This window comes from Micromonospora tarensis (assembly GCF_016803395.1).
Lineage (GTDB): Bacteria > Actinomycetota > Actinomycetes > Mycobacteriales > Micromonosporaceae > Micromonospora > Micromonospora tarensis.
In genome coordinates this window covers 1-57671 of sequence record NZ_JAEVHL010000016.1, presented here as the reverse complement: position 1 = coordinate 57671, position 57671 = coordinate 1, and the positions used below count along the sequence as shown (strand labels likewise).

Annotated in this window: 43 protein-coding genes and 5 pseudogenes (1 of these 48 running past the window's edge); 21 read left to right on the top strand and 27 right to left on the bottom strand. The window is 69.6% G+C overall.

The window, feature by feature from the left end; all coding sequences use genetic code 11:
• On the top strand, window positions 1–1347 hold the 3' portion of the coding sequence (locus JM949_RS06050; RefSeq protein ID WP_203147451.1) for a P-loop NTPase fold protein. Its footprint begins 882 nt before the window's first position; only the last 1347 of its 2229 coding nucleotides appear in the window; the start codon falls outside the window, past its left edge; the stop codon is at window positions 1345–1347.
• Window positions 1348–1386: 39 nt separating this feature from the next.
• Here the strand turns inward: JM949_RS06050 and JM949_RS06045 are convergent, their stop codons facing one another.
• Window positions 1387–1986 carry a hypothetical protein gene (locus tag JM949_RS06045; RefSeq protein WP_203147450.1) on the bottom strand — a complete coding sequence of 200 codons (600 nt, stop codon included), beginning with the start codon at window positions 1984–1986 and terminating at the stop codon, window positions 1387–1389.
• Between the two features lie 118 nt (window positions 1987–2104).
• Between JM949_RS06045 and JM949_RS06040 the strand changes: the two genes are divergently transcribed.
• The gene (locus JM949_RS06040) at window positions 2105–3046 is read left to right on the top strand and encodes a helix-turn-helix domain-containing protein (RefSeq protein ID WP_203147449.1); all 942 of its coding nucleotides are present in this window, start codon (window positions 2105–2107) and stop codon (window positions 3044–3046) included.
• Entirely contained in the window at window positions 2980–4431 is a 1452-nt protein-coding gene (locus JM949_RS38990) for a tetratricopeptide repeat protein (protein WP_203147448.1), read from the top strand. The genes JM949_RS06040 and JM949_RS38990 overlap by 67 nt, the downstream gene beginning before the upstream one ends.
• Window positions 4432–4442: 11 nt before the next feature.
• On the opposite strand, the pseudogene JM949_RS06030 reads toward JM949_RS38990, so the two are convergent.
• Window positions 4443–5835: pseudogene (locus JM949_RS06030) on the bottom strand (acyl-CoA synthetase).
• A gap of 178 nt (window positions 5836–6013) precedes the next feature.
• On the opposite strand from JM949_RS06030, the gene JM949_RS06025 reads away from it, so the two are divergent.
• Window positions 6014–6868, top strand: a complete 855-nt coding sequence (locus JM949_RS06025) for a hypothetical protein (RefSeq protein ID WP_203147447.1) — start codon at window positions 6014–6016, stop codon at window positions 6866–6868.
• A 3-nt stretch (window positions 6869–6871) separates the two neighbouring features.
• Here JM949_RS06025 and JM949_RS06020 read toward each other — a convergent pair whose 3' ends face one another.
• Window positions 6872–7840: a DMT family transporter gene (locus JM949_RS06020; protein WP_203147446.1), complete on the bottom strand. Its 969-nt coding sequence runs from the start codon at window positions 7838–7840 to the stop codon at window positions 6872–6874.
• A 154-nt stretch (window positions 7841–7994) separates the two neighbouring features.
• Here JM949_RS06020 and JM949_RS06015 point away from each other — a divergent pair, with 154 nt between their 5' ends.
• Entirely contained in the window at window positions 7995–8519 is a 525-nt protein-coding gene (locus tag JM949_RS06015) for a hypothetical protein (RefSeq protein ID WP_203147445.1), read from the top strand.
• 22 nt (window positions 8520–8541) lie between these two features.
• Here JM949_RS06015 and JM949_RS06010 read toward each other — a convergent pair whose 3' ends face one another.
• Entirely contained in the window at window positions 8542–9867 is a 1326-nt protein-coding gene (locus JM949_RS06010) for a glycoside hydrolase family 6 protein (RefSeq protein WP_309232024.1), read from the bottom strand.
• 85 nt (window positions 9868–9952) lie between these two features.
• Here JM949_RS06010 and JM949_RS06005 point away from each other — a divergent pair, with 85 nt between their 5' ends.
• Window positions 9953–10474, top strand: coding sequence for a polyketide cyclase (locus JM949_RS06005; protein WP_203147461.1), 522 nt, complete (start codon window positions 9953–9955; stop codon window positions 10472–10474).
• Window positions 10475–10562: 88 nt separating this feature from the next.
• Here JM949_RS06005 and JM949_RS06000 read toward each other — a convergent pair whose 3' ends face one another.
• The gene (locus JM949_RS06000) at window positions 10563–11039 is read right to left on the bottom strand and encodes a VOC family protein (protein WP_238432668.1); all 477 of its coding nucleotides are present in this window, start codon (window positions 11037–11039) and stop codon (window positions 10563–10565) included.
• Window positions 11040–11194: 155 nt separating this feature from the next.
• On the opposite strand from JM949_RS06000, the gene JM949_RS39590 reads away from it, so the two are divergent.
• Window positions 11195–11449 carry a helix-turn-helix domain-containing protein gene (locus JM949_RS39590; protein WP_203147444.1) on the top strand — a complete coding sequence of 85 codons (255 nt, stop codon included), beginning with the start codon at window positions 11195–11197 and terminating at the stop codon, window positions 11447–11449.
• 128 nt (window positions 11450–11577) lie between these two features.
• On the opposite strand, the gene JM949_RS05990 is transcribed toward JM949_RS39590, so the two are convergent.
• Window positions 11578–12360 (bottom strand): aminoglycoside phosphotransferase family protein, encoded by a 783-nt coding sequence (locus JM949_RS05990; protein WP_203147443.1) that lies wholly within the window; start codon window positions 12358–12360, stop codon window positions 11578–11580.
• 140 nt (window positions 12361–12500) lie between these two features.
• Window positions 12501–13121, bottom strand: coding sequence for a CGNR zinc finger domain-containing protein (locus tag JM949_RS05985; RefSeq protein ID WP_203147442.1), 621 nt, complete (start codon window positions 13119–13121; stop codon window positions 12501–12503).
• 91 nt (window positions 13122–13212) lie between these two features.
• Here JM949_RS05985 and JM949_RS39585 point away from each other — a divergent pair.
• The 3 genes and pseudogenes from JM949_RS39585 to JM949_RS05970 form a co-directional block, all read left to right on the top strand.
• Window positions 13213–13746 (top strand): annotated as a pseudogene (locus JM949_RS39585) (MFS transporter); the annotation flags it as partial.
• A gap of 92 nt (window positions 13747–13838) precedes the next feature.
• Window positions 13839–14477 (top strand): MFS transporter, encoded by a 639-nt coding sequence (locus JM949_RS38980; RefSeq protein WP_203147441.1) that lies wholly within the window; start codon window positions 13839–13841, stop codon window positions 14475–14477.
• A gap of 131 nt (window positions 14478–14608) precedes the next feature.
• Window positions 14609–15436: an SAM-dependent methyltransferase gene (locus JM949_RS05970; RefSeq protein WP_203147440.1), complete on the top strand. Its 828-nt coding sequence runs from the start codon at window positions 14609–14611 to the stop codon at window positions 15434–15436.
• A 344-nt stretch (window positions 15437–15780) separates the two neighbouring features.
• Here JM949_RS05970 and JM949_RS05965 read toward each other — a convergent pair whose 3' ends face one another.
• Window positions 15781–16473, bottom strand: a complete 693-nt coding sequence (locus tag JM949_RS05965) for a TetR/AcrR family transcriptional regulator (protein WP_203147439.1) — start codon at window positions 16471–16473, stop codon at window positions 15781–15783.
• A gap of 54 nt (window positions 16474–16527) precedes the next feature.
• On the opposite strand from JM949_RS05965, the gene JM949_RS05960 reads away from it, so the two are divergent.
• Together JM949_RS05960 and JM949_RS05955 are read left to right on the top strand one after the other, a co-directional pair.
• Window positions 16528–17646 carry an FAD-dependent oxidoreductase gene (locus tag JM949_RS05960; RefSeq protein ID WP_203147438.1) on the top strand — a complete coding sequence of 373 codons (1119 nt, stop codon included), beginning with the start codon at window positions 16528–16530 and terminating at the stop codon, window positions 17644–17646.
• Between the two features lie 372 nt (window positions 17647–18018).
• Complete coding sequence (locus tag JM949_RS05955; protein WP_238432674.1) at window positions 18019–19278, top strand: carbohydrate-binding protein; 1260 nt, start codon at window positions 18019–18021, stop codon at window positions 19276–19278.
• A 143-nt stretch (window positions 19279–19421) separates the two neighbouring features.
• Here the strand turns inward: JM949_RS05955 and JM949_RS05950 are convergent, their stop codons facing one another.
• From JM949_RS05950 to JM949_RS05900, 12 genes and pseudogenes are all read right to left on the bottom strand, one after another.
• Window positions 19422–21539, bottom strand: a complete 2118-nt coding sequence (locus JM949_RS05950) for a restriction endonuclease (RefSeq protein WP_203147436.1) — start codon at window positions 21537–21539, stop codon at window positions 19422–19424.
• A 796-nt stretch (window positions 21540–22335) separates the two neighbouring features.
• Window positions 22336–23253, bottom strand: coding sequence for a serine hydrolase (locus JM949_RS05945; protein WP_203147435.1), 918 nt, complete (start codon window positions 23251–23253; stop codon window positions 22336–22338).
• Window positions 23246–24250, bottom strand: coding sequence for a hypothetical protein (locus JM949_RS05940; protein WP_203147434.1), 1005 nt, complete (start codon window positions 24248–24250; stop codon window positions 23246–23248). The genes JM949_RS05945 and JM949_RS05940 overlap by 8 nt, the downstream gene beginning before the upstream one ends.
• Before the next feature lie 618 nt (window positions 24251–24868).
• Window positions 24869–25429 (bottom strand): dihydrofolate reductase family protein, encoded by a 561-nt coding sequence (locus JM949_RS05935; protein ID WP_238432666.1) that lies wholly within the window; start codon window positions 25427–25429, stop codon window positions 24869–24871.
• 240 nt (window positions 25430–25669) lie between these two features.
• Entirely contained in the window at window positions 25670–26398 is a 729-nt protein-coding gene (locus JM949_RS05930; protein WP_203147432.1) for a hypothetical protein, read from the bottom strand.
• Window positions 26399–26874: 476 nt separating this feature from the next.
• Window positions 26875–27468: a cupin domain-containing protein gene (locus JM949_RS39580; RefSeq protein WP_407664702.1), complete on the bottom strand. Its 594-nt coding sequence runs from the start codon at window positions 27466–27468 to the stop codon at window positions 26875–26877.
• A 407-nt stretch (window positions 27469–27875) separates the two neighbouring features.
• A pseudogene (locus JM949_RS05920) lies at window positions 27876–28046 on the bottom strand (nucleotidyltransferase domain-containing protein); the annotation flags it as partial.
• 100 nt (window positions 28047–28146) lie between these two features.
• Complete coding sequence (locus JM949_RS05915; RefSeq protein WP_203147430.1) at window positions 28147–34335, bottom strand: S8 family serine peptidase; 6189 nt, start codon at window positions 34333–34335, stop codon at window positions 28147–28149.
• A gap of 13 nt (window positions 34336–34348) precedes the next feature.
• A complete protein-coding gene (locus JM949_RS05910; RefSeq protein ID WP_203147429.1) occupies window positions 34349–34501 on the bottom strand; it encodes a hypothetical protein in 153 nt (50 codons plus the stop codon).
• 80 nt (window positions 34502–34581) lie between these two features.
• Window positions 34582–35943, bottom strand: coding sequence for a helix-turn-helix domain-containing protein (locus JM949_RS36540; protein ID WP_238432663.1), 1362 nt, complete (start codon window positions 35941–35943; stop codon window positions 34582–34584).
• On the bottom strand, window positions 35940–37535 hold the full coding sequence (locus JM949_RS36535) for an ATP-binding protein (protein ID WP_238432662.1): 1596 nt from the start codon (window positions 37533–37535) through the stop codon (window positions 35940–35942). Before JM949_RS36535 ends, JM949_RS36540 begins: the two co-directional genes overlap by 4 nt.
• A 171-nt stretch (window positions 37536–37706) precedes the next feature.
• Complete coding sequence (locus JM949_RS05900) at window positions 37707–40892, bottom strand: penicillin acylase family protein (protein ID WP_203147428.1); 3186 nt, start codon at window positions 40890–40892, stop codon at window positions 37707–37709.
• 553 nt (window positions 40893–41445) lie between these two features.
• Here JM949_RS05900 and JM949_RS05895 point away from each other — a divergent pair.
• Window positions 41446–41880 (top strand): hypothetical protein, encoded by a 435-nt coding sequence (locus JM949_RS05895; RefSeq protein WP_203147427.1) that lies wholly within the window; start codon window positions 41446–41448, stop codon window positions 41878–41880.
• A 361-nt stretch (window positions 41881–42241) separates the two neighbouring features.
• Here the strand turns inward: JM949_RS05895 and JM949_RS05890 are convergent, their stop codons facing one another.
• Window positions 42242–42607, bottom strand: coding sequence for a DNA polymerase ligase N-terminal domain-containing protein (locus tag JM949_RS05890; RefSeq protein WP_203147426.1), 366 nt, complete (start codon window positions 42605–42607; stop codon window positions 42242–42244).
• Between the two features lie 326 nt (window positions 42608–42933).
• Here JM949_RS05890 and JM949_RS05885 point away from each other — a divergent pair, with 326 nt between their 5' ends.
• On the top strand, window positions 42934–43164 hold the full coding sequence (locus JM949_RS05885) for a holin (RefSeq protein WP_203147425.1): 231 nt from the start codon (window positions 42934–42936) through the stop codon (window positions 43162–43164).
• A 456-nt stretch (window positions 43165–43620) separates the two neighbouring features.
• Here JM949_RS05885 and JM949_RS05880 read toward each other — a convergent pair whose 3' ends face one another.
• From JM949_RS05880 to JM949_RS36530, 3 genes and pseudogenes are all read right to left on the bottom strand, one after another.
• The gene (locus JM949_RS05880) at window positions 43621–44928 is read right to left on the bottom strand and encodes a hypothetical protein (protein WP_203147424.1); all 1308 of its coding nucleotides are present in this window, start codon (window positions 44926–44928) and stop codon (window positions 43621–43623) included.
• A 160-nt stretch (window positions 44929–45088) separates the two neighbouring features.
• Window positions 45089–45262: a hypothetical protein gene (locus tag JM949_RS05875; RefSeq protein ID WP_203147423.1), complete on the bottom strand. Its 174-nt coding sequence runs from the start codon at window positions 45260–45262 to the stop codon at window positions 45089–45091.
• A pseudogene (locus tag JM949_RS36530) lies at window positions 45262–45479 on the bottom strand (hypothetical protein); the annotation flags it as partial. The pseudogene JM949_RS36530 and the gene JM949_RS05875, both read right to left, overlap by 1 nt.
• A gap of 388 nt (window positions 45480–45867) precedes the next feature.
• Between JM949_RS36530 and JM949_RS05870 the strand changes: the two are divergent.
• From JM949_RS05870 to JM949_RS05855, 4 genes and pseudogenes are all read left to right on the top strand, one after another.
• Entirely contained in the window at window positions 45868–46995 is a 1128-nt protein-coding gene (locus JM949_RS05870) for a helix-turn-helix domain-containing protein (RefSeq protein ID WP_203147422.1), read from the top strand.
• Complete coding sequence (locus tag JM949_RS05865) at window positions 46992–47570, top strand: HD domain-containing protein (protein ID WP_203147421.1); 579 nt, start codon at window positions 46992–46994, stop codon at window positions 47568–47570. Before JM949_RS05870 ends, JM949_RS05865 begins: the two co-directional genes overlap by 4 nt.
• 673 nt (window positions 47571–48243) lie before the next feature.
• The gene (locus JM949_RS05860) at window positions 48244–48624 is read left to right on the top strand and encodes a VOC family protein (RefSeq protein WP_203147420.1); all 381 of its coding nucleotides are present in this window, start codon (window positions 48244–48246) and stop codon (window positions 48622–48624) included.
• Between the two features lie 71 nt (window positions 48625–48695).
• Window positions 48696–49066: pseudogene (locus JM949_RS05855) on the top strand (transposase); the annotation flags it as partial.
• A 33-nt stretch (window positions 49067–49099) separates the two neighbouring features.
• On the opposite strand, the gene car reads toward JM949_RS05855, so the two are convergent.
• Window positions 49100–52528 carry a carboxylic acid reductase gene (car, locus tag JM949_RS05850; protein WP_238432661.1) on the bottom strand — a complete coding sequence of 1143 codons (3429 nt, stop codon included), beginning with the start codon at window positions 52526–52528 and terminating at the stop codon, window positions 49100–49102.
• Window positions 52529–52690: 162 nt separating this feature from the next.
• Window positions 52691–53335, bottom strand: coding sequence for a hypothetical protein (locus JM949_RS05845; RefSeq protein WP_203147419.1), 645 nt, complete (start codon window positions 53333–53335; stop codon window positions 52691–52693).
• Window positions 53336–54201: 866 nt separating this feature from the next.
• Here JM949_RS05845 and JM949_RS05840 point away from each other — a divergent pair.
• Entirely contained in the window at window positions 54202–54792 is a 591-nt protein-coding gene (locus JM949_RS05840) for an anthranilate synthase component II (RefSeq protein ID WP_203147418.1), read from the top strand.
• A 256-nt stretch (window positions 54793–55048) separates the two neighbouring features.
• On the top strand, window positions 55049–56380 hold the full coding sequence (locus JM949_RS05835; RefSeq protein WP_203147417.1) for a chorismate-binding protein: 1332 nt from the start codon (window positions 55049–55051) through the stop codon (window positions 56378–56380).
• 310 nt (window positions 56381–56690) lie between these two features.
• Here JM949_RS05835 and JM949_RS05830 read toward each other — a convergent pair whose 3' ends face one another.
• On the bottom strand, window positions 56691–57116 hold the full coding sequence (locus JM949_RS05830) for a hypothetical protein (RefSeq protein ID WP_203147416.1): 426 nt from the start codon (window positions 57114–57116) through the stop codon (window positions 56691–56693).
• Here JM949_RS05830 and JM949_RS39575 point away from each other — a divergent pair.
• A complete protein-coding gene (locus JM949_RS39575) occupies window positions 57066–57545 on the top strand; it encodes a DUF7003 family protein (RefSeq protein WP_407664699.1) in 480 nt (159 codons plus the stop codon). The genes JM949_RS05830 and JM949_RS39575 overlap by 51 nt on opposite strands.
• The last annotated feature ends 126 nt before the right edge of the window (window positions 57546–57671 follow it).

Below are 57671 nucleotides of genomic sequence, written 5' to 3'. Positions count from 1 at the left end.
CTGTTACGGGACAGCCCTGCCCGCATCATCCGCGCAGCGCTAGCCGGCACGCTCTGGCCGGTCGTGCTACTGGGTGCATGTCTCGTGCTCGCCTTGGACAACGCCACCATGTTCGTCCCGACGATGACCGTCAGCCTGATCACGTTGATGGCCGGCATGATCGGGGCGGTCGCTCTCACCAGCACGATCAGGCTGGTGTGGCGGTATCTCGCCCGACGCGGCCGGCGGCTGCGCGCCGCGAGCCCCGCAGCCCGGCTCGCCTACGACCGACTGATGGACCTGCGATGGCAGGCGGCCATCAAGAGGACCGCGAAGACGACCGGCCGATCGGCGTGGCTGACCGGAGAGGCATCGAGCGAGGTCGCGCACACTCAGCGCGAGCTGTCACACCCCGAGAACGTCGAGGGCGTACGCCGGTTCCTGGCGCAGGTCGCTGAACTCACCGGACAGCCAGTGATCGTGTGTGTGGACGAACTCGACAAGATCGCCGACGCGCAGCAGGCCGTTGACCTTGTCAACGCGTTGAAGGACCTCTTCCACATCGAGGGCGTCCATTTCATCGTCTCGGTCTCCACCGACGCCATGCACAGCTTTGCCGCACGCGGTGTTCCCGTTCGGGACGTCTTCGATTCCTCGCTCGACACCGTCATCTCGATCGCCCGGCTGTCGTGGGCTGAGTCCCGCGCCCTCCTGGACCGACGCGTACTCTACTTTCCCGATGCTGCGGCGGCTTACTGTCACGCCTGGTCCGGCGGTCACGCTCGTGACCTCATTCGCACTGCCAGGGCAATGATCGACGCGTCTCGCGATGCCACGACGGCCGTGCCAGTCATCAACGCCGTCGACTCGATCGTGCGTGCCGACGTGGCCGAGACCCTGGAGGCAGCCTATGGAACGCTGCCCGAAGGCACGGACATCGAGTTTCGAGTGCGTCTGGTCGAACTCACGCACCTGGTTCGCCGGCCGTCCACCGACCTTGCCGAAACCATCACCGAGCACCTGCCGTCCGTGACGGCCGCCGCCGACGCGCCGGCAGCCCCCGCGTTGTTACGCGCGCTCGCCCCGTATCTACTGCTCGCGGCCAACGTCTGGCGTGTCTTCACTGTGCCGAGGAGCCCACGCCAGTGGGCCGACAGGAACAGCGCCATTGACATCACGGACACCGCCGAGGCGCTCGCGACCGCGCGGTGGGTACTGGCCACCCGGCCGGTGGAGGCGGCGATGCTGCTCGCCGACAACGAACTGCGCACCCTGGTCGAGCGCAACCGGCACGTCGGCCCAGCACGGCCCGACAGCAGTTACCAGGACGCTCCCCAAGTCGTCGGTGCTACTCGGGAAGCGCCCTGATCAGCAACGGATCACGGTACGTGGTCCGGTCCGGTCCGGTCAGCTCAGTCGCTCGAACACCGAGAACGGGTAGACCCAGGCCGGGTTGAAGATCAACCCCAGCCGGTGCAGATACCGCTGACAGGTGTTCGGCTGCGCCGGATCGGTGCAGAAGGTCACCCACAGCTCGGAGTACCCGTCCTTCTCGGTCGGGCTGTAGCTCACGACCTGGTCCCGCACCACGAACTGCATCGAGGTCAGTCGGGGGTCCTGCACGTCGTTGGGGAAGGAGAGCGACGTGTCCAGGCCGTACAGCACGATCTCGTTGGCGAACAGGCAGACGCTCGCCTGGAAAAACAGCTCGTAGATGGTGGTGTAGGTGGCGGTCTCGTAGACCTCCTCGGAGACCTCCTCGCGATAGCAGGGGGTGCCGGGCGGGAAGGCCGCCGGCGGGGGAACCGGGATCACGTTGGTCCCGACGCCGCCGATGGCGCGGGCCGACCTGCCCGACGACACCACGCCCAGACCGCCGTCGGCACAGACCGCCTTCGTCGCGCAGACGGCCGCGTCGGGCGGCGCCGCCACGGCCGCCGTCGGGACGGCGAGTGTCGCCGCGAGCACGGTCAGGGCCAGAACCAGACGCTTGACATGTACGGACACATGACCTCCATCGAGTGTGATGAGTGCGCTGTGCACGCGAGCAGGATGGCCGATCGGGGACAACCCCTGGCCCGAATCCCGTACACCGCCGTACATTGACGTACGTCATTCGTCGACAGTGGAGGGCCGGGCACTGGACGCCACGGGGGCGCAGACGCTCGACGATCTGGCTGGACTGTTACGGGCGTTGCGGCGCAGACACGCACGCCACCTGGGCGGCGGCGAGCTGACCTACCGGGAGTTGGCTGGCCGCACCGGCTGGTCACACACGGCCATCGCGGAGTACCTCACCGGAAAGACACTGCCGCCCACCGACCGGCTCGACGCTCTGGTCCGGCTCCTCGGCGCCACGCCGGCCGAGCAGGGTGCGCTGGCCACCGCCCGCGACCGGGTCGAGGAGAACCGCCGCCGGGCGCCACGCGTGGCGGACCGGATGGTGCCCCGGCAGCTACCGGCCGACGTGGCCAGCTTCGCCGGCCGCGACGACGAGCTGGCCCGCCTCGACAAGCTCGTCGCCGCACCCACCGCCGTCGTGGTCGCCGCGATCTCGGGTACCGCCGGGGTGGGCAAGACCACGCTGGCGGTGCACTGGGCGCACCGCGTCGCCGACCGGTTCGACGACGGCCAGCTCTACCTGAACCTGCGCGGCTACGACCCGAGCGGACAGGCACTGAGCGCGGCGAAGGCGCTGCGCGGCTTCCTGGACGCGCTCGGGGTACCGGCCGCGCGGGTGCCCGCCGACCTCGACGCCCAGGCCGCCCTGTACCGCAGCGTGCTGGCAGGCAAGCGGATCCTCGTCGTGCTGGACAACGCCCGTGACGCCGAACAGGTCCGTCCGCTGCTGCCGGGCACACCCGCCGCTCTGGTACTGGTGACCAGTCGGAACCAGCTCACCTCCCTGGTCGCCTCGACGGCGCGCACCCGCTCCCGCTCGGCCTGCTCAGCCGCGACGAGGCCGGTCACCTGCTCACCAACCGGCTCGGCGTGGACCGGGTGGCCGCCGAGCCCGAGGCCGCCGAGGCGATCATCGCCGCCTGCGCCCGCCTACCGCTGGCGTTGAGCATCGCCGCCGCCAGAGCCCAGCAGTCCGGCTTCCCGCTGGCCACCCTCGCGGCCGAGCTGGGCACCGCCAGCCAGCGGTTCGGCGTACTGGACGCCGGGGACGCGGTCGGCGAGGTACGGACGGTGTTCTCCTGGTCGTACCCGGCGCTCACCCCGCCGGCGGCCCGGTTGTTCCGGCTGCTGGGTCTGCACCCCGGCCCGGACACCACGGTGCCCGCGGCGGCCAGCCTGGCCGGTCTCACGGTCGACGCGGCCCGCCGGTTGCTCACCGAACTGACCCGCGCGAACCTGGCCGCCGAATATCGGCCCGGCCGGTTCACCCTGCACGACCTGTTGCGGGCATACGCCGCCGAGCTCAGCGACGCCACCGACCCCGAGCCGGACCGCCGGGCCGCGACCACCCGGCTGCTCGACCACTACACCCACACCACGCACGCCGCCGACGAGCTGCTGCGTCCGCAGAGCGACCCGGTCGACCACCTGATGACTCCGCCAGCCGTCGGTGTGCGGCCCGAGCGGCCGACCACCCACGCGGCGGCGCTGGCCTGGCTGACCACCGAACACCCGGTCCTGCTCGCCGCGCTCCGCCATGCGGCGGGTGCCGGCTTCGACGCGCACGTGTGGCGGCTGGGGCGGGCCCTCGACACGTTCCTGGACCGACAGGGGCACTGGCACGACCGCGTGGAGACCTGCCGGGCGGCCCTGCTCGCCGCCGAACGTCTGGGCGACCCGGTCGCGCAGGCGGTCGCCCACCGCTTCCTCGCCGGCGCGCACACAGTGGTCAACCGGTACGCCGACGCGCACGCCCACCTCGAACACGCCCTGGAGCTGTACGTGCGCGGCGGAGACACCGAGGGCGAGGCGCGTACGCACCAGAACCTGGCCTCGCTGTGGGACCGGCAGGGCGAGCCGCGAAAGGCCCTCGAACACTCGCGGCGAACCCTCACCCTGGCCCGGGCCGCCGGCCACCGCAGGGCGCAGGCCGACGCGCTGAACGCGGTCGGCTGGTGCCACGCCCAGCTCGGTGAGCACGGCGCGGCCCTGGCGTACTGCGAGCGGGCGCTCGACCTGCTCCAGCAGCTCGGCGACCGGGCCGGCGAGGCCGCCACCTGGGACAGCCTCGGCTTCGCACACCACCACCTCGGCCAGTACGGTCGGGCGGTCCAGTGCTACGAACGCACGCTCGTGCTGAGCCGCGACCTCGGCGACCGGTGGGGCGAGGCGGACACGCTCAGCCGGCTCGGCGACACCCGCGACGCGCTCGGCGATCCCACCGCCGCCCGGTCCGACTGGCAGCGGGCGCTGGACATCCTCACCGCCCTGGACCACCCGGACGCCACCGCCGTCCGCGCCAAACTCGACAGGGTGATCGACCTGCCGTGACCCGCTGGCCGTCAGCCGGCGAGCAGGTGTTTCTGGACCTTGCCCATCGCGTTGCGGGGCAGCGTGTCGAGAAACCTGATCTGCCGGGGTCGCTTGTGGGCGGAGAGCGTCCGGGCCACGAAGTCGACGAGTTCGGCAGCGGTCACCTTGTCTGCCACGACGAAGGCGGTCACCTCTTGGCCGAGGTCGTCGTTCGCCGACGACCGCGGCCTCACGGACGTCCGGGTGGGCCAGCAGCGCGTCCTCGACCTCTCCCGCGCCGATCCGGTAACCGCCGCTCTTGATCAGGTCGGTGGACCGGCGGCCGACCAGCCGGTGCGCGCCGTCGGGTGCCACGCTGGCGATGTCGCCGGTGCGGAACCACCCGTCGTCGTCGAGCAGCCGGGCGGTGACGTCGGGTTTGCCCAGGTAGCCGTCGAACAGCATGGGACCTCGGACCCACAGCTCCCCGATGGACGTCCCGTCGGCCGGCACCGGACGCCCGTCGTCGTCGACCACCCGGGTCTCCGCGCCCGGCACCGGTGTGCCGACCATGCCGGGCCGCCGGGACGGGTCGTCGGCGCGGTTGCTCAGCGTGATCAGTGTCTCGGTCATGCCGTAGCGCTCGACCGGCCGGTGGCCGGTGAGCTGGCGCATCCGCTCGAACGACGGCGCGGGCAGGGCTGCGCTACCGGAGACCAGCAGCCGCGCCGAACTGAGGCGGGCGGCGACGTCCGGCTGGGCACAGATCCGCGACCAGACGGTTGGCACCGCGAAGTAGAGGCTGCCAGCCGCCTCGGCGTACGCCTCGGGCGTCGGGCGTCCGGTGTGGTGCAGTCGGCTGCCCACCCGCAGGGCACCGAGCACGCCGAGCACGAGACCGTGTACGTGGAAGAGGGGCAGCCCGTGGGCCAGGACGTCGTCGGGGGTCCACGCCCAGACGTCGGCCAGCGCGTCGATGCCGGCCTCGACCGCACGGTGCGACAGCACGGCGCCCTTGGGCGCTCCCGTGGTGCCGCTGGTGTACATGATCAGTGCGGTCTGTTCGGGGCCCGGCTCCGGGTAGCTGGTGTCCGAGGTTCGCGCCAGGTCGACCCGGCGGACGTCGACCTCCGCCGGGACGTCCGCCGCGCCGGCGAGCAGCAGCGTCGCACCGGAGTCGCGCAGGATGTGGGCCCTTTCCCGGGGCCCGGAGTCGGGTGGCACGGGTACGACGGCGGCTCCGCTGAGCAGCGCGCCGAGCACCCCCACCACGGTCTCGGCGGTCGCCGTGGCGTGTACCGCGACGACCGCTTCGCCGTGCAGGTCGTCGGCGACCGCCGTGGCGCAGCCCAGCAGACGCTCGGCGGACATCGTCACCGCTCCGAGCCGAACCAGGTCGTCGACGGCGGGCGCGGACCGGGCGAGGCCGGCGAGCAGACGCATGCGCTGAGGCTACGCCGGATGGGGCACCCGCACGGCCCCGCCGAGGCTCGGTAGCCGTAGTAGAACGCCTCCCTCATCCTGCCGACCAGGCTGGTGCTGCGCGACTCCGCATGACCGGACGCATCCGTGGTCGGGGCGACGGCTGGTCCTGCCACCGGTGGGCTGCGACACTTCCGCGGTGCGCAGCGATCTCGACCACCTCGAAGCGGCTCTCGTCGGCACGCCACTGGCCGGCCTGCCGATCGGGCACGGTCCGGCGGGCACCGTGCTCGTCTCCGACGTCGACCCCAACCGACTGCAGGAGGCCTGGCAGGCCGCCGAAGCCCTGGTGCCGGTCACCGGACGTCGTCCCATCATGATCACCGACGACTTCGTCGGCACGCTCGAGATGTCGCCCGAGCCCCAACCGGGCCCGTCGGAGTCGGAGCTGCGGGCGTTCGCTGCGGCCGCCAGGTCCGCCGAGCCCTGGCTGGCCTACCGCGACCACGGCGAGGACCACGAGGTCGAGGAGGGCGAGGTCGAGTTCTACGCGGGTGGCGTCGCCGGCGTCGACCTGACAGCGCTGGCGTCGGACGTGGTGCTGCCGACTCCGCGCCCGACGCTGGAGCGGACCCTGTACGACCGGCTGCTCGCCGACACCGCCCTGCACGCCCGGGTGCTCGACACGGTGCGATTCGTGACGCAGCCCGACTACTGGTTCACGCCGGACAGCGTCCTGCTCATGTTGCTACCCACCAGCGACGTCCGCGGCTCGGGGTACTGGGTGGACCACTACGGTGCGCTCACCCTTGAGTACCGGCACAAACTCGCCGAGGTGCTGGCGCAGTGGCGGCACCGGTGGGACGCCCGGCTGGTCGCCTCGTGGGGCACCATGCTGCAGTTCCAGGTCGGTCGTCGCCCGACCCCGGGCGACGAGGCGTGGACCGCCGCGGGCCAGCTCAAGGCGCTCGCCCCGAACCTCGAACTGAGCCGCTGGGAGGTCGCGGTCGCAATGCCCGCCGGTGATGCGTGGTTCGTGCACGACCGACCCTGACGATCACGACGAGGTCGCCGCCGAGCGGTCGGCGGCTCGCGACCGCCGCCCCGGTGGCGGTGGTGGAATGCGGGAACCGGCGGGCCGAAGCTGGAGGACGGCGACGGAGGACAACACCAGCGCGCCGCCGACCAACTGCGCGGGAGTCAGGGTCTCGCCGAGGATGAGCGTGGCCAGCGCGGCGGTCACCACGGGTTCGAAGGTGGAGAGGATGGCGGCGGTCGACGGACCGGTCCGGGTCAGACCGGCGAAGAAGGCCAGCATCGCCATGACTGTGCAGACAACGGCGATACAGCTCAGCCAGAACCAACCGCGGGCCGCGAAACCGAGGTCGACCCCGCCGGTGACCGCGGCACGACCACCGAGGCTGCCGGCTGCGCCGGCCATCACCAACGCGGACAGCACCACCGGAGACAGCCGGTGCACGATGGTGTCGGCGACCAGGATGTAGATCGTGTAGGTGAGCGCGGCGGCGAAGGCCAACACCGCCCCGAACGGACGGAAGCTCACGCCGCCGGCGCCGAGCAGGACCAGCAGCGTTCCACCCGACGCGGCCACCAGGGCGGCGCCGCGTCTCGGAGTGAGCCGGTCCCGGCCGAGCAGCACCGCGCCGACGGTGACCAGGACCGGGTAGGTGTAGAGGATCAGGGCCAGCAGCGAGGCATCCATCAGCTCCAGCGCGGAGAAGAACAGGCTCGCCTGCGTGGCGTACCCGATGGCACCGAGCCCGATGGCGGTGGCCAGCACCCGTCCCCGCGTCATCGCCGGCCGACCGGTGGCCGCGCTCCGGTCCGGTCCGGCGCGGCGTAGGCCCGGCCGCGCCAGCAGCACCACCCCCAGCAGTACGGCGGCCAGGGTGAAGCGCACCAGCAGCAGCGTCCCGGCGGAGACACCGGCGTCGTAGGCGAGCTTGCCGAAGATAGCCATGGCGCCGAAGCACGCGGCGGAGACAAGGCACAGTGCCGGACCCATCCGCCAAGGATCAGCGACCGCGACCGTCAGGTCCAGCGATCGCGATCAGGCGTCGCCTGATCGTCGTCAAACCCGGGTGGACGTCGAACGCCGCTGACCCGCCGTCGTCACCCGGGGGTTTCGTCAGCTGTCGCTTCCGGGTAGCGGATGGCTCATGAACCGCAACCTCGTCAAGGGTCTACAGCTCGCGTGGGAGTTGCCGGAGTTCCGCGACGGGGTGCGCCACCTCATCGACCTCGACGAGGTGGCGGTGCTGCTGGCCGCGCTCTCCGTGCCGGATCACGACCATGAGGTGGAGCGTGGCCTGCTGAGCCTGCTGCGCTCCGGACTGGACACCGTCGAGATTCGCGAGGCGGTGTTGCTGCTGCTGGAGCAGGACGAGGTGCGCCGCCCGCTCGTCGCGGCGATGGTGGAACCCCTCGCGGACCGACCGGGTCAGGCCGCCGCGATCGCGGCGGCGGCCGAGGATCCCGCGGTACGGCGCGAGGTGCGGGCGGTGCTGGACAGCGCCAAGGTGCGTGAGCTGATCTGGCAGGCCGTCGACAACCAGGTGAGCGACGACCGGGTCGGCCTGATCCGCCGGGCCGCGGTGCTGTTCGTGCGGCACCGCAGCGTGCGACGCCTCGTCTGGGCCGTCCGGCGGCATGGCGTCCTGCGTGAGCTACGCCGCAAGCCGTGACCGAGGCCCCGGGAAGGCACCGTCACAACGGTGGCCAGGCGTTGGTTAACAGCTGACGGAAGTGCGCCGGGAACCACTCTCCGAACGGCGGGGCGCCCTGGCTGGCTCCGGTGTCGTACCAGGAACTGCGCGGCGGAACGTAGTCCGGGTCGCACATCGGCTCGTACGGCTGGCCCGGGTTCGGGCGGCTGGCGGCGCCGTCGGACTCGCCGGGCGGCTTGACCCACACGTAGGCGTCGATGCCCGGCTCCGGTTCGACCGCGGGCCGCTGGCCGAGGCCGGCACCCACCTGGTTGCACCAGTTCCCGATGACCGCCCGCCGATCGATCCGGCTGCCGTCGACGTACCGGTTCACATCACCAGAGGTCACCGGCCCGGTGGGTCGATCCGGGCCGCCCCAGCCGTTGCGGGAGGTGTCGATCACCACTCCCGCTTCCGCCGGGAAGCCGACCGCCGTCAACAGGTCACGCATGTGCCGCGCGTACGGCAGCTCGTCGACGAACGGGCTCCAGTCGACCCACTTCGACTGGTACACCGGTTGACCGTTGACGACATCGTCGGCGCGGAAGAACTCCTCGCGCAGCGCCGAGTAGTTGGCGGTGTTGGCGACGAAGCCGTGGACGTCGGCCACCGTGCTGCCGGCGGTGGTCGCGGCCTCGAACAGCAACGCTCTCAGCGGGGCGGAATCCTCCGACCAGCCGACCTCCCCGTGGTGACTGATGTCCAGGTACGGATAGACGTTGGGCAGGGTGCCGAGCCGACCCAGGGCGTAGCCGATCCCCTGCTGGTAGGTGCCGCGCGCCAGCACCTCGTCGCAGGTCGGGGTGGCGGTGTATCGGCTGCCGGTGTTGACGACCAGACCGGGCAACGAGTTCGGCTCGACGAACGCGACGATCCGCAGGTCCGCGTAGTCGGGAACGGCCAGGATCTCGACAATCGGATCGATGAACTCCGCGCGGTACCGGCCGATCTCCGCGATCGACAGCTCACCCTGCGGGGCGCGCCGGCCGCAGTCGCGGGCCGGCAGGTCGTACAGGGTCAACTGGACCAGGTCGGCGCGCTGCGCGATGGCCGCGTCCAGATGCTCACGCAGGCCCATCGCCCCGCCCGCTCCCCCGATCCTGGCGATCCGGTCCAGCCAGACGGCGGTCGGCTGGCCGGCGACGGCGGCGCCGCCGGGCTCGGTGGCGGCGCGACCGGCCCACTCGGGATTGACGTAGACCCGGGCCCCGACGTACGGGTTGTCCAGCCGGCTCGGTGGATCGGCGGCGTTGGCCGGTTCGGTGCCGGCGAGCACCCCCACGGCGAGGGCGGACAGGGTGGCGGCGAGGAGCGGGCGGACTGACACGGCCATGCGATGCCTCAATCCATGCACTTCGATGGAGCATCCATCATCCCCCACCAGCGCCGCCGACATGGTGGAGGATGAATGCGTGATCGGTGACCGGTGGGGCGTGACCGACAACGAGACACGGCGGTCCTATCCCTGCGACGACTTCGTCGTCGCACCCACGTTGCAGGCGTGGCGGGGGGTGTCGATCGCAGCTCCCCCGGCGGCGGTGTGGCCGTGGGTAGCCCAGGTGCGGCTCGCGCCGTACTCCTATGACTGGATCGACAACCTCGGCCGCCGCTCGCCCCGCCACCTGAAGGGCCTCCCCGAGCCGCAGGTCGGAGAGGCATTCACCACCTCGGGCGGACGGAAGTTGGGCAGGATCGTCTCGGTCGACGCCGGCGAACAGCTGACGAGCACCATCATGGGCGCCTACCTGTCCTACGTCCTGGTGCCCTGGCAGCGCAGCACCACCCGCCTGCTGCTCAAGGTCGTCATGCGGACGCCCCGCTGGGCCGCAGCCGGGCTGTCCGTCGGCGACCTGATCATGGCTCGACGGCAGTTGCTCAACCTGAAGCGACTCGCCGAGCACCACCCAGATCAGGGGTCGGTCGGCCACGGGTGACGCCAGCCATCCGCCCAGCGCCGGCCCCCGGCACCGGGCGACGTCAGGGAGGTGATCCGGAGGTGACCACGCTACGGCGTGGAGCCGTTCACTGGACCTGCTCGGCCAACGCGACCAGGATGCCCGCGGGGCCGCGGAGGTAGCCGAGCCGGTAGCTGTTCTCGTACTGCACCAGCTCACCGATGAGTTCGGCGCCGTGTGGCCGCAGGCGGTCGAGGATGTCGTCGATGTTGTCGACGGCGAACATGATGCGATGCGCGCCCAGCGTGTTCGCCGGGGCGTGCGGGTCACCGTCCTGGCTCGTCGGCGTGTGGTATTTGGTCAGCTCAACCCGCCCGTGGCCGTCCGGTGTGCGCATCATCGCGATGTCCGACCGGACCCCCTCAAGCCCGACGAGGCGATCCACCGCGCTGCCCTCGACTGTGGCTTCGCCCTCCAGCTCCAGTCCGAGATCGACGAAGAACGCGATGGCGGCCGCGAGATCGTCGACGACGATGGCGACGTTGTCCATCCGCTGGATCGCTCCTCGCCCGGGGCGCGGGCTCGGCTGGCTGGTGTCGTTCATGATGATGATCTCCTTTGGACCGGCTGGGGCGTCGCGGGTGAGCGTGTCATCGCCGCACCCTCGCTCGGCGCGCGGGCTGTCCTGATCAGCCTGCCGTGGGTCAACCCATTCGTCTAATGACAAATCTTGGGCTGACTCATACGTATCATCCATAAATGTTGGATATCCTGCGGTTACGGGTCCTCGCGGCGATCGCCGAGCACGGCTCGGTCACCCAGGCCGCCAGGCGCCTCAACTACTCCCAGCCCGCCGTCAGCCACCACCTGGCCAGGCTGGAGGCCGCGACCGGGGCCCGACTCGTCCAGCGGGGACGGGACCGTACGGCCCGTCGCCCTGGCCCACGTCAGCGGATGTCGCGCCGAGATCCTTCAGGCGCGCGACCAGCTCCGCCTGATAAGCCGCCGAGGTAGCCGCGTTGCCATGCCGACGATGCCAGGGCTCGTCGCATCGGTGGTGGTGCCCGGACCTGAACGGTGGCGAGGTGTCGAAGATCCATGCCCGGCGGACACGTCGAGTCGTTGATGCTGACTCCGGCGGATCACCGCTGGAGGTGGAGTTCGAAGACCGAGCGCTGCTGGAGCAGGTACTCCGCGTCGTTCAGGTACTGGATGTGGTGTCCGTCGGCGAGGTGCCCGGCGTATGCCTTGTTGCCGGCCGCAGCCTGGGTCCGCATGAAGTCGACCATCGTGTGCAGCCGGGCCACCACGGTGTCGATGAACCCGACACGTTTGTCGTCGTCGAGTCCGTACTGGTCGCAGAATGACCGCAGCCGGGCTGCCTGCTCGGCCGTGGTCCCGAAGCCGTCGGCGTTGCCGGGCGCGGTCATCGGGACCCATCGGTACGCCGCGTAGGCGACGTCCCACAGCCGTGGTCCGGGCTGTGCGTGGTCGAAGTCGATGATGCCGGCCACCCGGTTGCCGTCCAGGACGCAGTTGTGCGGAGCGTAGTCGCCGTGGCAGATGACCTCGACGGGTTCGGTGACAGCGGTCTGCCAGCCGTCGCGTGGCGCGCCGCGTGCGTACTCGACAGTCGCGTCGTGATACGCGCGGAGCAGCCGGGCAGCGGTCGTCAGCGCCTCCGCGGAGGCCGCGGCCGGGGTGGCCGGATAGCCGGAGACCTCGCCGGGCAGGAAGTCGAGAATCTCGTGACCGCCGTCGGTCACCGCGTGGAGGCGGGGCGCGCCGCGGAAGCCTTCCGCGGCCAGGTGGCGCAGCAGATCGTGGACACGGGGCGACCACGGCCCGGTGGGCCGTCGCACTGTCGCACCGATGCGAACCACCTCGTTGACGCCACCGCCGGTCAGCACCTCGTGGTCGATCATCTTCGGCTGCTTCCTCTCTGCCTGCTCCGAGCGACAATCATCCGGAAAGATCATTTCTGGGTGAACCGGTTTTCGTCCGCTCGCGACAAAGCGCCAGCCTCGTGTTCGGTGCCATCCGGCACGGGTGGACCGGCCCCGGCTCAGCCCGTCGCGCGGCTGCGTCGCGCGGCGACGTAACGGCGGATCTTCTCGGACGTTCCGCAGTCGTCCATGCTGCACCAGCGGCGACTGCGGTTCTTGCTCTCGTCGTTGAAGAGGAAGCGGCACCCTCCGCAGCCCTTGATCCGGTCCAGTGCGCCCGTGGTGAGAAGCTGGACCGCCGCGTGCACCACCGGCCGCAGCGGCCGGGCCGGCGTCCGGTCGTCTCGCCAGGTCCATTCGAACGCGCCTGCTCGATCGAGCCGTGCGTGACCGAGCGCGTCCGCCTCGTCGTCTCGCAGCCGGGCCAGCACGGAAGGGCTCGGGCTGCGGCCGGCAACCACTTCGCGGAACACCTCGTCGAGGTCGTCGCGGAGGCGCAGCGATCGGGCGAAGGCGGCCTGGGAACCACCCGGATCGTCGCGTGACAGCCGGCGCAACGCCGCCGCCTCCGGCTCGCTGAGCGCACCCGCGTACGCGCCCCAGGCGACCAGCTCGGGATAACCGGTCAGCACGTCGCCGTCCGGGGATCCGACGGGCGGACCGGTACGGGTGTTGATGAAGTCCAGGGCGAGATTGCCGCCGACAAGGCGCATCCGTGTTACGCCCGCAAGTGTTTCCATCGAAACCCACTTTACCAGTTGACCCGGATCGATGGACGCCACTAGCATGTTTCCGTCATAGCTGGTTTCACTGGTAACAACGGGAGGTCCGATGGAACGCTGGCGGGCAGTGGGGGCGCTGATCGGCCTCTCCGGCGGGACGTTCCTCTACACCACCGCCGAGGCGCTACCGATCGGGCTGCTGCTCCCGATGGCGGCCGACCTGGCCGTCTCACCGCCGCGGGTGGGCACGCTGGTCACCGCGTACGGCGCGGTGGTGATGGTCGCCTCGGTGCCGTTGACGGCGCTGGTCCGCCGGGTCCCTCGCCGATGGCTACTGTCGGCGCTCCTGGTCGGTTTCGTCCTCAGCACCGCCGTCACGGCGTTCACAAGCACCTTCACGCTGCTCCTCGCGGCCAGGATGGTCACCGCGGCGACCCATGCGCTGTTCTGGGCCGTGGTGGTGCCGGCCGCGGCCGAGTTGTTCCGGCCCGCACTACGCGGGCGGGTGGTAGCGGTCGTCTTCGCCGGCGGCACCGTCGCGTTGGCCCTGGGCGTGCCCGCCGGCACCTGGCTGGGCGACCGCGCCGGCTGGCGGGCCTCGTTCCTGGCGGTGGCCGGGCTCGGCGCGGTGGTGCTCGTCGTGGTGGCCGCACTGCTGCCCTCGACCCGGCCGGAAGAGGGACACGCCGCCCGGGGCGCGACCCCGACGCGCGACGCTTCTGGCTGCTGGTGGCGGTGGCCGTCCTGGCGACCGCCGGGGCCATCGCCGCCTACACCTACGTCGCCCTCTTCGTCACCGAGGTCAGCGGATTGTCCGCCTCGTCAGTCGGGGTCATCCTGTTGGCGCGGGGCATCGCGAGCGTGCTCGGCATCCTCGCCGTCGGCGCGCTACTGGACCGCAACCCGTGGCTCGCTCTGCTCACCACCGTCGCACTGCAGTCGGCGGCACTGCTCGGGCTGTACACACTCGGCCAACAGCCGTCGCTGTCGGTCGGCCTGATCGCGCTGGGCGGACTGGCGTTCGCCGCGTTCACCGCGGCGCTCGGCGGCCTCGTGCTGCAGGTGGCGCCCGGGCGCGCCGATCTCGCCGCCGCCACGGTCTCCGCCGCGGTCAACGTCGGCATCACCGCCGGCGCGTTCGTCGGCGGCCTCGCCCTACCGAGCCACGGCGTGCGCACCACGGTGCTGATCGGCGCCCTGCTCGGCGTCGTCGCTCTGGTGCTGGCTCTGGGCGAACGACTCATCCGGCCCGCGCTCGACCGGTCGGGCGGAGAACGCCGGGCAGAGCCGATCCGGTTGGCGCGCCAAACCACCACGCCCAGCAGCCGCGGCACGAGCCGTCCAGTCCGCTTCGCCCGACGGGTGCGCTGGTAAGGAAACGCTCCACTGGGAGCGATACCAGCCGGGGTCAAATTCAGCCCTCCCGATCGCTACACTCGCCGCAACGCGGGCATTGCCGCGCACAGACCTCAGCCCACGCTGATCCGAATCGAATGGAGACGCCTGTGACCCGCGACAAAGCGGCCCCCTCCGGCATCGACCCCAACATTCCCAGCGTGGCTCGGGTCTATGACTTCTTCCTGGGCGGCAAGGACAACTTCGAGGCCGATCGGAAGGTCGCCGAGCACGCCCTGCGGATCACCCCGGACGGGCCGGCAGCCGGCCAGGCCAACCGGGCCTTTCTGCGTCGAGTGATTCGCTTCCTGGTCAGCGAGGCGGGCATCGACCAGTTCCTCGACATCGGGTCGGGGCTTCCCACCCAGGGCAACGTGCACGAGGTCGCCACCGAGCAGAACCCGAAGGCTCAGGTGGTGTATGTGGACAATGACCCGATCGTCCTGACGCACGGGCGGGCCCTGCTCGCCGCCGAGGGCACCGCGACGGTGATCCAGGCGGACATCCGGGCGCCGCAGGACATCCTCAACCACCCGGACGCACGTCGGTTCCTGGACTTCGACCGGCCGATCGGGTTGTTGCTCTTCGCGATCCTGCACCACCTCGGTGACGACGAGGATCCGCGTGCGGTGGCGGCCGAGTTGATCGACGCGCTGCCCTCCGGCAGCTACGTCGCGATCTCGCACTTCCGCGACCCGGGCGCGCGGGACCCAGAGGGCTCCCGCAAGGCCCGCGAGGTCGAGCGAATCTTCAACGAGTCGCTGGGCACCGGCCGCTGGCGTACGGACGAGGAGATCCTCTCGTTCGCCGACGGACTGGAGCTGCTCGAGCCGGGGCTGGTGCCGCTGGCCGAGTGGCGTCCAGAGCCGGGTGCGCCCGCTCCGGCGCAGACCGACACCTATCACACCTTCGTCGGGCTCCTCGCCCGCAAACCGTAGCCGCCGCCGCTGCGATCCGTCGGCGGAGCACACGCTCCGCCGGCGGACGCAGCACACGCTCCGCGGGCGGACGCACCGCGCCCGGTCAAGGACGGCGTCAGTTGAGCCCTCGCGCAGGCGGCACCGTTGCTCCATCGATAGCCGCGAATGCTTGACGACGCAACTTTCCCACTGTAGCTTTTCAACCTCGGGACGACGCACACCGGCGAGATGTGCGTGCGGCCCGGCAGCGAGAACCTGTACGTGCCCGCGTTCGTGACGAAGGTGACGTGGCAGCCGCGCACCTGCTGATCCCCCACCTGACCTGAACCGCTAACGAACCGGGTTCGGCCCGGAATCGAGCGTCACGCGGACGACCGGGTGAGCTTCGCGGCCACGGCGTCGAGGACCCAGTCCAGACCGGTCGCGAAGGTCGTCTCGGGGTCCACGTCCGTGCCGTCGTAGACGGCCTTGCTCAGCGCCGGAAAGGCGCCCGTGGCCAACGCCCTGCTCAGGCGCGGGCCGGCGGCGCGCTGCCAGTCGCGCTTGGACAGCCCGGTGGCGCGCTCGGCCCGCAGGTTCGCGATCTCGCCCCTGATCGCGCCGATGACGTACGCGTTGACAGTGCCCACGGCGCGCATGACGGTGTCGACGTCGGCGAGGCCATCGAGGGCGGACAGCATGGCCTCGGCCACGGCGAGTCCGTTCGGGCCCAGGGTCGGGCGGCCGCCGAGCAGGTCGGCCAGCCATTCGTGACGCAGGGCGGCCCGCCTGGTGCGGTGGGCGAGGGTGCGCAGCGCCTCCCGCCACTCATCGGTCCGCTCCTCGGGGAGAACCTCGGCGTAGACCTCGTCCACCAGGAGGTCGAACAGCTCCTCCTTGGTGGCGATGTATCCGTACAGCCGCATCGGCCCGGCGTTCAGCCGGGCCGCGACCTTGCGCAACGACACCGCCTCCAGCCCACCCTCGTCGGCCAGCGAGAGGGCGGCGGCGACGATCCGCTCCCGGTCGAGCGGCACGGGACGATCAGGCGGCTCCGGCCGGTCCCACACAGTCATTGTCACTCCGCTGCTGTTGCGATACACCGTAAGGGAGAAATACAGTGTATCGCCATGAGACACCGCATTGCTGTGGTCGGTGCCGGTCCTGCCGGGCTGACCTTCGCCCGTGTCCTGCACCGCCACGACTATCCCATCGCCGTCCTCGAGCGCGATCCCGCCCCCGACGTCCGCCCCCAGGGCGGCACGCTGGACCTGCACGAAGGGCTGGGCCAGCTGGCGCTGGAGAAGGCGGGGCTGCTGACAGCGTTCCAGGCGCTGTCCCGCCCCGAGGGACAGGCCATGCGCATCCTGGACACGGACGGGACAGTCCTGCGCGACTGGCAACCCCGGCCGGACGAGCGGGCCAATCCCGAGATCGACCGAGGACAGCTGCGTGACCTGCTGCTCGGCCCTCTCGACGTGCAGTGGGGACGGGGTGTGACACAGGTGGTGCCAGCCACCCGCGATGGTGTCCTGGTCCAGTTCGACGACGGGCGAGAGGAGACGTTCGACCTGGCGGTCGGGGCGGACGGCGCCTGGTCCCGGATCCGCCCGACGGTCTCGCCGGTGACACCGCACTACACCGGCATCAGCTCGGTCGAAACCTCCCTCAACGACGTCGACGCCCGCCACGCGGACCTCGCCCGGTTGGTCGGCAACGGTTCGCTGGCGGTGTACGGCGTCAATCGCGCTCTCGTCGCCCAGCGCAACAGCGGCGGCCACGTCAAGGTGTACGCGCAGTTCCGCGCGCCGCTGGACTGGCACGCGAACCTCGACCTGACCGATGTCGAGGCCGTGCGATCAAGCCTGCTGGCTCTGTTCGACGGCTGGGCCGCGCCCGCCCTTGAGCTCCTCCGCCACGGCACCGCCTTCGTCCACCGCCCCCTCCACGTCCTGCCCGTGTCGCACACCTGGACCCACGTCCCGGGCGTGACGCTCCTCGGTGACGCCGCCCATCTGATGCCCCCGCTGGGGGCGGGCGCGAACCTGGCGATGCTGGAAGGCGCCGAACTCGCCGAGTCCATCGCCAGGGACCCCGCCGATCTGGACCAGGCCGTCCGCGCCTTCGAGGAACAGATGTGGGCGCGGGCCAACAGCTGGGCGAAGATCACGACGTCCGGCCTGGAACGCCTCGTGAGCCCGGATCCCCGCCAAGCCCTCGCCCTCTTCGACCAGGTCCAGCCATCGTGACTGCGAAGTGCGCGCACCAGCACTGACAACCTGCCACGGCTGCACGGATGGCACGGCACCGCCACCGCGCCGAGCCGCGGAGTGACCGGCAGGACCGCAGCCCTCCAGCGGGGCCTGGTGACGGTCGTCCTCGTCCACGTGACGCCCGGTGGGGCGGCCGCGGCCGCCCGCCGTGGTTCGGCGGGTTGGAGCGGACCAGAGCTTGTCGTTATTTGTAAACAACCCTTGATATTAAACCTCACGAACGTCAATATGTGGAGGTCGCGGGTCGCCGAAGCCTGGGGAGTGAGCCATGAGAAGCCGTCGAATCATCGCAGTGGTGGCCGGGCGGCGATGACCGTCACTGCCGCCGTGGCCTTCGTCCCCAGCAGCATGGCGGCCGTGTCCTCGGCCAACGCCGCCCCGATGGTCGCCTGCACCGCCCCGGCCTGGGCCGAGGGCACCACCTACCAGGCGGGCACCCAGGTCACCTACGGCGGCCGGCTCTACCAGGCTCTGGTCGCCCACACCGCGCACCCCGGCGCCGGCTGGAACCCCGCCGCGACCCCGTCACTCTGGCGTGACCTCGGGGCGTGCTCCGGGGGCACTCCGCCGCCCACCACGCCGCCACCGACGACCCCGCCGCCCACCACGCCGCCACCGACCACGCCTCCCCCCACCACGCCGCCGCCCACCGGTGGGGACTGCGCGGTGAAGTCGCGACCCGCCGGCAAGGTGTTGCAGGGCTACTGGGAGAACTGGGACGGCGCCTCCAACGGGGTACACCCCGGACTAGCCTGGATCCCGATCACCGACAGCCGGCTCAACCAACACGGCTACAACGTGATCAACGCGGCGTTCCCGGTGATCCGCTCGGACGGCACGGTCCTCTGGGAGAACGGCATGGACGCTGGCGTGAAGGTGGCCACCCCGGCCGAGATGTGCCAGGCCAAGGCCGCCGGCGCCACCATCCTGATGTCGATCGGCGGGGCCGCCGCGGGCATCGACCTGAGCTCCGCCGCGGTCGCCGACCGGTTCATCGCGACGATCGTGCCGATCCTGACGGCCTACCACTTCGACGGCATCGACATCGACATCGAGACCGGCCTGACCGGCAGCGGCAACATCAACACCCTGTCCACGTCGCAGGCCAACCTGATCCGGATCATCGACGGTGTGCTGGCCCGGATGCCGTCGAACTTCGGCCTGACCATGGCACCGGAGACGGCCTACGTCACCGGCGGCAGCGTGGTCTACGGCTCGATCTGGGGTTCGTACCTGCCGATCATCAAGAAGTACGTGGACAACGGCCGGCTCTGGTGGCTGAACATGCAGTACTACAACGGCAGCATGTACGGCTGCGCCGGCGACTCGTACCCGGCGGGCACGGTGCAGGGCTTCACGGTGCAGACGCAGTGCCTGAACAACGGCCTCACCATCCAGGGCACCACCATCCGGGTGCCGTACGACAGGCAGGTCCCGGGCCTGCCCGCGCAGAACGGGGCCGGCGGCGGCTACCTGTCGACGTCGCTGGTCACCCAGGCCTGGAACTCGGTGCCCGGTCTCAAGGGCCTGATGACCTGGTCGGCGAACTGGGACGGCTCGAAAGGGTGGACCTTCGGCGACAACGTGAAGCGCCTCCAGGGCCGCTGAGCGGACCGCCTCCTGGTCGCGACCCGGTCGTCTGATCCGCCGACGCCGGCGACGGATCGTGGCTGCTGGCCCGTGGACCTCGGCTGACCCGGCCCGCCCAGCGACCGTCAGCCCAGCGCACCGTCCACCAACTCGTCGACCGCCTACCGAGCCTCGCCCGGTAGGCGGTCGATGGCGTCGGCCAGGGCGCGCAGACGCCTCGCTCCCGCTGGGGCGTCGCCGAGAACGTACGTGGCGAACTTCGGGTCGTCGGCCGGGTCGACCAACCGCAGGGCGCCGACGTGCGGGCTGGACACGACGGTGATCGCATCGACGATCTCTTCGACGCTCGGGCGGAGCTCCGTTCTGCGCCCGTCCCGGGAGATGTCTCGGGCGGAGATCGCCTCGCCCGCCTCGCTCTCCTCCTCGACAAGCTTGCTGAGCAGGAACGAGACGATGTCCAACTCTCGCCGGCGGTCCGCGATCAGGTCGTCGAGATCGGCGAGCCCGTTCGGCACGAGGAACAACTGTCCTATCTCGTACGGGCGGAGCCCCAGGGCGATCGAGGCCTCCGCCAACGCTCCCAACCGGTCGGCGTCCAGCAGCACCCACTTCTTCTGCGACGCCATGTTCTTCATGGTGTCGCCGCTGAAAGCGGGGCCGACGATCGCGATGAAACCGGCATGATGGCGTTCTTTGTGTGTCTCGATCGCCACGTCGCTGACGTCGGTGTGGGTGACCTGGCCAGCTGATCGCGCCTTCGCTTCGATGATCGCCGTCGACGGTGACCCGTCGGCCTCGTGCCACTGGACCAGGATGTCCGTGTCGCCGGATCCGCCGACCGTCCGGGCCTCGAAGCCCATGGCGAGAAAGGCGTCACGGATGGCTTTCTCGAAGGCCCGGCCGGCACCCTCGCCTCCCGCCAGGGGTTCCCTGGAGAGACGGATCAGGTGCTGCCTCAGCTGAAGCGGCTGGGGCCCGTCCGGTGCCGGTTGGGCGTTCTGGGGCTGCGCGGAACGCTCGTGCGGGGTGCTCGGCGGGTCGGCCAACGGCAGCTCGGCCGCGAGCGCGACCCCTCGTGGCGTGGCCCGCAGACTCCCGTAGCGTGGCTCCTCGATCAGTTCGGTGTTGAGCAGGAAGCTGGCAATCCACCGGCACTTGTCGACATTGAGGCCGTATTTGGCGGCTTCCGAGTACATGTCGTTCCGGGTGACGTCGTCTTCGACAGCACGGATCATCTCGCCGACGAAGCGCATGTTCGCGTGCAGGATTCGGACGAAGTTCAGGTCTTCGCCCGACTCCACCCAGGCTCTCGCCGCCGGGGTGGCCTCGAAAACCCCCCGACCGACCTCGACGAGCAGCCCCGACGCCCGCAGAAACGGCAACATCGACTCCGTGCTGCTGCTCCTCAACTCGAACGTCTCGCCGATGAACGAGAAGAGCTCGCCGCGCTCGATCCTGCCCAGCGCCGCGTTCATGATGGTTCTGAGATTCTCGACCTTGTTGGGATGCGACGGCGGGCACGGAACCCAGATGTTGTAGGTATTGCGCGACTCGTGGGTGCGGGCCGATGTCGAGAAGTCCGCCAGCAGAGCAGCGATCTCGGCCGGAGCATCAGGAAGCTCGACCACGCTTCCCGGCGCTTCGTCGAAGGCATCCGGCCCAACCAGCACCCGACCCGCGAGCACGGCCCGCCCAGCCGCAGTGACGCCCCACCGCCGGTTGCCGACCGCCTCGATCAGGCCGAGGACCTCCTGCCAGTCCATTCGGCTGCGCGTGTTTCCCTTGCTCTTCCAGGACTGCTTGTACCGAGCGCGAATGCGCTCATCGACCTCGTCGAGGGTGAGCGGTTCCCCGGCGATCAGCGACAGGACCTCCGCGAACAACCTGATGCGATCAGCCAGGATCACGGCCAGACGTGCTGGCGTCGGTTCGGACTGGAGCCGCGACCCGGTCGCGGTGAGGCGAAGCTCGCCCGCGGTGTTCTCGACGAGTTGGAGCCCGCGCAGGAAGCCGTAGTAGTCACGCCACGTGGCCGGCTCCAGTCTGGGGGCTGCGCCACCTTGGCGTCGTTCGACGCTCTCGATGTCGAACGACAACTCAGGCTTCGCATCGAGGCCGATCGCGCGACCCTCGCCGACCTGCTTGACGAGTTCGAGGACCAGCGGGAGCCAGACCGCCTTGCCGCCGAGCAGACCCGGGATCGCGCTGGCCTGCCTGCGCCAGAGCGCCCGTTGTTCGGCGAGAACCTGAAACCGACCCGACTGATCACCTGGCGTCATGAGAAGCCATCCTAGACATTCAAGTGGTAATCAATGCCATCGAAGAGCGTGTCAGACTGATTAAGGACTACTGCGAGCAGCCGTGGCCTGGCGGTGGTCGGGCTACCCGGACCGTCGACAAAGGATTGCCAGAGCCCGGCGAGCGGGGGGTCGGCCGGCAGTCCGACGGCGACTCGCAACAGACCCCGGCCCGACCACGATCGGTCCGGCGAAGGCTAGGCACGAAGTTGGCCCTCGGCATCGCCGAGGGCCAAACGGGTTCGGCCAGCGCGGGGCAACAGGTCGAACCCTCTCCGTGCCTGAGCAATCTCGACGGGGCTAACGAACGACGCGGTGAAGCAGACCGGTCGTCGCGACGCCCACCGTCACACCCGCGGCGGGACCAGCCGCATAACCGATCAGAAGTCCCACGCCGGTGCTGACCGCCAGAATCACAACCCACCGCAACGGGAGGTGACTCTGCTCAGGCCGTTCGGTTGTGCCACGTGGATCGATCATCGAACCACCTTCCAATCACCTGGGAGGGTGTGGGCGACCCAGAAGCTCGGTCGGCCCCGCTGCGGCAACGACCGAAATTCGAGGGCCGCCCCCGGCCAGCCCGGCAACAGCCAGACCAGCAGTTGGAGGTCGTGGCACGCACGGCCTCCGTTTCCCAGGCGAATCGGAAGAAGTTGCGGCTCCCATCGATTCACGCATCCGCCATCGTACTCATTCGATGCCACCGCAGCGAGCGTCACCACAGCGGATGCGCTCGGCCGGGCAGTGGCGGAATCGGCCGATGGGGGTAGGGCGGGGTCTAGCCCTGCGACGGACCGCCGTCCGCGGTGGCGGCGCGCAGCTCCTTGAGCACGTACGTGGCGGCCTTCTCGACGACGCGGACGCCCGCTGCCTGGCTCGCGTGATGGTCGGAGAGCACGGCGATCAGCCAGTCGTGACGGGCCTCGACGACCCGTCCGATGCTGTTGACGATCCAGCGACCGTCGTCGACGTCGGCGGTGTCCCAGCCGTTCTTGACGTAGACGGAACGATTGCCCGGCTCACGCGCGGCGGTGACGCCCCATCGTTGCTCGGGGATCACCTTCTTCATGAGGCCCATGATGAAGGTACGGTCCGCCGGGGTCAGCGGGCCCGTCGGTGATGTCAACGCGGTCAGCAGTCGGAGCTGGTCGGCGGCGGTGGTCGTGGTGAGCCCCCAGTGCGAGTTGGGCTTGGTCTCCCGCAGACCGAGTGTGCGGTTCGCGGCGGTGAGGCCGCGCGACCCCTCGATCCGCTGCCACAGGGCCACCGCCGCGTCGTTGTCACTGGACACGATCATGGCTTCGGCCAACTGTCTGGTGTTGGCACTCAACGCCTTGCCCGGCGGTTCCTGGCGCAGCAGAAGGGCCGCCAGGATGTTGACCTTGACGATGCTGGCCGTCTCGAAGCGTTTGGCACCGACCGTCACCGCAGCCGTTCCCTGCCGATCCAGTGCCGCGACCGCCAGATGGCCGTCGTACCGCTGCACGTAGGCCTTGATGCGTGTTCTCGCCTGGTCGACCCGGTCGACGGCCGGCGTCGTGGGGATCGGGTTGGCGGGGGAAGGACCGTGCGACGGGCCGACTCCGTCGCGACCGCGGGTGGCGCCGAAGGCCGCCGTCGCGACGCCGGCGAGAGACATGGTGGCCGCGGAGATGACCCAGCGGCGGGACAGTTGCCGACCTCCACGCTCAGCCAAGACGGGCCACCGCCTTCGCCGCGATCGAGTCCACCGCGGCCTGGCTGCCCGAGTCGGGCAGGCTGATCGTCGAGACCGTCTCGCCTCGCTTCAGCACGACGAAGTACGTGACGGTGGTCGGGATGTCGGCATGCTCGATGCGGCCTCGAATGAGCATGCCGACGCCCTCCAGATAATGCGGATCGACGACGTCGAAGGAGACCTGCGATCCCTTGACCAGGTAGCTCGCGCACCGCAGTAGGACCTGACGGACGTCTTCGACATTCCGCTCTGCCCATCCCGGTTCGTACGTCTCGACGACGTGGTGGGCCGGCGACGACCCGTCGGACGGTCGGTAGTAGCGCTGTACGGCAGCCCGCCGATGCGACTTCGCCGGGTAGTCGCTGCTCCGATAGTTGGGGCAGCTGTCCTGCTCCCACGGCCAGGGCGCCGGACCGGTCCGAGCGTCGTCCGCGCGCCAGTCCGAACCCAGATCGCCCGCCCCCAGCAGCAAGCTCGCCCCGCCCTGCTCCGCGTTCGCGGTGCGTCGCTCGTCGGGGTCGACGCCGGGCGCCGACCGATGACACCCAGCGTTCACCAGCATCAACGCCGACAGGACCACCGGCACGACAGCGACCGAGCCTCGGCCTCTGCCGCGACTCGGACCTCGGCACGTCCGGCTGCTCGATACGGACACGGAAACCTCCCCAACGCAGATATTTGCCAGCACAGGTCGCGCCTCGGGCGACGATGCGTGCTGGCACGCTCGTCGCCGCAGCACAGGCGCGAGGGTCGTCGAGCGGCGACCCGACACCACCGAGAGCCGCCGCACCTCCGCCGTGTCGACCAGCCCACCCGGCGAACCGACGTTCGGTCCGCCGGGAGGCTGACCGGCGTCATTCGCACCGAGGTCGAGCGGGCCGGCGGCCAGGCCGATCACGAGCAGCATCGCCAACGCCGACCCGCCGGCGCCGAACTGCGCCAGGCGGCGCTGGCGGCGCAGTCGGCGGCCCTGCACCACTGACTGCTGGACCAGGTCACCCAGCGGTGGGGCAGGGGGTGTCGGGCCAGGTCGTCAGTGAAACGCCCACGCACGTCGCCCATGTCCCGTACCTCCCCTCGGCCGACCGCCAGCCCTGGCGATCCGTCACGTACCAGACGGATCGGTAGGCCAATTTGGTTACGGGTTTTCGGCGCGAATTTCGGCCGCCCCTGCCGGACCGGCGCGGCGCTTTCAGCGCGTGTGCGGCCACCTCCGGAGAGTCACCTCTCCTATGCTGCGGACGCTGTCGCGGACGGGTCGACCTGGTGCCCTCCACCCGAACGGAAGATGGCCCCGGCGCTACGCGCTGGGGCCATCCGAATTCATTACCGCGAAGGGGCCGGTCATCAGCTCCCGGAGTCCGGGAAGAGGTACAGGTCGTTCCCTGGTGGTCAAGCTGCAACCGCTGGGGGCGGGCCAGCGTAGGTGCCGATGAGTTGGTGAAGGCCTGGTCGACAGCGAACGTCGGCTCAGTGCGACCAAACCAGAGACGGCCAGATACTGCTCGGCGTCCCGGTCGTACCGGTGTTAGATGTCCATCGTCACGGACCGTGTGTAGCCGGCGCGGAGCAGGTCGGCCAGGCGTAGCGGGCGTCAGGGCAGGCGGACGGCGTATCGGTGCAGGGAGACGCCCTGGGCGAAGGACCTCTGTTCGAGCAGGTCCAGCTCCACCGACCGATCGTGTTCGTCGAACAGCGGCCGGCCCGTGCCGAGGATGACGGGGTGCGTGAAGAGCAGGAGCTCGTCCAGTAGCCCTGCGCGGAGCAGCTGGGTGGCGAGCGTCGCGCCGCCGACACCCATGTCGCCGTCCTGGTCCGCTCGGTACCTGGCGAGCAGTTCGACGGCGTCGCCGTCCGAGCCGATGGTCCGGGTGTTGTACCCGGCGGCGGTGCGGGTGCGGGACACGAGCAGCTTTGGCTTCGACGCCCAGATCTCGCCATACTCACGCAGGTAGTCAGGTAGCTTCTCGTCGTTCCGCGCGGCCGGCCAGAACGCCTCCATCGTCTCGTAGATCGTGCGGCCCTGGACCATCGACGTCAGCGCCCGGGCCCGAGCGTTGAACTCCCGATGCAGCGGCTCGCCGATGCGCAGCCAGCTTCCGCCGCCCTCCTCGCCCACAGCGTGCTCGATCTTGAGATCGAGGGAGACGTTCATCCAGTACACAAAGCGGCCCGACACATAGGCTCCCGGTGATTGCGGTCTGCGACTATCTGTCTCGAGGCTAGGCGCTCCGCGACGGCCCTGCCGGCCGGTCTGACCGCACCGGAACCGTCACTCTCAACAGAGACTCAGCGCCGTCCGCAGGGCCGCACCGCCGCAACGACCTCGCTGGCCCGGATCTGGCTGGTGTCCTGACCGTCCGTCACGACGATCAGGTTCACCGACCGTCGAGTGCTACTCGGTAAGGACCTTGACGGAGTCGGCGCTTCCACCGTTTCGGTTGATAGCGATGAAGAACTCGCTCCCGATGTGGGTGATGTCTTCGACCTCGTCGGTCAGGTTGTTTGCCGGAATTCCGATGTCGCTCTCCACATCTCCTCCAGACCAGTTGTACTGGTACACCCAGTTCCACCCGGTGTCGGGTGTCGAGTCGTTGATCGACTTGGTGTTCCAGACATAATTCTCAGAGCAGTCGATGCCTTGGTCGGAGCGATTGTCGTGGCTCGTGAGGGTGCTCTTCACCAGAGTCCATCCGCTTGTCAGCGAACCGGCACCGGGATGAGTCCACAGCGATCCCAATCGTCGGGCAGCATATTTTCCGGCTCCACCGGCCGCCGTCGCGCTGTAGCAGAGGCCACTGATGTTGCCCACCGGCAGGCGGACAACCTCCCTTGCGCCAACGGATCCGTTGGCACTCAGGTGAACGATCGTCACGTCGTCGCTCGGAAACGCTGACTGACTTCCCTGGGTGGCGATCAGAGCCGGGCCCGAGCCCAGGTAGTTCGGGTGGTAGGCGAGGTCGTTACCGTGACCCAGTTCGGGCATCGAGATGGGCGCTCCTGCGCAGGTCCAGCTGGCGCCGTCCCAGGCTGAGCCGTCGCGCACCCACCTGGACAGGACCGGGTCGCCGGCGCTGCCCTTTGAGAAGATGATGTAGAGCTGACCGCCCGGCCCTGCCACCATGCCTTCCAGGACCGTACGACCCGCCTTGCAGACACTGCTGTTCGGAATGTTCAGCCGTTCCGCCCCGCTCCTGTCGGTAGCGGCGTAGGCAGGCGCTGTGGAGGCAACAGCGACTCCGACCGAGAGTGCGAGCAGGGACGCGACGCTCGATATTCTCTTCACTCCACTGCCTCTCCGGGGCGTAGTCGTGCTCGGCGTATCCGCTGGCAGCCGGGGGCTTGCCGAACACCAGGACCGGCCAGCGGGTGGCTCGGCAGCCGGTCCGCCGGTGACGGACACCGTCCGTTCGCACCCGCTACGGTAGACGAAGTCTCGTTACCCGGCAGGCCCGTTCGGACCGAGTCGATGCCGCACAACGTCGCGCTCGTCAGGGGTCACCGAACCGTCAACCAACAGACCGCTCCGATGACCCCAGGACGCGCCGCCCGGCAAGGCACCGTCGCCTCGCGAGGCTCGATCAAGCTGCGGAGACGGGCCTAGTGATGCGGGTCGTCGGTCTTGAGCTGATCCCCGTTGTTGGCGACGAAGACGACGAGAAGCTTCGCTGGTTCTGTGTTGCTGGCGTTCTCCGTGGCCACGTGATGGGCTCCCGGCTGCTCGGTCCAGTTCTCGCCTTGGTGGTACGTGCGCATCGGCTCGCCTTCGAGCTGGCTGCGTACAGCACCTTCGAGCACGTAGGCGTAGACGAACGCGTTGCCGTGTCGGTGGGGCACTGCTCGGGCGCCGACGGGAGGCTCACTGTCGCCGAGGTGAAGGTCTTGCCTGGGACGTTCGGGAGCGCCTGCCGCATCAGGGGTGTCAGGGTCTCGGCGGGGTGCTCCGAAGCCACGGCGGCGGTGGCCGGGGTGGCTGGGGTGGTGGCTGGGGTGGCTGGATGCTCCGTCACGGGGGCGCACCCGGCGACCGCGGCCGCCGCGCCGACGATCAGCACTCCGCTGGCGATTCGCACACTGATCACGACTGCTGCGCTCCTTGTTCGTCCGCGACCTGAATGATCGTCTTGCCGGGCAGGCGGCGGTGGCGAGCGAACGCGGCCCGCCGAAAGTGGTGGTAACCGGCGGGGCGGTCATCTTCTGGATGACCCTGGTCGCCTCGGCGACCGCCGCTGTCTCGGGAATTTCCAACCCCGCGATGACCTCTGACATGACCTCTTACTCTCCGGGAAGCGCGTTGGCTGTGGACCGTATGGCCGGCTTTCATGCTGCCCACCGATCGGCGTGCGGCGCCGCCTTCGTCCGGCCAGGAAGCACTCATATCCGGACAGGCGAGACCCAGCCCTGTGCTCCACCACGCGCAGCACCACCTCGCGCCACCGGCGGGCCCCGACATCTGTCGACCACCGACGCGCACCGACCCGCGTGACCCGAAGACGGCGGTCAGCCTGGTCGAGCAGACCGTCCATCGGTCGTCTCGTCGGTGGCGGCGCTGGTCAACGCCGTTCGGCGCAGCCGGTTGCTCCCAACCCGCTTCCCCGGTCTCAGCCGAGAAGGGCGACGTGCTCGTGGCTGGGGAGCTCACCCAGTCGGGTGCGCACCACCAGGTCGTGCAGGGCGGCCACGGCTGCCGGGTCCACGCGCTCGGGCAGCACCGAGGCGTCCCGGGCCGCCTCCAGCCCGCTGCGCAGCCGCGGCACCTCAGTGGCGAGCCTGACGCACTCCGGCCGCACACTCTGTAGTCGCGGTCAGAGCCTCCCCGGCGATTCGCACCGAGGAGGCTCTGACCACTGTTGGCGGACAGGTCCGGCTAGCTCACAGGCGCGGGTCCTGCTGAACCTTGAGGGCGTTGAGGATCGGGTCGCTCTCGCCCTTTTCGCGGCGAAGCTCGATCGTCAGATCGCCACCGGCGTGCTCGACGGTGGCCGTGTTGATGTCCGCGGTCAGCGCACCCACCTTCGCCTGCACGTCATGGTCGTAGAGCACGACCTTGCCGTCGGCCAGGACATCGAAGGCACGCTTGCCGGCCTTGACCTTCTCGATCTCCGCGAAGTCGAGGGCGATCCGGTATTTCCCGGCGGGCGCGTTCCTGAACACGTAGCTGAACGTCTCGCCGGTCCGCTGGGTGCGGAACAGCGCGTCGTCAGCGGTGCCGGCGATGTCGGCAGTGGTGGCCCGCGCCCTGCCGCCGACGTGACCCCACGGCAGCGAGCCGAGCTGCTGGTCGGGCGACCAGACGAAGCCGTCGACACCGACGTGCCCGGACCCGCCCACGTCGACCCCCTTCCAGTACGCCGAGGTCGCCAGGCGGACCGACTTGAGCTGGGCTTCGCCCTTGCCGGCGTTCGACGCCACAAGGACGTCGCCGACGAGCACGCCGGGCTCGACGCCGGCGTTGTCGGCCGTCGCCGTGACCGTGGTGGACGTGCCGGCCGCGAGCGTCACCGTGCCGGTCGCCGCCGCGCCGGTGAGGGTCAGCCACGGAAGGTCGGCGGCCTCGTGCCCGCCGTCGCTGGTGCGTTTCTGCTCGCTGATCCGCACCTCCAGCGGGGCGGAGCCGGTGTTGGTGACTGTCACGTCGGCTGTCGCCTTCTGGCCCTTGTCGAGGAGCCAGTCGAGGTCAGCTCCGGTGACGGTGGCGACGCCCGTGGTCAACGCCGTGTCGACCGTCTCGGCCTGATCCTTCCTGACGATGGTCACGGGGTGGCTGGCGGTGACGTAGTTCGGCGCGTCGACCTGCACGGTGTTCCCGCCGACCAGCGCCTGGGCCTTCCACCGGCCCTTCGCGTCGGTCGTGATGACCCGCTCACCGGCCGGCCCCTTGAGCGTGACGATCGCGCCCTCGATCGGCTTGCGGTCGTTCGCGTCGGTGACCGTGCCCTCGATCGTGCCCGCAGCCGGAAGGGTGTACTCCAGCCCCAGGCCAGCCTTCAGGATCGGCTGGTTGAAGGAGTGCTGGCTCGCGGGGTTGCGCGTCAGGCTCTCCACGCCGACCGTCGCCGACGACCCTCGGGTGAGGGGGTTGTCGCCGCCGACGCCGTCGCCGTACCCGATCTGGATCCGTCCGTCCGCGATCAGGGTGACCGAGAAGCTCACCCGGGCCGTCCGGTCGTCGTAGAAGGTGGCGTTGCGCCATTCGATGACCTCAGCGGCCAGCCCGTCCACCTCGGTTTTGCCGAAGTAGATGCCGGCCTCGTCGTCGACGATGAGGTCGTCCCAGAGCGGATAGATCGCGTCGATCGGACCGGGCGACGGCAGTGCCGTGTTGTTCCCCAGCGTGCTGGCGCGGTCGAAGGCCAGCGTGCCGTTCGTCGTCACGCACACCCCATCCCAGGTCGTGTCGTAGAACGGGAACACGAAGCTGGAGTCGAACCACAGCACGCCGCAGACGTCATCGCCGTGCCACCCGGACTCCTCCGCGCCCTGGCGGTAGAGCCCGTCGGTCACAGTCATCGAGTACGAGCGGCCGGCGGGGGCCACCGGTACGGTGCCCGGCTCCGGCTGCTCGGGCTGGGGATCCGGCTCCGCCGCGTCCGCGCGCGGGTCGAGCGTCACCCGCAGCGCGGCAATGGTCGGGGCCTTCAGGCCCTTCGAGCCGCGCAGCTCCACGGTCAGCGGACCGCCCTCGTGCTGCACGACGGCGGTGCGCCAGTCGGCGGCGTTCGGCCCCACGGCCGCGGCCGGGTCGTACGCGTACTCCGTCAGCGACCCGTCCACGAGGACGTCGAACACCCGCTTACCCCTGGCCACCTTCTCAATCTCGGCGAACCCGAAGTCGATCGCGTAGCTGCCCTTGGGCGCGTCGGGAAAGCGGTAGAACAGCGATTTCTCCGCCGTGGTGCGCTGGGACTGGAACAGGGCGTCCTCAGTCGTGCCGTCGATCCCGGCCTTCGTGGAGGTGATCTTCGTCTCCCCCTGGTAACCCCACGCCGTCTTGCCGGCGGCCTGGTCGGCGGACCAGGTGTAGCCGGAGCCGTCGGTGAACGACGGGCCGCCGGCGTTGACGCCGACCTGGTACTTCGTGGTCGTGAGGGTCACCGGGACGTAGGTCTTGGACTGGCGTCCGGAGTCGGACCGCAGCACGATGTTCGCGCCGAGGACGCCCGGCTTGCTGCCCTTCGTGGAGATCGAGACCTTGACGGTCGTCGACTGACCCGGGGCGAGGGTGCCGCCGGTCGAGGAGAGCGACAGCCAGGGCAGGTCGGCGAGCAGGTCGTCCTCGACGTCGACAAGCACGACGTCGTCGGCGACCTGGTCCGCCGCCCACAGCGCGCCGGTCGAGTCGGTCTCGAGGCCGCCGCCCTGGCCGGCCTTCTGGCCGGGGAACCACCACGCGTTCACCAGCGAGCAGTCGTCAGGGTCGACCTGGAGCAGGCGGGTGGGCCGGTTCGAGGTGAGGTCGGTGTACCAGATGGTGTCGGACGCCTGGTTGTAGGCCAGCCCCATCACCTCGGGCAGCGGTGGCGCGCAGAAGGACAGCAACGCACCCGCGTTGTCGTGCGACGTCCCGGCGACGGTGCCGATCATGCCGTTCGCCCGGCCGCCGACGTAGAACACATCCTGGGTCGGGTTGTAGGCGAGTCCGGTCAGTTGCAGCGTGGACCAGTCACCCTTGATCTGCCGGGTCTCCTTCCCGGTCTGCCGGTTGAAGCAGTGGATGAAGCTGGCCGGGCTGTCCTCCATCTGGCACATGTCACCGGTCCTGGTGTCGAGCGCCATGTCGAACGCCCGGTACCCGGGGTTCCACGACGCGTCGAAGACCTTCCCGGTCGGCTTGCCCGTCACCGTGTAGGCGGTGTTGGTCCGCTTGTTGTAGTCGTGGACCCAGACGTCGCCGTCGTACCCGATGCCGGAGGGTTCCTTCTCCGCGATCGTGCCCGGGATGGCGATCCGGGTGAGGACGTCACCGCCGGAGGTCGCGCCAACCCTGCCGGCCGCCTGTGCCTCCGCGGCGGGCGCGGTTGCCGCCTTGCCGTCGACGGTCGACGGCTTCATGCCGCTCGCACCGGCCTTCCACGCGGTGAGGTCGATCGTGCTGGCCGCGCCCCTGCCGGTCCGCCCGGTGGCGCCGGCGGCGTCCAGCTCGGGGTGGCGCGCGGCCTCACCCAGGTTGTAGGTGAGTGGCGCGGATCCGTTGTTGGTGAGCGTCAGCGAGCCCACACCGTTCTGGTCGGTGCCCAACACGGCGTCGAGGCCGTCGGCCTTCAGGCCGGCGACACCAGTGGTCAGCCGCGCGTCGATCTTGGCGCTCGCGTAGAGCTTGTCGAGCGCGAAGGGGTACGCCGCGGTGCGGTAGTTCGGCGCGTCGACAGTCATGGTGTAGTCGCCGACCGGGAGCTGGCGATGCACCACGCCCGTCCCGTTGGTCGTGACGGCCTCGACCAGCCCGGACTTGTTCGTGAACGAGACCTTGGCCCCGGCCACCGGCAGCCCGTCGTTCTCATCGACGACTGTCGCGTCGAGGTACCCGAAGTCAGGCATGTCGTAGGTGACGATCATCCCGTCTCGCAGCACCGGGGCGCTGTCGGAGAACCGGATGCCGTCGACGCCGGCCCAGCCCTGGATGCCGGTGATGGCGTGCGCGCCGGCGGTCACCGGGTCGTCCGTGCCGATGCCGTCGCCGTACCCGAAGATCACGGTGCCGGACCGGGTGAGGGTGGCCGAGTAGCTGACCGGCTCCGTGTACTCCGTCCGGTCCGGATAGGCCCAGAGCTTGGCGTCGCGGAACTCGACGACGAACGCGTCCTCGCCGTTGACAGTGGTGGCTGCCGTGAAGACTCCCCCGCCGGGGGCGAACTCGACAGGGGTTTGGGCGTAGAACGGGAAGACGCCCGCACCGCCGGCGCCGGGTCCGGTGCCGGTGTCCGGGGAGATCACCCCGCGCAGGCTGACGCCGAGGGTGTCGTGGCTGCCGTTGTAGAGCGCGATCGGGAACGGCAGCTTCACCGTCGCCCACACGCCGCTGGTGAACGCCACCGGGTCGGTGCCGCGCAGGTAATCGCCGTCGGCGACGGCGCAGCTGTAACCGCCCTTGTCGACGACGAGCCCGACCGGGATCTCGGCCGACTCGTTCTGCCCGCCGACGGTCAGCGGGACGGTCGTCGGCGAGAAGCAGGCGTTGGGCTTGACCCTCAGCTGGTACCCGCCCTCGGGAACAGCGGTGATGGTGAACGCGCCGTTGGCATCCGTGCGCACCGGCTTCAGCGGCGTGTCCGCAACGGAGACGTCGGCGTTCGGGACGGGCCGCTTCTTGTCGTCCACCACCCTGCCGCTGATGTCATGCCTCGCGGCGGCCGTGAGCGGCAGCTTGACGGAGGTCTCCTGGCCGAGCGACACCGAGACGTTGGCGGTCGCGGTCAGGTAGCCGAAGACCTTCGTGCTGAGCTGGTAGTCGCCGACCGGGAGGTTCGTCGTGAACCGGCCGTCCTTGTCGGTTCCGATCGACCGACTGAACGGCCCGCTGATCGTCACCTCGGCGGCGGAGACCGGAGCGCCGTCGGCGGTGACGACACCGGTGAGGGTGCCACCCTTGCGGGGCGCGAGTTCGAGCAGGCGAACGAGGTCGAGCCGGCCCTCGCCGTACTTGTTGTTGATCTCGGCGGTGCCGCCGCACTCGGTGTCGTCGACGTCGACCGCCGACTCGCCGAGCAGCCGGCGGGTCTCCTCGACCTGGCCGATGAGGGTGGGGTCGTAGCTCCACAGCGCCGCGACGGCACCGGCGACGTGGGGTGACGCCATCGAGGTGCCGGACATCTCGACGTAGCTGTTACCCGGGTAGGAGGAGAGGACGGCGTCGCCCGGCGCGGAGATCTCGGGCTTGATCCGGCCGCCCTCACCCTCACCCTTGCGGGAGAACAACGCGAGCGTGCCGTCCGACGCGTAGGCGCCGACGGAGTAGGCACTCTCGGCGGAGCCGGGCGAGGAGACGGTGTCGCAGGCCGCGTACGGCGTGGTGTTGCCCGACGACCAGACGCTGAAGATGCCCGCCGCGCTCCAGGCCTCGTCGATGGCCCGGAAGAAGTCGTCGAAGTTGTGCTCGACGGTCTGGCCCCACGAGTTGTTGACGACGTGGGGGCGCTTGGACGGGTCGGGGTTGTTGCCCTGGACGTCGGTCGGGGCGAGCAGCCACCACCCGGACCGCAGCAGTGACTCGACGCCGTTGCTGTCGCAGCAGCCGTTCGTCGCGATCCACTGGGCGTCCGGGGCGACGCCGACGTGGTTGGTGCCGTCGTCGCCGACCATGGTGCCCATGGTGTGCGTGCCGTGTCCGTTGTCGTCGCACGGTGCGCCCGTGCACGCGCCCCGGGTGGCCATCCAGTTGTAGTTGTGGTCGATGGTGCCGTCGGGCTTCGTGCCGCGGTACTGGTGCGTCAGGGCCGGGTGGTCGAACTGGACGCCCGAGTCGAGGTTGGACACGGTGATGCCCGCGCCGGTGGCGCCCATGGCCCACGCCTCGGGGGCGTGGATGGCGTCCAGACCCCACGCGACGGTGCCCGCCTCGGCGGTGGCCTTCGGGGCGGCGGAGCGGGTGGCCCGGTCGGTCGGGACCTTCTGGTCCACCGGCTCGACCAGCGCGACCTGCGGCGTCGCGTGGAGCTCGGCGACCTGCGCCCGCGACGCCACGTCGAGGGCGAGCTTTTCGGTGCCGCCCTTGACGAGCACGGCGTTGGCGATCGGGTACGAGGTGTACTTGACGCCTGCCCTGTCGAGTTCGGCGGAGACGGAGGCCAGGGAGTCCTTCGCCGCCGCGGTCAGCGCGTCGTAGACGAACTGACCACGAGCGGTCCAATCGGCGATCTTCTTCGCCGGCCCGAGGTCGGCGCTGGTCTCGAACGAGATCCAGAAGTCGGAAGCCGGCTGGGCGCGGAAGCGATCCTTCAGGCTCGACGTGATCTTCTTGGCGGCCGTGCCGGGATCCGGCTCAGCGGCGGACGCCGGCGATGGCTGAAGCATGCTCAGGCCGACCACAGCGGCCAGCGAGGCCGCGAGGGTTTTGAGTCTCATCTGGGTCCTTGCCCTACAGGGGTTGATAGGGGTCGTGGTTCGGGTGGTCGTCGGCACCGTCGGCCTCCGGGGCGTCGGGGGCGCTGACGCGCGGCTCGCGGAGCGGCTCGGAGGGTGGCTGGTGCTCGATGGCGGCGTCGTCACGCGCGACAGGTCGCTCAGGCATGCATCGCCCTACGGCTATGGATCATGCAGCCATGCTCGGCGGGTTGAGCGGCCTTAGCTATCCAGCGGATACGTCAATTTTCACGACGGGTCATCGAGGGAGTCCTCTTCCGCGAACACCCCGGCCTCCACCGCCTTGACCGCGAGCGCGGTCCGGGAGGTCACCTTCAACTTGCGCATCGCCGCGCGCAGCTGCTGATCCACTGTGGCCGGAGACTTGGCCAGAATCCGGCTGATCTCCCGGTTGGTCTTCCCGGCGACAACCAGTTGGACCACGTCCAGCTCGCGAGGCGAGAGCTGGTCGCCGTACCCCCGTCGGCCGCCGCGCCACAGTCGCGGAACCTCGACGCCGTGTTCGCGAAGCCGCTGTGCGACACGGTCCGCGTCGCCACGGGCGCCGAGCCTGAACAGTTGCTCGTACTGTGCGGCCAGCAGCGCCCGGCCGGGTTCGAGCTGGCCCTGCGCGATGAGCGCCTCGGCTTGACGCTCGCGGGCGAGCGCGGCGTCGTAGGGGCGTGGCAGCGCGCTCCAGGCGCGCGCCGCCCGATCGTGTGCCGTCGCCGCGCGGGCGTGGTCTCCAGCCGCGGCGAGCAGCAGGGCACGACACCCGGCGAGCGCGGCGCGGGGCGCGGGCGCGGTACGGCCACGCAGTCCTCTGGCGAACTGGTCGCCCAGGCGTGTCGCGGCCTTCAGGTCGCCGGCGGCGAGGTGCGCCTCGATCCGGGCGGGGACGAGGTCCGTCGCCCAGATCCAGATGCCCTTTCTCCGGACGGTGTCCATCGGCTCGTTGGTGATCTGTAGCGCCCGGCCGCTGTTTCCGTCCGTCAGCCAGAGTTTGGCGAGCGCGGCGGCGGCCTCCATGGTGTCGTCGGCTGCGCCGAGACGGGCGGACTCCGCAAGGACCAGGCGGAACTGCTCCTCCGCGGCCCGCCGCCGTCCGGCTGCGGCTGCCAGCCGGGCCGCGAGCCGGATGCTGCCGAGGTAGTGCGCCGGCCGGTCCCGGTCAGCGTCGGCGAGGGCGGCGCTCTGTTCCGCGAGACCGTCCCACCGGCCGGTGAGCCACAACAGGTTGGCCTGTTCGAGTCGGACGTTGTGCCGCAACCGGGATGCCTGCTCGGTTTCGGCGAGGTGCATGGCCACGGCGAGGTGTTTGTCCGCGTCGGCGTACCGGCCCCAGATCAGCGCGCCGGTCCCGACGTTCGCGTGGATGCGGGCCACGTCGAGACGCTCCGCCGAGGTCGCCCCGTCGACGGGCAGGCCGGCGACGACGTCCCAGGCCTCCTCTTCGCCGAGCATGAGCAGCGCCGCGGCTCGGTTGCCGGCCAGGTTCAGCCGCTCCGCGGAGGAGTCGAATTCGACGGTGAGTTCAGCGGCGCGATCCAGCCAACGCCGGTGGGTCGACGCCGGCCACGGCCCCGCGTAGGCCCAGCCGAGGTAGGTCATCGCCCGGGCGGCCTCGACCGGATCGTGGTCGAGGCGGCCACCGCCTGCTCCAGCTCGCTGAGCGCGGCCTGCGCCTCGCCCCCGGTGATCAGGAGCCGGCCCAGCGGGTTGCGGATCTCGGCCTGCTGGCGGGCGGAGAGACCGGGAGTCTCCAGCACCGACCGGAGGGTACGGATCACCCGGTGGTAGACCTCGTCGACCGGTTCACGACGGCCCAGTGCGGCGACTCCGGCGATGCGCGCGACCCGTGCCCGGTCCACCGGCGGCAGCACGGCCCACGACAACAGATCGACGAGTAGATCGACCGCCTTGGTGTGGTCACCCGAGGCGATGGCCAGCTCGGCGCCGTGCTCGGCGTACCGCGCCCAGGACCGCGTCTCGCCCGCCGCCCGGAAGTGGTGGGCAAGGCGGGCCACCGGCGGCGGGTGGATGTGCTCCAGGGCCCGGCCGGCCAGCAGGTGGACGTGTCTGCGGTCGGTCAACGGGATCGCTTCGTAGACAGCCGTGGCGGCCAGCACGTGCCGGAACCGCCACTGGCCGCGGTCGTCCGCGTCCAGGACACCGGCGGCGGCGGCCTCCGCGACAGCGCTTCGGCACGCGGCTGGCGACAGGCCGGCGGTCATCGCGATGGTGGCCACCGATGACCGCTCGGCCAACGTGGCCGCGGCGCGCAGCACCTGCTGTGCCGTCGGCGACAGACGGCCCACCCGCTCCCGGGTGGAGTCCCGCACCGTTGGCGGCACCCGTAGCTCGCGTAGCTTCAGCCGGACCCACTGCCCGTCGCGGAAGACCAGGTCGGCACGGTCGCACATGAGGCGAACCGACTCCTCCAGGGCCAGCGGAACACCGCCGGTCCGTTCGTGCATGAACGTCGTGAACTCCTGCGATATCGGGTTGCCGTCCAGCATCGAGGAGACCAGTGCTGCCGTGTCGTCGGGTCGCATCGGCGCCAGGGCGATCCTCAGCTGGGTCACACCGGCGGGCAACCGGGACGTCAGCCGCAGCAACAGCGACCCGTCGTCCACCTCCTCCGGCCGATAGGAGATCACCAGGCTTGGCCCGCCGGTCTGTTGCCGGGAGGTGACGAACAGCAGGAACTCCAGGGTCACCTCGTCGGCCCAGTGAGCGTCCTCGAGCACGAGAACGTCGACACGCAGGGCCCGCAGCAGCTCGTCCAGGGCGCGGAACAGGCGATGCCGTGCCGCCTTCGCGTCGTCCAACTGTGGCAGTGCGGGCGGCAGGTCCGAGGACCATTCAGGGAACAGGGGCCGTAACGCACCCGTGAGCTCGGTGAGCCGCAGTCGCGACACCGGGCGGTCGATCCCACGGAACGCGTCGACGATCGGCCCCAGGGTCAGCGACTCGCGAAGCGGTGGGCACACCGACACCAGGGCGGTGCGCTGGTCAGGCGCCGCCAACCACTCTCGCAGCAGTCGGCTCTTCCCGATCCCCGCCTCGCCCTCCACCAGCACGATCGCCGGTGGCCGGGCCAAGGCGCCCCGCAGCGCCGCCAGCTCCCGATCACGGCCCACGAAGTCCGGCGAGGAAACAGTCGGTGAAGTCCCGTCGTCCTCGGGCGAGGGGTCGAGCATGCGTGATGATCTCTCTTTTCGCTGTTCGGGCGCAAGTAGTTGGCGGCGACGGTGGCGTGCCCGCGGCGGAGCACGTGGCGTCCTTGGCGCTTCGGACCCGCCTGACGGCCCGGGCGCTGCGCACGCCCCGGAGGGGTCGACGAGTGTTTCCGCCGACCCCTCCGGGCGAGGTCACTTTCCGTACAGCTCGAATTCGTAGAGCGAGAACCCGTACGAGGTGGCCCGCTTGACCCCGTACACCCGCACGTAGCGGGCCGTGACCGGGGCGAAGGTGGCGTTGTCGACGCCGCCGTTGCCGGTCGTGGTGGTGAAGATCGGCGTCCAGGAGCTGCCGTCGGCGGAGACCTCGATCCGGTACGAGGTGCCGTACGCGGACTCCCAGCGCAGCACCGCCCGGCTCACCGTGCGGGTCGCCCCGAGGTCCACCCGGAACCACTGGTTGTCGTTGTAGCTGCTGGCCCACCGGCTGCTCAGGCTGCCGTCGACCGCCTTGTCCGGGGTGTGACTGGTCAGGAACTGGGTGCTCGACGCGCTGGTCGGGCGGCCCTGGGCCAGGTTGGTGACGTCGTCGCCCCGGCGCGCCGGGAACGAGACGACCTGCTGGTAGGTGGGGCGGTTCTGCCAGGCGATCAGCGGATGGGTGATGCCGCCGAGCCCGGACTGGGCGATCGAGTCGGCGCACCACTGGTCGCCGGCGGAGCAGGACTTGTCGCCCGGGTAGACAGTGGTGGCCGGCAGCGCGGCGGCCTGGCCGAGCGTGTCGAGTAGGGACTGTCGGCACGCGCCGAGGTTGCCGTTGCCGCAGTACGTCCGGCCCAGGCCGCCGGCCACCGGGTCGCCGAGCACGGTGCGCAGGTCCTTGTCGACGTAGCCCCACCAGCCGTACTGGAACGACGATCCCTTGTGGGCCTGACCCTGCGGGGCCCAGCTCGCGGTGCCGTCGCGCCGGCCGTTCTGGCCGCCCGACGGCGTCTCGTTGACCTCGATCGCGTCCACCAGCGCGGCGTAGAGGTCCGGCCCGAGACCGGGGCGGAACTCCGCCGAGGCCAGCAGCGGCCACCACGCGTCGAAGATCCGGATGGCGTCGGCGTGCTGGTAGACCTTGGAGCCGGGGGCGGTCTCCACCCGCCGGGCGCCGGACTGCTGCCAGGCCCGCAGCTTGCCCACCGCGTCGGCCAGCGCCGGGTCGGTGACCGGCGTACTGTCCAGCACCCGCAGCAGGTCGCCGAGGACCTGCTGGCCGCGCAGGTCGGTCACCGCCGCGTCCGCCATGATCTTGACGACGTCGGCCCGGCCGAGCTTGCGCTGGGCGATCGCGGCGCGCACCGGGCCGTCGAGGAGCTGACCCCGGTGTACGGAGCCGAAGCTGAAGTTGCCGTCGGCCGCCCCGAAGTCCCGGGCCTGCTTGTTGTTCCAGCTGACGTAGTAGTCCTGGTTGACCGACTGCGGGTGCCCCGACGCCGGAGCGTAGGTGGCGTCGTTGGTGTCCGGGTTCCAGCCGGCCCACTCGTACGCCGGTTCCGCCTTAGCCGGCAGGTTCGGGTCAGTGCCGGACGACCGGACCGGGTTCGCGCCGGAGTTGTAGTACGCCGCCTCGGTCGAGTTGACGTAGAACCAGTTGAACGCGTACCCGACGCTGGCGGCGGACGCCTGGAACGCCGCCGCGCTGCCCATCGCCGACGGGTCGTTGTACGCCTGGAAGCCGATCGCCGAGTCGGCCTCGTGCCGGTAGGTGGAGCGCAGCTTGGTGAACGCTGTCGGCTGCCCGTTCACCAGCCCCCGGTAGGCGACCAGTCCGTACCTGGTGCGCAGCGCGCGCAGCGTGTACGAGCCGGCGGGGGTGGAGTCGGCAAGCGTCGGCGACCAGGAGTTGCGCTGCTCCAACGCCTCCATGGCGAGGCACTGTCCGTGGTAGAGGTAGCGGTTGGTGCGCAGCGTCGGCGCGCTGCCGTCTGTGGTGCACAGCGGCACCGCGTAGGTGTCGGTGAGGTCCTGGGAGGCGGAGGTCGCGCTCCACGCGTAGTCCTGGCCCCGGCCGAGCAGCACGTAGAGGTTGAGCCCGGCGAACGCGGCACCGCGCGCGCTGATGCCCGGCCCCTGCAACTCCTGGAGCATCAGCAGTTGCGGCGCGAAGTAGCCGGTCTGCGGGCCGAACACGGCCACCGGGTTGCCGGTGGTGGTGTGCCGCCCGGAGACCACCACCGCGTTGGACATGCCGTGCGCGCGCAGGTTGGCCAGGCCACCGAGCAGCCCCTGGGTGGCGGTGCTGGCACCGGCGCGGGCGGCGGCCCCGCCACTGGCGTCGTACGCGAGGGGTTCGGCGACCACCGAGTTGGCGTCGGGGAGCACCGCGCTGGTCGCGCCCGGCGGCGTCGCCCCGTACGGGAAGCTCTGCCCGTCGTGCAGTGTGAGCACGGTCTCCGGATCGTTCTGCGACCGGAACGCCGTCCACACCCGGTCGCCCTCGGTGGCCCCGTACCTGGCCCGGGCGGCCACCCGGACCAGGGCGGACTGGATCTCGCTGCCGCCGCCCCCGCCGAAGAGCCCGCCGACGACGCCGGCGGTGGCGATCAGGTCGGTCATGGTGAAGTGCGTCGGCTTGCCGGCGCCGGCGAGCACGTACTCGCCCGGGTAGTTGTCGTCAGCGATCGACTTGTCGATGTAGGCGTTGATGCCGGCGATGTAGTCGACCACGTCGGTGTAGAGCTGCTGACCCCGGGTGCCCTTGAGGCGCAGCGCGTCCACCTGGGCTTGCAGGTCGGCCTCGGAGTAGGGCGAATTTGCCCAGATGCTCTGCTCCAGCTCCCGGTTGCCCGGTGCGCCACCGGCGAACGAGGTGAGCGTGCCGCGACCGGCGTGGCGCAGCAGGTCCATCACCCAGAGCCGGTCCTGTGCCCCGGCGTAACCGGCGCCGAACATGGTGCCGGCGCGGGTGGTGCCGGTGACGTGCGGGACGCCGGTGGCCTTGTCCCGCACGATGGTGACGTCCGCGCGCGGCGAGACGGTGCTCTCGACCTGTGCCGCTGGGACGCCGAACGAGGCGTCGTTGTAGAAGTGGGCGATCTGCTCGTCGGTCAGCCCGGCGTAGTTGTAGACCAGGTTCGCGTACTCGTCGAGCTGGTCGCTGGAGTGCGCCGGGCGGGTGCCGAGCGCCTGGTGCGCCAGGATGGCGACGAGCGTGGCGTTGCCGTTCTGCCCCGGGGGCAGGATGTCGGCGCACTGGCCGAGGCAGTAGTCGTTGGCGGCGAAGGTGGTGGCGGCCAGCGCCGGTGACGACGGGGTCACCGTCAGGACGCTCGTGGTCAGGGCGGCGGCGGTGAACGCCGCGAGCCGGTTACGGAGAGCGGGACGAAGCATGGCGATCCTCCGGGGACGCGGAGTCGGGCCGTTCGGTCACGCCCGGCTGCCGGTGCCGACGTCTCGCCCTCCGCGCCCGGGCGTTCCACCCGGAGGTGAGAATGACTCATATCGATCTCCGGGCAATGATCGGCGCAGCGGCGCCGTCCGGGATAGCCGTCGTTCACCACGCGCCAATGTCGACGTTTCGCCGCCTTTCGGCATGGAGGGATCGTCGGCAGGAGCGATTCGGGTCGCCCCTTGGGTCCCGCCGCGAATACCGGCCGATGGATCGCCGGACTGTGGATCGGCTACGGCGGGGAGATGGATGTGAACACCGGCCGCCGGGGCAAGGACCGCACAGTCGGCCGCATGCCGTCCGGTCAGGACGTCCACCCGCCGACTTCCGATCACCGATTTCCACCATTCCGCTGTAGCCAGCTTGTCACACTTGCGACAGGGGTGGCGATAGCGATCAATACATGAAGCCTGATATCAATTATTGAGCATCGGTGCAGGCTCGCGCAAAACCAGAGGCAAGGTCGAGACGGGGAGGACCAGAATGCCAAACAGGGTGCGCATTTTCGCCGGAGTTTCGGCAGCGATCACATTCCTGGCCATGTTCGCGCCAATCAGTGCCGCACACGCCAGTGCGCCCAACGACGCGACCTCGGCTCAGGAGCAGGGCACACCAGGCCTGACGAACGACGGCCGTAGCATCGTTATCCAGTCCTGCTACGGCAACGCGAAGAGCTACGACGCCTACAACGACTATTTCTACTGGCCCGTCACCGGGTACGCGAGGACGACGACGGCATGCAGTGACATCAACATCAAGCCCACCGACCGTGGCATCTACGTGGCAGTTTGCTTCCGACGCACCGGCACGTGCAACGGCTACAAATGGGCGGCACAAAACAGCTGGACAGTGATTGCCACGAACGTTCTCGACGGTACGGACTACTGGCTGGACTTCACCGGGGTAAGCAGAGGGCAGGTTGCCGCCTAACGCTCCCTGAGCGGGGTGACAGAGATCGCGGATAACGCCGTCGACGTTCAGAAGAATTGTTACCAATGGCCCATGGATGGCCCCACCGCGCTTCGTGGCCCTGGGGAGGGACAGCAAAGGCCCTGGCGGGGACCTGCGTCCCGGCCAGGGCCTTCGCGGTGGACGGAGCCAACGCGTTCATGTCGTCGGCCGAGAGCCAAGAGTCGTCAGCTCAGGTTGGCCGAGGTGACGCGTGTCTCCGGTCAACCACAGCGCTCGATCGGTGCGGATCGGTGGCAGCGATGGTAGGTCCAACCCCTGCGAGAAACCCGAGAGCGGGCTAGGCGCCTCAGCGGACCGGAACGGACCTCGCGGGAGACCTCTAGCCGCGCCCACCCGAGGGCTGCTCTCTGGTCAACCGGAGCAGCAACCTTTCACCGGTGCGGATGAGCGCGTACCGCCGGGGACCGGCACGGCCGTGCAACGTGAACAGCATTCGCCGGTCGGTGCGGTCGTGCTCCTCCCACGTGCCGATGTCGGCGATCGACTTGTCCGCATCCTCGTACCTGAGGTGCTCGAGGTCGTGGTCCGGCACGGCGATCGCGAGACGGTTCTGGCCGGGACTGTCCGGCAGGCCACGGGGCACTGCCCAGGAGCGCAGCACGCCACCCTCCTCAAGGCGCAAGTCAAAGTGCGGCCGAGGTTTCCGGTGATGGTGCAGAACGAAGGCGGGTGCCACTCTTGACATTGTCCGCACCTGCCAGCCCTAACGCCTGCCAATGCCTAACGCCGGATGGTCACCCACTGTCGCCGGAGGCATCAACGGGTTGGCCCTGAACCTGGACGCTTCGGGCACGCCGGCAGACTGCGGGCTGTCGCCATCCGTCTGCCGGCAACCGTGCCAGCCTTCTTCACCAACCCGACGAGCGACCGCCTCCTCGCGCGGCGCGTTCCGGTCACTGCCTGTGCCGCAGCGACCGACGACTCCGGAGAGCGCGGCAAGCACGAACCGCTCCTGACCAGGCATTCTTGACGTATGGACGGTCCGATGAACCTACCCCTGGAGGTACCACAATGTTCACCACCAAGTTCTGGAAGGCCGCCGCCGAGCGGGCGGTGAAGAGCGCCGCGCAGGGTCTGCTGCTCTACTGGGGCGCCGACGTCGTGTTCAACGCGTGGCAGGCGGACTGGGCAGCGGCCGGGGGCATCGCCTCCGGTGCCGCGGTGCTGTCGGTGCTCACCTCACTGGTGAGCGCGAAGGTGTCGGGAGAGGGCGACTCGCCCAGCCTTATCGGTGCCGAGTAGTAGCTTCCGGCGAACGAGTGCGTCCCCGCTGACCTCGGCCGGCGGGGGCGTTCCATCGCCTTCGGACTTTCGTTAGGACAGCCATTGCCAGCCGTCGACGCAGTTGAGCGTGTCGAAACAACGGCGTTCGCTGGCACGACCGCCGCCACGTAGCCCATCGCGTAGCCGCAGTCGTCGGTGCCGCACTTCGGTGCCGTCGAGGGCCAGCGACACCGAGACCGGGTCGTCCTCGGCTCGCAGCTCCCGCCGCCGGGTCTGGCAGGGCCACTCGCGCGTGCAAAGCCTGCTGCCACCTGCGGTCGGGGCCTCACTCGTGCCAGCGACGATCCGGAACGGGGACAATCGGATAATCGGTCCAGCGCTCGCCTCGAGCCGGAAGAACGTCGAAACGCCCTGGCAGCCGATGCTCCCTGCCAGGGCGTTCTCCGTTTGTGCTGTTCCTATGGAGGTGTCGGGTCAGCCCGCTTGCCCACCGAAACGCGCCCGGATGTCGTACTGGTAGGACCCCTTCTGCCAGATCACCGAGAATCGTCCCGTCGGACTGGCCGCCGGCTGCGCGTAGCGCCCGTCGGGGGCGAGGATCTCGGCCGCCGCGAACGCGCCGTCCGGTCCGATCGTCCTGGCGTGCACCCGGCTGGTCGAGAAGTCCGGGCTGGGTGCCTGCCAGGTGATGAGACCGTCGCCGTCATCGTCCAGCGCGACCTTCGGCCAGTCGCCGGCGCCGAGCCTGGTGACCGCGCCGAGGGCACCGGCACTGGAGATCGAGCGAGCGAAGACCTGTGTGCCGTCGGAGGTCCAACGGCCCCAGGTCAACACCGCGTCACCGTCGAGATCGCCGGCGAGTTCGTCGAAGAGGCTCAGCTCGTGGGCGGCCGGCGACACGCTGATGACGCTGCCCAACGTGTCGGTGTGGCTGTAGTGCCGCACGCGCAGTCGAGGCGGCTCACCAGCGTTCGACCACCGGTAGCTGATCACCGCGTCCCCGTCCCGGTCCAGGGCGACCGAGACGCTGGCGTACCTGACGTCGGTGGCCGCCCCGGCGATGGCCCGCAGGGCGGAGACCCCGTCCGGGCGGACCCGCCGCGCGACGACCCGCTCGTAGTTCTCCGCCCAGGCGACCAGCGCGGTGCCGGCGCGGTCGACGGCCACCACCGGCTGGTCGCCACCGACGCCCAGGGTCAGCTCCGGGCCGAGGGAGCTGTCCGCACCGAAATAACGGGCCTTCGTCGTGTACGCGCCGTCGCGGATCTCCGTCCAGGTGACCAACGCCAGACCCGACGGATCCACAGCGACGGCCGGGCTGATCGCGCTCCACGTCGCGATCATCCGAAGCGGACCCAGTTCACCGGTCGCGGACACCCGGCGGCCCGCCACCAGGCCGTCCTGTGTCCACACCACCGCCGAGTCGCCGTCGTCGTCGGACGCGACCTTGGGCCAGGACGCGGACGCGCCGAGCGGCGAGAGCGTCTGGACCGGCCCCAGCACGCCGTCGACCGAAGCGGTCTGCGCCTTCACCTGGTCGTAGCAGCCGCTCGCGTTGCTGTCACAGCCGGCCCAGGCGAGCAGCGAGTCGCCCTGCCGGTCGACAGCGACGAAGGGCTGGTCCTGCCCGCTCCAACCGGTTTCCGACACCACCTGGATCGGGGACCACGTAGCCGCCTGAGCGGGCACCGGAACGGCGACCAGGACGGCCAACGCGCCGACCACCCCGGCGGCGACCTGTCGTGTACGCCGTCGGGTCGCTGATCTGTCTGCTCGCTGCACCGCCGCCCCCTCGATCGATGAACATCCCTGAATCCAGGGCATGATCCCATCGACGCGGCTGCGCCGCTCGCCGGAAGCGGGCACCCAGGCGCTCGTCTCGTACGTGCCGAAGGCCGTACTTGCCGACAGTCGTCCGGCGACCTTCTGGCGGCTGCTGGCATCAGACGAGGCGCTGGATCCGTACCTTCGGGGACACGTTTCTCAGGTGCCCTTGCTTGTGCTGGCGGACCTGCTCATCCCAGACCTCCTGGTCGTAGTCGGGGTCTGGTGGAATCCACTTGTGGGAGCCGTCGCTGTAGTGGAACTTCTCGTCACCCGGTCGCAGGATGCTCATCGGATCCAACCGAGGAAGCGTTTGTGCAGCGCACCCGCCGGCACCCAGGTCAGGTCCGCGGAGGCTCGCACCAGCTGAGCACCGAGGTAGAGAGAGCCAGGGGGATCGGAGCGTCGTCGAACTCGGCGCGCAGCTCGCGCTGCCGTGTGCGGCAGGGCCAGGGCGCATCGCAGCCGCCGCAACTCCAGATCGGCAGCACCGGGCCGTGCGCGGTCACGCGTGGCCTCGGAGCATCGCCGCCGACAGCGACTTCGCCTGCCGGCTGGTCGCCCATCCCGCCTGACAGCACGGGTACGGCGTGAGCCACGACCATGCCGGACGGTGTCGCCGTGCCAGGGTCATCGCGACGGCAATCAGGTACTGGTCGTAGGTCACTCGTCGCCACGGTGGTGTCCTGTCCCGCATCACTGGCTCCCTCCACCGGGCGGCACTCCATGGCCGACCCCGAACCACGGGACCGGATCTGGAACGTTCGGTAACTGCGACGCTACGATCACGACGACGGCGGTTGGACTCACCCGCAGTACGAGTGAGCAGGCCGGATGCGCGGCCGCAGCATTGGTCCACGGCGGAACGTCGACCACGGGTCAACGTAGGGATGACGCATGAGGGGTCGCGGACGATCAGCACTACATCGCGGCGAGGTGACCGGCTACCTGTTCAAGCTGATCCGGGAGTCCGTCTCGCTCACGCAGGAGCAGCTCGCCGTCGACCTAGACGTCGATCGGGTGACCGTGCAGAGCTGGGAATCCGGACGCCGGCCATTCACCGCGGTACCGCTCGGGCAGGCGATCGCCGTCCGACGCCGGCTCGGACGGCTCGGCGCGAACACACTCCTGCTCGCAGCGCTTGAGGACGCCGCCGAGGCGGATCTCATCCTCGCCACCGTCCTCAACAAACATGTGGACCGCTGCGACATCGCCGAACAGCCGCTGGGCTGGTCCGTACTCACCCACCGTCTGACCGACTTGATCCTCTGGGCCGTCCTGGGGCAGACACCGACCTTCGCCAGAGGGCTACCCATCGCCCATCCCCGGCGAGGTCCAGTCGCGCCCGGGCCGAACCTGCCCGTCGACGAGCAGCGTGCGTTCTTCGCTCACCTTCACGTACTCGCCGATCGCGCCGCAGCCGGACGGCATCGAAACGTGCTTCTGCACAGACAAGCCTGCTTCCTTGCCGGCATGGACCCCACCAAGGCAGCAGCAGGTTGGCTCACCCAGACCACCGCCCGAGCACGCCGCACGACCACCTTTCGCAGCTGGTCACCGCTGTGGTCCGACGCCCGCTCCGTCGTCACGTCCCTCGCCAACCAGGGCGACCCGGAACCGTTACGAGACTTTATCGCCCGCGCCCATCCCGACGACGCCTGCGAGCGAGCGGCCCTAAACTACTCGGCCTACTGGGTGGGCGAGATCCCGTACCGCCACCGCGACGACTCCTTCATGCCCGAAGCGCTCGCTGACTGGCATGGCTCGATCCTTCTTCGGCACCTGGTCCATCGCCTCGAACCAGGGCATCCCTTCGTCGACCTCAACATCCACAACGTCTGGGCTCTGCTGGCCGCACGACGCGGTCTCGCTCTCGACAACCCCGCCGCGACTCGGGCGCTCCTCGACCGCAGTGTTCCCCTCCTGGACAGTGACCGGATCTCGGCGCAGTCCCGGCAGGAACTAACCTCTATCGTCTACAGCCTGCGGGCGGACGGACTCACCGGCACAGGGACGGGCAGATGACCGACGATCACCACGCCGCCGGAGCGATGAACTTCATCTTCGAAGCTGGCGTGCTCAAACGCGCCGCCCGGAGCGGGTGGTGGTTCGCCGGCGTCAAGCAACCCGAGTCCATCGCCGAGCACTCCTTCCGAACCGCGCTCATCGGAATGATGCTCGCCGCCATGGAGGGCGCCGACCCAGCCCGAGTGTCGATGCTCTGCGTCCTGCACGACACCCAGGAAACCCGAATCACCGACATCCCACACATCGCCAGGCGCTATCTCACCGCCGTGCCCAACACCGCCGTCACCGCAGACCAGGTCGCCGCCTGTCCCCCCGCCGTCGCCGACGTCATCACCGCCGCAGTCGGCGAATACGAAGCTGGCGAGACACTGGAAGCTGTCGTCGCTCGGGACGCTGACAAGCTGGAATGCCTCGTCCAAGCCGTCGAGTACCGCCACCAGGGCATCGACAACGTGCAGCGCTGGATCGACAGCTCCCGAGCCGCTCTGAAGACCGCCAGCGCCCACCGCCTTGCCGACGCCGCCCTCAGCGGACAGCCCCTGGCCTGGCTGGCACCCTCGCCGCAGGAGTAAACGTTCAACACTCGGCGTCGCATTGATCAACGGTGGGGCGTGGCTGATCAAAGCGGATGACTTGACTCGTGACCTGCCGATACGTCTGGCATTGACGGCTGACAGTGGAGGCTGCTGGTTGCTCTCCGGCGGCCTGCGAACTGCATGATCACGACGCTACCGGCGCTGCACCCTGTAGCCGGCAGTGCACCGGTGCTACTCAATGGCAGGCTTCTCCGGGCGATGCGCCGCCAGTGCTGTCAGGACCAGGCGGGCCGGTGACGGCAAGCCAGAGTCAGCGTCACGTCCAAGTGGCACGCGTCGTAGGGCACGCACGGTCGACCGTCAGCCGGATCGGGGGTGGGTCGCCCGCGATTGCCAGCGTGCAGCCGCTACCTCTGTTGAACCGGCTGTCGGGTACAGCGGGTACGCCCCGAGCCCGGGGAGGCTGTGCACACCTCCCTTCCCAGGGAAGGAGCCGGGGAATGGGCCGCATGGACCATGGAACCACTGTGCACGCGTCCGGCGTGTTTCTCGGCCCCCGCCTGGCGACCTGGCCAGGCGAGGGCCTCAAATCAATTCCAGCCCGCTCACCTGGCCCGCTACGATCGCGATCTTGTTCTCGCTGTAGGGAGCCCATGAGATCCGCGTGCGGCCACCCCGGCAGTTCCCATGCTGAGAGTAGGTTTCGTCAATGGCATGTCGTATCGGTGAGCTCGTACTCAAGTGCCGCGACCCCGAGGTGCTGGCGCGGTTCTGGTGCGAGGTCCTGGACTTCGTAGAGCTCGATCGCGAAGAGGAGGTCTACATCGAGGTAGGCCCGCGCGAAGGGTTTGGCGGCCCGCAGCCGACGATCTTCCTCATCCGCGTCGACGAGCCGAAGAACGGGCATGCCCGGCTGCACATCGACGTCAATCCCACCGACCGCGATCAGGACGCCGAGCTCGAACGGCTCCTGGCCGCCGGGGCCAAACTCGTCGACATCGGTCAGCCCGCGGACGCGTCCTGGCACGTCCTCGCGGATCCAGAAGGCAACGAGTTCTGCCTGCTCAAGCGCCGCCTCGACCCACTCTGACAGCCGTCGTCCAACGATCGGCGCAGCCGCCACCACACGACCGACAATCTGCGAGTGCGAACCGTGTTGACCTGCTGCGCGAGCAGCTCGAGGGCGCGTCGCCGGACGTGTTGCAGGCGATGATCAAAACGTTCGCGCAAGCGTTGATGTCCGTCGAAGCCGACGCGATCTGCGGCGCTGGCTACGGGCAGCGCAGCGACGAGCGGGTCAACTCCCGCAACCGATACCGGGTGCGGGAGTGGGACACCCGTGTCCGGACGATCGACCTGGCGGTGCCGAAACTGCGGCAGGGCAGCTACCTCCGGACTGGCTGCCGACGCACCGCTGGCGAGCCGAACAAGCTCTCGTCTCGGTGGTGGCAACCTCCTATCTGCTCGGCGTCTCGACTCGTCGGTTGGAGAGACTGGTCGAGCAGCTCGGCGTCCGGCAGTTGTCCAAGTCGCTCGCCCCGTACCGCCGCGTGGTGCAGTTCGAGTCAGAGCAGCCCCAGTTGCCGCAGGTCGGTCAGGTACTTGCCGATCAGTTGCACGGACACGTACGGGATGTCCTCGTCCGCCCCGATGCCGGCGGCACGCACGGCGGCACGGAACCGCTCGCCGGGGATGACCGAACCGGGGCGGGCCGGCTCGGGCTGCCGGAAGGCGTGTAGCAGGGGTAGCAGCGAGTGCTGCCGCTGCCTGTCCGGCAGGACACGGATCGCGGCCTCGAACCGGACGAACCAGTCCGAGTAGTCAGGGATCCGCTCGATCGGGTGGCCGGCGGCGATCAGCCAGTTCACGAAGGTGTCCAGGGAGATGCCGTCGTCGTGCGGGTTGATCACGTTGAAGCTCTGGTATCCGTCGGTGGCCTGTTCGCCCAGGGTGGTGATGGCCTCGGCGGTGAAGTCGGCGGGCAGGCCGTCGTAGTGCGCCCGCGCCGGGTCGCCCCGGTAGAACGAGCCCGGCGCGATCCCGGTGGCGGCCAGGCTGAGCAGCAGACGAGTGAACTGGTCGGGCACGTTGAGCTGCCCGGAGAACCGGCTGTGCGCGAGGATCATGTCCGACCGGAAGGTGGCCACGGGCAGGCCGCATGCGTCGTACGCCTCGCGCAGCAGTACTTCGCTGGCCCACTTGCTCGCCCCATAGCCGTTGGCGTACGCGTCGTCCAGTGGGTAGGTGGGGACGAGGACGCGAATGTCGATGTCCTCGTCGAGGCCCGACCGCTCGGGCGGCGGTGCCGCGGCTCCGCTCGAGACGTACGTGACCGGCTTGATCCGACCGGTGATCGCCAGCCGGATCGCCTCGGCGGTGCCGACCACGTTCGCCCCGAACAGCTGGCCGTAGGGCAGCACGTGGTTGACATGGGCGGCCGGGTGCACGACGCGATCGACGGTCTCGGTGAGCGACTGCCAGGTCCGCGGGTCCAGACCCAGGTTCGGCTCGCTGACGTCGCCGGCCAGCACCTCCAGGGTCTGCGCCGCCAGCTGGCGGAAACGCCCGATCAGCTCGTGGTCGCCGCTGTCGAAGGCGACCTCCAGCCGCTGACGGGCCGCCGCGGCATCCCCTCCCCGCACGACGCAGATCAGTTTCCCGCCCACCGGGGCCAGCCGCTCCAGCCACTCCAGACACAGGAACCGGCCCAGGTAGCCGTTCGACCCGGTCAGCAGCACCGTCCGGACCGGGCCGGTGGCGCGGGGCAGGGCCCTGGCTGCGTCGAGCGTCGGCATGTCGATGAACCTGTCCAGGGTGAGGTCGCTGGCCCGAACCTGAACGCTGCCGGCCCCGTGCACAGTGGCGAACGTGGGCCGCTCCGCCCCGGAGGAGAGTGCGGACTCGATGTGAGCGGCCAGCTTTGCCAGGTCGTTGGCCGGGCTGATGACCACGCCGACCGGGAGCTCGATGTGGAAGATCTCCCTGAGCTGGGTGGAGAAGGACAACGCGGACAGCGAATCGCCGCCCAGGTCGGTGAAGTGCGCGTCCGGGCTCACCTCGGTGCCGGTTGTGCCGAGCAGCGCCTGTGCGGCACGCCTGACGGTGTCCAGTACCGACCGCTGGGCGCCGGTGCGACGAAGTTCGTGCAGCTGCTGCAGCTGTCCGTCGGCCTGGTCGGCGTACAGCTGCTCCAGGCGCTGGCCGTAGCGCTCCCTGAGGCGGGGGCGCAACAGCTTGCCGATGTCGGACAGCAGCCCGTTCCCGGTGCTGAACGCAGTGGTCTCCACCAGGAAGTCGCGCGGGATCTCGTAGGGGTTGAGTTCGGCGTCCCTGGCGACCCGTCGCAGCGATCCGGCCAGCAGCGGTTTGAGCGCCGTGGTGTCCCCGCCGGCCTCGGCCAGCGCCTCCTCGGTCGGCACGACCACCGCCAGTAGGTACGCACGTTCACTGTTGCCGTAGACGAAGATCTGCTGGATCAGCGGACTGACGACGAAGAGCGCTTCCAGCCGGGACGGGGCGACGAACTCGCCCTGCGACAGCTTGAGCACGTTGTTTCGGCGGTCGAGGTAGATCAGCCGGTCCGGGGCGATCTCGGCCATGATGTCGCCGGTACGGTAGTAGCCGTCCTGGTCGAACATCTCGGCGGTCGCCTCGGGCTGTCGGTAGTAGCCGGGGATGTTCGTCTCGCTCTTGACCAGCAGTTCGCCGCGCGGGTACGGGGAGTCGGTGCGGAGGTAGCCCATCTGCGGCACGTCCGCCAGCCTGTAGTCGAGCACCGGCGGACGCCACACCCTGCCGTTCAACAGGATCCGGGCCGACTCGGTGGAGCCGTAGCTCTCGCTGATCGTCATGCCGAGCATCGACTCCATGAACGCCCGCAGCTCCGGCGACAGCGGTGCCGTGCCGACGAGGACCTGGGCGATCCGGCCGCCGAGGAAGTCCTCCCGCAGGGAGGTCTTGACGGCGGTCTCGTCGGGGTTGCGATCGAGTTCGCTCTGGTAGCGCTCGAACAGCATGTCGCAGATGCGCGGGACCAGGATCAGTTCGGTCGGGCGGGTCAGGGTGATGTCGTCCAGCAGCGTGGACAGGTCGCTGCGGGCGGTGAAGTAGCCGATTCCGCCCCTGGCCAGCGTGGACGTCAAAGCCCAGCGGCCCGCGAGATGGCTCATGGGCATGTAGTGGATGCCGACCGCGGGCAGGTCGGCGCGGTCGAACCCGAAGGGCGTCCACATCTGCGGAAGCAGTCTCTGCGGGTACATGGCACCCTTGGGCGAGCCGGTGCTGCCGGAGGTGTAGACGATCAGGGCCAGGGGGTCGGTACCGGGTGCGGGGACGAACGGCGGAGCGCTCGGCAGCTCCCTCCCGCGCTCGATCACCGTACTCAGTGGTTCCAGAACGACCGGACTGCCGGCCTCGGCCAGACGCGCCTGCGCGGCCTCGACGGTCTCTCGTTCGTCGTCGATTTCCGGGTCGTGGTCGAAGACGATCAGACGCCGCAGGAAGTCGCCGTACTTCAGTGCCAGGTCGACGGTGCTGGCCAGCCGTTCGACGCTGGAGGCGAGGATGCGCGGCCGGGTCTCGGCCACTATCGACCGCAGTTGGCTGAGCGCGGCGCTGACCTGCAACGGCACCGACACCGCGCCCAGGTGGATGCAGGCCAGTTCGAGCGTGGCATAGTCGCTGCTGGTGAAGCCCAGGGTGCAGACCCGGTCGCCGGCGGCGAGCGGGCTGGCCTGGTGGTGCTGCCAGTCGGCGGCCACCGCCCGGACCCGGGTCCACAACTCGTGGTAGCTGGTGATGTCGAAATTCGACGTCAGCCGTCGTTCGGTACGTCCGGCCGAGGTGACCAGTTCGGTCGCTCGCTCGCCGAGGGCTGGCCGGTCGGCGTAACCCTCCATGATCGCCGCGAGGGCCTCGGCCGGTGGTGTGCCAGGTTGGCGGACCAGGGCGTAGATCGCGTCAAGCGGCCGGTGAGCGGCTTCCTCGTCGATCATCGCACTACCTCCGACAGACACAGTCCCCCTGACGTTCCCACCGCTTTCCAGGGCCCGGCGCCCTGCCCTGCTGACTGCACGACACCTGCAATCCCCGAGGATCGACGCGACTGGAGTTGCCGCGCCACGACGCCGCCGCACGGGTGAGCGGATCCGCTCTCCTCAGCAGTCCGGCGACCTGTTGTCGCGAACCACCAGCATCGAGGTCGCGCCCTTCTGGAACTCGAAGTCGACAGGTTCGAGGGATGCGTCCAATCCTGCATCGCCGAGCCTGTCGAGAACGGCAGAGACGTACGGCGACCGTTGACCGTCTATGTTCATGAGCGGGAAGACCCGGGTCTCCTTCGCTACACGACCGAGCTCGATGAGCGCACGGAGATGGAATTCCAGGTCGAGATAGTCGCTGTAAATGAACAACAAGTGCGAGCACAGCGCCAGATCGAACGTCCTGGGTGCAAAATCCAGCACCGGCAGCGCACCGGCCCGGTATCTCCCGCACCGCTTCCCTTCTTCGTAATCCGACAGGAACAGGTCGAGCGCTTCCTGCCGGAGCTTCATCACTCGGTCCACGTCACCGTAGAAGTCCCAGCAGAACCGGTCCTTCTCGTCAACCATGATGCCGCGCATCCACTCGACGCCGCCTCTCACCGAGGCGCGGATCTCGGTTTCATCCAGAGCATATGTCGGGTCGACGGCGGTGACATCCCAACCGAGGGCAGTCTGCTCGGCCGCGAACGAAGACGGTCCGGCGCCACAATCCAGCAACTTGTACGTTGCGTGATGTTCCCTCAGCTCAAAGAACTTCACGTATTCAAAGGCTCGCCTGCCCCAAGGGGTGGGGGCGTCGAGTCGGCGCTGTGGGGGCATTGCACTCCTGGTCGCCATGCGGATGACTACTCTGAGATTTGCCTGATCAGCTCGTCACTAGGGATAGGGCGCGGCTACGACTGCCGCAGCGGTGCAGTGAACCCCGCAGTAGTTGAACCCCCTCGGTAGCTCCGGACGCACGAGTCCAGGTTGCACCATAGGGCCTGTCACTCTCATGCCACAGCGACGAGTCCCCGCAATCTTCGTACGGAGGGGATAGAACCACGTGGCCATGCAGTTGTCAAGAAAGGAGCCATCGAAGGCGGTCCCTTGTCGCGTATGTGATCTGGGTGTAGCCTGACTCGTGTCCGAACCATAACATTCGGCATGGAATCCGGCGACCCAGGCATCCGTTGACAGCGCCGCTAACGCGGCCAGAATGCGCCAGGCAGACACCCAGCCGCCACCTTACCGACGAACAATCCGATCCATCATTTCTGCGCCGACTTTTCCCAGACGGTACCCTAATAAGTTCGCACAATTGACTGCCGCACGACCGGCGCAGCATTTCTCGGGCGGCAGTTGTTCGCGTCATCCCCGGACGATGCCGGCGTTCCATCCGGCATCCGACGTGACGCCTCGTTGTGCGCACTGCTCGTGAACCTTTTCGACGGGGGACGAGAGATGCTCCATCGCGTGATCAGTGGCCGTGAGCCGATCCGGCCGCCCATCGCCGGCCCGGCCGGGGCCGATCCCGTCCCGCTGGTGCGGGCCGGTCTTCCCGAGCCAGCAATCGCGACCGTCGTCCACGTGTGCCGCCCCGATCCGCGGGTCGAGACCGATGGCCGGGCGGTGCGGAGGTCGGCGTGAGTGTCCTGATCGTCGACAACTTCGATTCCTTCACCTACAACCTGGTGCACCTCGTCCACCGCCGACAGGGCAAGCCGGTGGTGGTGCGCAATTCGGCAGGGCCCGGGCAGATCCCGCCCGGCATCACGCATGTCATCCTCTCGCCGGGGCCGGGATCGCCCACTACCCCCACGGACGTGGGGATCTGCACCGCCGTGCTGGACCGAGCCGTGCGAGCCAAGGTCCCGATCCTGGGCGTGTGCCTGGGTCACCAGATTGTCTGCACGTACTTCGGCGGCGGGATCGAGCGGCTGCCGGCCGTCCGGCACGGCGCGGTGTCGCGGATGCGCCGGACCGCGAGCGGCCGGCTACTCAGCGGTCTGCCCCACGAAACCGACGTGATGCGTTACCACAGCCTGCACGTCGCGGAGGCGACCGTGCCGAACGAGCTCTCTGTGACCGCCGTCGCCATCGACGACGGCGCGGTGATGACGGTCGAGCACGACACTCTCCCGGTCTTCGGCGTGCAGTTCCACCCCGAGTCGGTGGCCACACCGCAAGGGGCGGAGATCATCCGAAACTTTCTGGCCATCCGTAGCGGAAGTTGACGACCATGCCCGAAGAACCGCTCTCCGACGTCGGGGGCCCGGTCGCTCGTCGTCGACCTCGCCGGCACGCGTCCCGCTCGGAGAGCGTCGACCAGGTGGTCGAGTTCGAGACCCGCGTCCCCGGTGGCGAGGACCGCGTCGTGCGGCTGTTCCGCTCGCCCCTGTCGGGGACCACACCCCGGGCGCCGGAGAGCGGGAACCCGCGCTGGCCGGCCCCGGCCGCCGGCCGAACACGTTCGGGTTCACGGTGTGGGCGATGAGCGTGGACGACCTCGATCCGTTTCCGCCGGACCTCCGGGCCCACCGGCTGCTGCCCCGGCTCGCCGACGTGCTGGGTGGCACCCTTCTTTACCGGATGCCGGACAGGTCGACGATCGTCGCCGGTCTCGACCGGGTGACGACGATCGAGGCCGGCGACAGGGACGTGCCGGGCCGGCTCCGGGGCGTGCTCGACACGTACGAGCGGGAATCGCGGGCATCGGCCACGGCCGACGGGGTCGGCGACGTGGTGGTCGCGCTCTCCCACGACCTGCAGTGGGCGCTGCGGGACCCGGTGTTGCCCGGCCCGCCGCCGGCCGCCCGTCCGGACGGCCCGCTGGCGGTGATCGCCGTGACCGGCACGACGGCCCGGTTCGGCCCGGCCGGCGAGGTCACCGTGGCGGGCCGGGACGCAGCGCGCGTACGGCAGATCCTCGCCGAGCCGGAGGCCGAGCCCGGACCGGTGGACCCGCCCGGCGACGAGGATCCACCCGGCGGCGTCCCGCCGCTGACCGACCTGCTCGAGGACTTCGACGAGCGGCGCTACGCCGAGGCCGTTGCCGAGGCCCAGGAGGCGTTGCGGGCCGGCGAGTCCTACCAGGCGGTGCTCGCGGTCAGCGTTCGCGTCCGACCACGGGCCCCGCTGCCCGAGTACTTCGCGGCCGTGGCGCGGCGCTACCGCCGCTCCACCTACTCCTACTGGTTCGACGCCGGTGGGTGCTGCTTCTTCGGCAACTGCTCGCTACCGCACGTCGAGTGGCGCGGCAACCGGCTGAGCACCCGAGTGTTGGCCGGTACGGCGCCGGCGCCGCGGAGCCCGGCGGAACTGGCCCAGATCCGCTCGGCGCTGGACACGGAGAAGTACTTCGCTGAGCATGTCATGCTCGTCGACCTCGAACGCAGCGACCTCGGTGCGATCGCGCTGCCGGACGGCGTGCACACCGGCCCGCTGCTGGCACCGTACGTGGTGGGACCGACCACCCATCTCGACACCGAGGTGTTCGCGGAGGTTCCGGCGGACGTCACCCTGGCGGAGGTCCTGCTCGCCTCGTTCCCCCGCGGCGTGATCGTGGGCGCGCCGAAGGCCCGTACCCAGGAGATCCTCGCACGCCTCGAGAACCGGCGGCGGGGCTTCTACAGCGGCGTGCTCGGGATCTTTCGCGGGCACCCGGGGGAACTGGTCTCGAACACCATCGTGACCTGCGGGCTCGTCGAGCCCGACCCGGAGGGGCCGCAGGTCCGTCTCAACGCCGGGGGAGGTCTCGTCGCCGGGTCGGAGGTGGAGCAGGAAGTGCGCGAACTGCGGCTCAAGCTGCGCTACCTGGTCTAGCGGTCCCGATGGCTGATCTTCGGAGATCCGGGAGTAGCCGAGAGATCGAAGCGGGCGGCGGCCGTTTCCACTTCTTCCGCTAGAGACGACCCTGGTTGGCGCGAGCACGCCGACCTGGCGTCGGGACGGCCGGATTCGAACCGACGACCCCTTGACCCCCAGGCACCGAGCCTGCTCGGTCAGGGCGCTGGGCACGACTGTGGAGCCTACGGTTACTGGAGCCGCCTCCGTGACTGCCGGTGCTTGAGGACCCTTCGGCGCATTCACGGCCTCCGACCAGAGGAACACACAAGACGTGGTGCCGACTATTTCAACAGTTGATCCAGCGCGCTGGGCGTAGTCGGGATCCCCCGTTGAAGGAGCCTACGACGAGGCCGTTATCCGCGATTTCCCAGGCGAAGGGGGCTTGGACACCGGGAATGGCGCCGGCTAGGGGGACGAGCCGGTCGCCGTGGTCGACGACTCGGTCGCCGAGCACCGCGCCTCGACTGTTGACGTCCTGCGTTGACACCAGCGCCGGGTGCACGGCGGCCGCCACGCCGGTCCGCAGGTCCCAGCGCACCAGGGTGCTGTCCTCGTCCTCGGTGCCGGTGCCGATGCGGCCAACTGCCCAGTTCCCCTGGGCCGCGGAGATCCCGGCCCACCGGGCGCCGGGGGCGGTGAGCCGGCCCGTCCTTGCGTCGGGATGGCGTACCAGTCGGGTTTCGACGTGCTTCGCCCACTCGTCCCAGACCACCGGGAGCTGCTCCTAGCCGACGAAGTCGAGCTGCGACGGCGCATCCCGGCCGACATCCCAGAGATCGTTCGGCTGGATCAGTGGCGCCATCCGGACCTTCTCCAAGACACACTTCCCAGCCAGTCAATGACCTTCCGCCAGCTCGCCAATGTGCTGACGATAGGCGACGTGGGACGATACGCACCAGACATGCCGCCGAACACGCACAGGTCCAACTGGCCAAAGTCCGGGAACCTGCAGCCCGGCCGATCGCGCACCGACAGCGGCAGAAGAGCGTACGCAACAAGGTGCCGGCTGCGCCGGTCCGTGATGGCTGGCTTCGGCACGAGGGGTGCCTGGCAACCGACCGGGGTCAGATCCAGTCGGGTAGCGTTTCACTGTGTATCAGGCGATCTTGCTGGACGTGTACGGCACGCTCGTACACGATGATGAAGGCGCGGTCAATGACGTCTGTGCGCAGGTAGCAGATTTGATCGCAGTCGATCCGTCTGCTGTCGCGGCGGAGTGGTCCCGACGGCTGGAGGCCAGCGCCGAGATGGCGTATGGGGCCGGTTT

Bases quoted from the DNA above. Each gene is read 5' to 3' on its own strand.
- JM949_RS06020 (WP_203147446.1), bottom strand. From the start codon at position 7,840: ATGGGTCCGGCACTGTGCCTTGTCTCCGCCGCGTGCTTCGGCGCCATG.
- JM949_RS06015 (WP_203147445.1), top strand. From the start codon at position 7,995: ATGAACCGCAACCTCGTCAAGGGTCTACAGCTCGCGTGGGAGTTGCCG.
- JM949_RS06000 (WP_238432668.1), bottom strand. From the start codon at position 11,039: ATGAACGACACCAGCCAGCCGAGCCCGCGCCCCGGGCGAGGAGCGATC.
- JM949_RS39590 (WP_203147444.1), top strand. From the start codon at position 11,195: ATGTTGGATATCCTGCGGTTACGGGTCCTCGCGGCGATCGCCGAGCAC.
- JM949_RS05990 (WP_203147443.1), bottom strand. From the start codon at position 12,360: ATGATCGACCACGAGGTGCTGACCGGCGGTGGCGTCAACGAGGTGGTT.
- JM949_RS05985 (WP_203147442.1), bottom strand. From the start codon at position 13,121: ATGGAAACACTTGCGGGCGTAACACGGATGCGCCTTGTCGGCGGCAAT.
- JM949_RS05965 (WP_203147439.1), bottom strand. From the start codon at position 16,473: ATGACTGTGTGGGACCGGCCGGAGCCGCCTGATCGTCCCGTGCCGCTC.
- JM949_RS05960 (WP_203147438.1), top strand. From the start codon at position 16,528: ATGAGACACCGCATTGCTGTGGTCGGTGCCGGTCCTGCCGGGCTGACC.
- JM949_RS05955 (WP_238432674.1), top strand. From the start codon at position 18,019: ATGGCGGCCGTGTCCTCGGCCAACGCCGCCCCGATGGTCGCCTGCACC.
- JM949_RS05950 (WP_203147436.1), bottom strand. From the start codon at position 21,539: ATGACGCCAGGTGATCAGTCGGGTCGGTTTCAGGTTCTCGCCGAACAA.
- JM949_RS05935 (WP_238432666.1), bottom strand. From the start codon at position 25,429: ATGAACGTCTCCCTCGATCTCAAGATCGAGCACGCTGTGGGCGAGGAG.
- JM949_RS05930 (WP_203147432.1), bottom strand. From the start codon at position 26,398: ATGGTGGCAGGGCCGGGCGGTCAGCTCTACATCATCTTCTCAAAGGGC.
- JM949_RS39580 (WP_407664702.1), bottom strand. From the start codon at position 27,468: ATGACCGCCCCGCCGGTTACCACCACTTTCGGCGGGCCGCGTTCGCTC.
- JM949_RS05915 (WP_203147430.1), bottom strand. From the start codon at position 34,335: ATGAGACTCAAAACCCTCGCGGCCTCGCTGGCCGCTGTGGTCGGCCTG.
- JM949_RS05910 (WP_203147429.1), bottom strand. From the start codon at position 34,501: ATGCCTGAGCGACCTGTCGCGCGTGACGACGCCGCCATCGAGCACCAG.
- JM949_RS36540 (WP_238432663.1), bottom strand. From the start codon at position 35,943: ATGACCTACCTCGGCTGGGCCTACGCGGGGCCGTGGCCGGCGTCGACC.
- JM949_RS36535 (WP_238432662.1), bottom strand. From the start codon at position 37,535: ATGCTCGACCCCTCGCCCGAGGACGACGGGACTTCACCGACTGTTTCC.
- JM949_RS05900 (WP_203147428.1), bottom strand. From the start codon at position 40,892: ATGCTTCGTCCCGCTCTCCGTAACCGGCTCGCGGCGTTCACCGCCGCC.
- JM949_RS05890 (WP_203147426.1), bottom strand. From the start codon at position 42,607: ATGTCAAGAGTGGCACCCGCCTTCGTTCTGCACCATCACCGGAAACCT.
- JM949_RS05885 (WP_203147425.1), top strand. From the start codon at position 42,934: ATGTTCACCACCAAGTTCTGGAAGGCCGCCGCCGAGCGGGCGGTGAAG.
- JM949_RS05875 (WP_203147423.1), bottom strand. From the start codon at position 45,262: ATGAGCATCCTGCGACCGGGTGACGAGAAGTTCCACTACAGCGACGGC.
- JM949_RS05870 (WP_203147422.1), top strand. From the start codon at position 45,868: ATGAGGGGTCGCGGACGATCAGCACTACATCGCGGCGAGGTGACCGGC.
- JM949_RS05865 (WP_203147421.1), top strand. From the start codon at position 46,992: ATGACCGACGATCACCACGCCGCCGGAGCGATGAACTTCATCTTCGAA.
- JM949_RS05860 (WP_203147420.1), top strand. From the start codon at position 48,244: ATGGCATGTCGTATCGGTGAGCTCGTACTCAAGTGCCGCGACCCCGAG.
- car (WP_238432661.1), bottom strand. From the start codon at position 52,528: ATGATCGACGAGGAAGCCGCTCACCGGCCGCTTGACGCGATCTACGCC.
- JM949_RS05835 (WP_203147417.1), top strand. From the start codon at position 55,049: ATGAGCGTGGACGACCTCGATCCGTTTCCGCCGGACCTCCGGGCCCAC.
- JM949_RS39575 (WP_407664699.1), top strand. From the start codon at position 57,066: ATGGCGTACCAGTCGGGTTTCGACGTGCTTCGCCCACTCGTCCCAGAC.